Source organism: Agrobacterium tumefaciens, assembly GCF_013337285.1.
In the GTDB taxonomy this organism is placed as follows: Bacteria; Pseudomonadota; Alphaproteobacteria; order Rhizobiales; family Rhizobiaceae; genus Agrobacterium; species Agrobacterium burrii.
The window spans coordinates 229,737-285,783 of record NZ_SUPW01000003.1; the positions used below are offsets into that span (position 1 = coordinate 229,737).

Sequence of the window (56,047 nt, forward strand, 5' to 3'; positions counted from 1 at the left end):
CGGCTCTATGGCGCATGCCAGCATGTTAGCATCTAAAGGCATTATTTCGACGGAAGATAAAGACAAGATCATCGAAGGGCTGAACACGATCCTGTCAGAGATCGAAGCCGGCACCTTCGAATTTTCGCGCAAGCTCGAAGATATTCACATGAATATCGAAGCACGGCTTGCCACCCTCATCGGCACAGCCGCCGGCCGCCTGCACACCGCCCGTTCGCGCAACGACCAGGTAGCGCTCGATTTCCGCCTCTGGGTCAAGGAAGAATTGCAGAAGACCGAGGGCATGCTGACCGCCCTCATCGCCGCCTTCCTCGACCGCGCCGAAGAAAACGCCGATACCGTGATGCCCGGCTTTACCCATTTGCAGACGGCACAGCCCGTCACTTTTGGTCACCATTGCATGGCCTATGTGGAAATGTTCGGCCGTGACCGCGCCCGCGTACGCCACGCCATCGAGCATATGGACGAAAGCCCGATCGGCGCAGCCGCCCTTGCCGGCACCGGCTATCCCATCGACCGCCACATGACGGCAAAGGCGCTCGGTTTCCGCGAACCGACCCGCAATTCCATCGACACCGTGTCCGACCGTGATTTCGCGCTGGAATTCCTGTCGATCGCCTCGATCTGCGCCACACATCTGTCGCGTCTCGCCGAAGAGATCGTCATCTGGTCGACGCCGCAATTCGGCTTCATCCGCCTGTCGGACGCCTTCTCCACCGGCTCGTCGATCATGCCGCAGAAGAAGAACCCGGATGCCGCCGAACTGGTGCGCGCCAAGACCGGCCGCATCAACGGCTCGCTGGTCGCCCTTCTGACTGTCATGAAGGGCCTGCCGCTCGCCTATTCCAAGGACATGCAGGAAGACAAGGAACAGGTTTTCGACTCCGCCGAAAGCCTGGAACTAGCGATTGCCGCCATGACCGGCATGATCCGCGACCTTGAAGTGCGCAAAGACCGCATGCGTGCGGCGGCAGGCTCGGGCTATGCCACAGCCACCGATCTCGCCGACTGGCTGGTGCGCGAGGCGGGCCTGCCCTTCCGCGACGCGCATCATGTGACCGGCAATGCCGTGGCGCTGGCGGAAAAGAAGGGCTGTGATCTGGCCGATCTTTCGCTGGAGGAGTTGCAGGCCATCCACCCCGACATCACCAACGGTATTTTCGACGTTCTCTCGGTCGAGGCATCGGTCGCCAGCCGCACAAGCTTTGGCGGCACCGCTCCCTCGGAAGTGAGGAAGCAGATCGCCTGGTGGCGTGGACGCAACTGATAAATTCACGTTACGCTGCGATCACAAGAAACAGGGTGCACAAGCGCCCTGTTTTTCGTTATCAGAGAGGCACACATTTCCTTTGGACAGGCTCATGCTTTCAAAAACCGCGCGCAAACTCATCGTTCCCATTGGCATGACGCTCGCCGTCAGCCTTGCTCTCAGCGCCTGCGGGCGAAAGGGCGACATCGACCCGCCGAGCACGCCGGTCGAAATGCGCAACAAGCGCAATGCCGACGGAACAGAGACGAAGCCGGTAACGGCGGAACGGCCGTTCATCCTTGACAAGCTTCTCTGACGGGTAAAAAGCCGTGAACCATTTTGGCTATATCGACGGCGTGCTGCACGCCGAAAACGTGCCCGTGCCTGAGATCGCCAAGGCGGTCGGCACGCCCTTTTACGTCTATTCCACCGCGACGCTGGAGCGCCACTACAAGGTGTTCTCCGGCGCTTTCGCCGATGTGGACGCCATGGTCTGTTACGCCATGAAGGCCAATTCCAACCAGGCGGTGCTGAAGACGCTGGCAAAGCTCGGCGCTGGTATCGACGTCGTCTCCGGCGGCGAATTGCGCCGCGCGCTTGCCGCCGGTGTGCCGGCAAGCCGCATCATGTTTTCCGGCGTCGGCAAGACGGTTGCGGAAATGGATTATGCGCTGGATGTGGGCATTTATTGCTTCAACATCGAATCCGAGCCGGAACTGGAAGTCCTCAACCTGCGCGCCGTGAAAGCGGGCAAGCGGGCGCATGTCTCCTTCCGTATCAATCCGGATGTGGATGCGCGCACCCACGCCAAGATTTCCACCGGCAAGAAGGAAAACAAGTTCGGCATTTCCTATGAGCGGGCGCGGGCGGTCTATGCCCATGCAGCCACTTTGCCCGGCATCCAAGTCACCGGCATCGACATGCATATCGGCAGCCAGATCACCGAATTGCAGCCTTTCGAGGATGCCTTCCGGCTGCTGCGCGAACTCGTCGAGGCGCTGCGCGGGGATGGTCATGCGATCAGCCACGTCGATATTGGCGGTGGTCTCGGCATTCCCTATCGCGAGGACAACAATCCGCCGCCGCTGCCGGATGCCTATGCGCATATCGTCAAGAACGAGCTGAAAAGCCTCAACTGCAAGATCATTACCGAACCGGGCCGCCTGATCGTCGGCAATGCCGGCATTCTGGTGACGGAAGTCATCTATGTGAAGGATGGCGGTGACAAGACTTTCGTAATCGTCGACGGCGCGATGAACGATCTTATCCGTCCGACGCTTTACGAGGCCTATCACGGCATCCGTCCGGTGGTGCAGCCGTCCGAGAACGCGCCGCGCATCAAGGCCGATATTGTCGGCCCGGTCTGCGAAACCGGCGATTATCTGGCGCTGGATCGCGAGATGGCAGCACCTCAGCCGGGCGATCTGATCGCCGTCAGCTCTGCCGGTGCCTATGGTGCGGTGCAGGCAGGCACCTACAACTCGCGCCTGCTGGTTCCAGAAGTGCTTGTGAAGGACGACAAGTTCCACGTCATCCGTCCGCGCGGCACCTATGAGGAGCTGATCGCGCTCGATTCAGTGCCGGCCTGGCTCGACTGAACCGGCTTTATATCCCGTTTGGCCGATCACAATTGAGCGAAGCTGCCTAAAAAATGGGGGTTAGCACTTAGCTGCCCTCGTCTTCGCCACAAACAATGTTATCCTTACCTTTCGTAATCCAAACAGCTCGCCGTTCCGGGAATGGCGTTTGACGTGGCCAGAACCGGGAGAACGGATTGATGACCACAGCCGGTAAGGACAGCACAGGCAGAAAGCGCCCGACCGGCGCATTCGCGCAGCGGCCGGACCTTGCCCGCCGGGTTGCGGCCAAGCGCTTCTTCGCAAAAATCGTGCTGTTTTCGGAAAAAGTAGCGCCGAAGACGTTGTGGCCGCTGTCCATCGCTGCCGTGTTTCTGGCACTCGCCTGGTTCGGCCTTTACCGGCACATGCCGGATTTCCTGCGCCTCGGCATCGTTTTCGTTCTGGTTTTCGCTTTCATCACCACCGTCCTGCCGATCCTGCGGCTGAAATGGCCGACGGACAATGACGCCTCCCGCCTGCTGGAGGAACGCAATGGCATGGCGCACCAGCCGGTCGGCGTGCAGGAGGACGAACCGGCCTTCGATACGCCTTTTTCCCGCACGCTGTGGAAAGAACACCAGATCCGCATGGCGGAACGCATCGCCGCGCTCAATGCCGGCCTGCCGAAACCCGATATCGCCCGCCACGACCGTCTGGCGCTACGTGCCATTCCGGCGCTGCTTCTGGTCACTGCTTTCGGTTTTTCCTATTCCAATGGTGCAGGCACGGTTGCCGATGCCTTCCGCAGCCGACCTGCGGTTGGGCCACTCGATCCCGATATTCGTCTTGACGCCTGGGTGACGCCGCCCGCCTATACCGGCCGCGCGCCGATTTTTCTGACGGGACGCGACGCAACCAACCGCGACGCGGTTTCCGTGCCGCAATCCTCCAAGCTGACGATCCGCATGACCGGTGGTGATGGCGGGGAGGAAGTGACATTCGAGCCCGAAATGGCGGGCGCCCTCCAAAAGCTCATCCCCGAAGCGGCGCGCGCGGACAGCGCAAGTGGCGATGTTGCGGTTCAAACGCCGACCCGCTCGGCTGATCAGCCCGTCACGCCACGCACCTTTGCCATGGATGTGACCGAAAGTGGCATGATTACCGCCAATGGCGAACAATGGCTGTTCAACGTCATTCCCGACCAGCCGCCGACGATCGCCTTCGACAATATGCCACGCCGCGCCGTCAACGGTGCGCTGGAAGTGGGCTTCACCGCCAAGGATGATTACGGCCTGAAGGAAGCCCACGCCATCATCGAGCCGCTCGACATTGCGGAGGGTGCGACGGCACTTTACCCAGCGCCGGAATTCAAGCTCGATCTGCCGCGGCAAAACAATCGCGAGATAAAGGGCCTGACCAGCCGCAACCTGACCGAACATCCGATGGCGGGCAAGCGGGTGCGCATCACGCTCGTCGCAACGGACGGTGCCGGCCAGACCGGCCGCAGCCCCGCGCATGAGATGGTGCTGCCGGGCCGCAATTTCTCCGAACCGCTGGCGGCGTCCATTGCCGAACAGCGGCAGATCTTCTCGCTGGATACACGCCAGATGCCGAAGGCGATCGCCTATAACGAGGCGGTGGGAATGCGCCCCGAAGAAACCATTCCCAACACCACGCATTATCTGCTGCTGCAATCGGCGCAGACCCGCATGCGGCTTGCCTACAATGAGGAAATGCTGAAGAACACGTCGGATTACCTCTGGGAGATTGCGCTCGGCATCGAGGATGGCGATCTTTCGCAGGCAGAAAAACGACTGCGCGATGCCCAGACAGCGCTTTCCGAGGCGCTTCAGCGTAATGCCTCCGACGAGGAGGTCGCCAAGCTGATGCAGGAATTGCGCGAGGCGATGCAGCAATTCATGAGCGAAATGGCCCAGCGCATGCAGAATGCGCCGCAGGCCAACATGAACCAACAGGCGCAGAATGTATTGCGCCAGCGCGATCTGGAAAACATGATGAACCAGATCGAGAACCTTGCCCGTTCCGGCAATCGCGATGCGGCGCAGGAGATGCTTTCGCAGCTGCAGCGCATGATGAACAATCTGCAGGCGGGCAGGCCGCAACGTCAGGGCCAGCAGGGACAGCAGCAGAGCAGCAAGATGCGCCAGCAGATCGACAAGCTCGGCGAAATTCTGCAACAGCAGCAGAAGCTGATGGATGAGACCTTCAAGCTCGATCAGTCGCTTCGCGACCGCATGCAGCGCGGTGACCCCCAGCAGGACGGCGACGGCGAAGAGCCGCAGACGGGCGAAAACGGCCAGCAGCCGCAGCAGGGCCAGCAAGGCCAGCAAGGCGAGAATGGTCAGCAGGGCGGACAGAACGGCGAGCAGATGACCGCCGAACAATTGCGCGAGGCGCTGAAGAACCTGAGAGCGCAGCAGGATGCGCTCGGCAAGCAGCTCGGCGAATTGCAGCAGGGCCTGCGTGATCTCGGCATGGAACCGGGCGAAAACTTCGGCAAGGCGCAGCAGGAAATGCAGGGCGCCGGCGAGGCGCTCGGCAAAAGCCAGGGCGAGCAGGCGGTCGAAGGTCAGGGTAATGCGCTAAACGCGCTGCGTCAGGGCGCGCAGGATATGATGGGCCAGATCATGCAGGCCATGCGCCAGCAGGGTCAGCAACCCGGACAGGGGCAGGAAGGCATGGCCGGCCAGGGCGGACAGAACGGCCGCGACCCGCTCGGCCGCCCGCGCAGCACCACCGGCCCGGATTTCGGCGATCAGGTGAAGGTGCCTGATGAAATCGACGTGCAACGCGCCCGCGAAATTCTCGAAGCCATCCGCGAAAAGCTCGGCAACAACCCGCCCGGTGAAATCGAACGGCGTTATCTGGAGCGGTTGCTGGATATTCGGTGAGCGTTGCGCACAATCGTAGTGCACTTCGATACGTCCTCAGAGCTAAAATTTTTCCGTCATGCCGGACTTGATCCGGCATCCAGCCGCAGCGCGTCTGCGCGGCGAGAAGAAGTTCTTTCAGCCCAAGGACTTGGGCTGGCTAGATTCCGGCTCAGGGCCGGAATGACGAAGGTGGGGAATTGCGCAGAGCCAGAGGATGAGTAAGACCAACAAAAAAGGCGGCCCGCAGGCCGCCCTTTCAGTCTCAGTAATCTTCTCGTTCACGCCGCCAGCGCCCGCGCCACAGCCTTGCGAATATCCGGCAGCGCAAAGGGCTTGGAAACCACGTCCACAATCTTCGTCGCCAGATCATCAGCGCGTTCGCGCTGTTCGGCATAACCGGTCATCAGCAGGATGCGCATGGCCGGGAAGCGTTCGGCGGCGCGGTGCGCCAGCTCGATGCCATCCATGACCGGCATGCGGATATCCGAAAGAAGAAGATCGAAACTGGTCTCCTGAAGTTTTTCCAACCCCTGCTCGCCATCGGCCGCCTCATGGGTCTCGTGACCGTCGAGACGCAGCGCGCGGGCGACGAAAGCCCGCAATGCATCCTCGTCTTCGGTAATCAGAATTTTCGCCATTAATCATTGCTCCTGGGCATCATTTCCAGCCGTGAGCAACATCGCAGGCTCCTCTTTTCAAGAGGTAAACACCCGAGCCTTGGCTGGGTGAATGGTTAATGAGGCGTCTCCGTCCTGTGCCGTTCCGGCACGGCGACAGGGATCAGGCGTCGCCGGTCACGACGCCGACGAAGGGCAGTTCGCGGAAGGCATAGGCCACGTCCATGCCGTAACCAACGACAAAATAATCCGGGCATTCAAAGCCGACATAATCGGCCTCCAGATCTTCCTTGCGCTTGACCTTCTTGTCCAGCAGCACGGCGATGGTAACGTTACGCGCACCGCGCTCAAACAACAGTTCCTTGGCGAAACGCAGCGTGCGGCCGGATTCGAGAATATCGTCGACCAGAAGAACGTCGCGGTCCTTCACGTCGCTGTCGATATCCTTGACGATCCGCACCCCTTGCGAGACCGTGCCGGCGCCATAGCTAGACAGCGTAATGAATTCGACTTCGGGGGCAAGGCCGCTATCATGCAGTGCGCGGATAAGATCGGCCGCGAAAATAAACGATCCCTTGAGCACGGCGATGACCAGCAAATCCTTGGTCGGGCCACCGGCAATGTGCTTGGCCATATCGCGATTGCGCTCGGCGATCTGCTCGGCGGTATAAAGCGGCTCGATGTTTTTTCCACGGACGACGGGCATTCTTTCTCCTGTGCTGCGCCTCGCTGATTTTACCTTTCAGTAAAAATACGAAGACCACGCGTTAGCACAGTCAACGTTCGGACGCACCCGCCTCGACAAAGGAAAGCTTGATCTCCGGCGTTTTTCCACCGGGATGGCGCAACTTTGCCGAAAAACCGTGGCTGAAACCGGGCTGCATCTCTCTCACCGGCGGCTCGATGACCATGCTGGCCACCAGTTGCCCCTTGGCAACAAAGAGATCGGCACGCAGTGCCGGCACCTCTTCGAGGGCAGTGCCGTTATTTTCCACGATGCCACTAATGAGCAGGACATCCATGCCGCCCGCCTCCTGCGGCGTGATGGTGACATGGGAAATGGCGAGCGGGTTTACCGGTGCCGCAACCGCCGTTTTTTCCGGCACGACCACCGACAGGCCACCCGAGCAAACGAAAACTAAAATGGCAAGCCCGGCAACCAGCGCCGAATAGGCATCCGCCGACAGGCGCGACAATTTGCGATCCACCCAGCCGATGAAGGCAAGGCCGAGAATGCCGACGCTGACCGTCGGTTTTGCCATCTGCCGCCGCGCCGCGCCGCGATTGTCGTTTCCGGGCTGGCGCGCACGGTTTTCCTTGATGGTGACAAATTCCGCGTCTACCACGTCGTGGTCTGGATTTGCCGCCCGCGTCGTTCGACGCGACGGCGTCTCCGGCATCAGGAGGTCGAAATCGAATGCCGCTTGCCGGCGAGATGAACGGAACATAGCCATAGAATTCCTTGGGTGAGGTTTTCCGGCCCGCAAAACTGGGCATTGCAACGAATCCTGCCAAGTTTTAAATTTAATTGGTTAATGCTTCGCAAAAACGGCTCGCACAGGCCACCGGAACCGGGTTACACCGCGACGTCCGACCCTCGTGCGCCAGCGGCTTGCGAACCACCACGAACCGAAGAGACTGGAAGTCCGTTGATCCATTTCGAAAATGTCGGGTTGCGTTACGGCATGGGACCCGAGATCCTGAGGGACATGACCTTCGACATTCCCAAGGGCTCGTTCCAGTTTCTGACCGGCCCCTCGGGTGCGGGCAAGACCTCGCTGCTGCGCATGCTGTTGATGTCGCTGCAGCCGACACGCGGCCATATCCGCATGTTCAACCGCGATGTGTCGCGCATTCCGCGCAGTGAGCTGCCGATGTTGCGCCGCCGCGTCGGCATCGTCTTTCAGGATTTCCGCCTGCTGGATCATCTGACGACCTATGAGAATGTCGCCCTGCCGCTGCGCGTGCGCGGCAAGGAAGAAAGCGCATACCGCAACGACGTGATCGAGCTTCTGAAATGGGTTGGGCTTGGCGAGCGCATCAACGTGCTGCCGGCCATCCTGTCCGGTGGCGAAAAGCAGCGCGCCGCCATTGCCCGCGCCCTGATGGACCAGCCGGAAATTCTGCTGGCCGACGAGCCGACCGGTAACGTCGATCCGCCCATGGCCAAACGCCTTCTCAACCTCTTCCTTGAACTCAACCGGCTGGGTACGGCTGTCGTCATCGCAACCCATGATTTCGCGCTGATGGACCAGATCGACGCGCGCCGGATGATCCTGACCGAAGGGCGGCTCGACATCTATGAATGAGATCACCCGCAAACAATTGACGCCAGAAGCGGCCCAGCCGAAGCGCCCGCCCATGCGCATCCGCCCCATGGCACCCATCCTGCCGCCGTCGAACATTCAGGGCAATGCGCTGATGGTGGTGATTGCCATCATGGCGTTTCTCGCCTGCCTGACACTCGGCGCCGTCTCCATGGTGCGCGCCACAGCCGCCACCTGGCAGAGCCAGATTTCCCGCGAGATCACCATCCAGATCAAGCCCGAGGACGGACTGGATATGAATGCGGCGCTCACCAAGGCGCGCAATCTCGCGCTTACCTTCGTCGGCACGCGGGATGGCACGATCCTCGACGATGCAGCCACTGCGCGCCTGCTCGAACCATGGCTCGGCAGCGGTCTCGATCTTTCCGAGCTGCCCATACCGCGCCTCGTCGTCATCACCATCGACGAAAACAACCCACCCGATTTTCAGGCGATGCGGGACATGCTGAAGGCCGAGCTGCCGCAGGCGTTTCTGGACGACCACCGCACATGGGTGGACAGGCTGGTCTCCATGGCCAGAACCACGGTCATGATCGGCCTCGGCGTTCTGATCCTCGTTTTCACCGCCATGGTGTTGACGGTGGTGTTTGCGACGCGCGGGGCGCTTTCCGGCAACCGGCATATCGTCGAGGTGCTGCATTTCGTGGGGGCGGAAAGCAGCTTTGTGGCGAGGGAATTCCAGAAACACTTCCTGAAGATCAGCCTTAAGGGAGCGGCGGCAGGCGGCGCCCTTGCCGCAGCGGTTTTCCTGGCTGCCGGTTTCTGGCAATCGAGTACGGTCGCCACGCCGCAGAGCGATCAGGCGAGCGCGCTTTTTGGCTCCTTTTCAGTTGGTCTCGGCGGCTATATCGGCATCGCCACAACGATGATCGTCATCGCGCTTCTCACCACCATCACGGCGCGCGTGACCGTCATCCGAACCATCGACGATATCGACCGCGTCCGCTCCGATCCGTCGAAAAGTGACGGCCTCACATCGTGACCTTACGCCCCAAATCCCGTTGCAAACTGAAACGGTCACAAGCCGGATGTAACCTGCGGACGGTAGACAAAAATGCCTGTTCCTTGCCTTAATCGGCGAGTATTCAGGAGGAATGTTTGTGAGTCGAACAGACCAGGATCAGACGGCGACGCGATCGGCCAGAAAGGGCCTGTTGTCGCGGCGGGGTCCGTTGCGCCGTTTTATTCGCGGTATCATCCTGATTTGCGTCATTCTTTTCGGCATTTTTTTAGGTGGCTTCCTGTGGTTCGCCGATTCCGTCGCCTCAATGCGCCCGCCGGAGGGCACGAAGGGCGATGCCATCATCGTTCTGACCGGCGGCTATCAACGCATCGAACAGGCGGTCGGTCTGCTACGTGATGGCGTGGGCAAACGTTTACTGATTTCCGGCGTCAACCCCGCCACCACCCGCACGCAGATCCGCAAGATGACGCAAGGCTCATCCGACATGTTTTCCTGCTGCGTGGATATGGGTTACAAGGCCATGGACACGATCGGCAATGCCAACGAAGCGGCAAGCTGGATACGCGATCACAACTATTCCTCGATCGTCGTCGTCACCAATAATTATCATATGCACCGCAGCCTGCATGAATTGCGCAGCGCCAGCCCGCAGACGCGATTCATCGCCTATCCCGTCATCAGCGCCGATCTCGCCCGCACGAACTGGTTCGTGGAGCCGGATGTGGTCAGAACCATGCTCTACGAATATTTAAAGTTCGTGGCGGCAGCAGGACGCGACCTGACCGGCTTCGGCAAGGGCGATGGCCTGCGCAAGGCCGCCGCCGATCATTCCATGCCGAAGGTGGCGACCGCTTCTCCATGAACGGCAAGAAACGCGCTTGCTGCGGGACCTTGTTTTCGTGTAGGCGTCTGGCATCGGCATCCGGCATCGAGGCCATCAGAGCTTCGGAACGGCTGCGCCCCGGGAAGGTTGTTGATGCTCAAGCTGCGCTCTTTTCTTTTCAATACGCTGTTTTATCTCAACCTGATTGTCCGCATGATCGTGCTAACGCCGATCTATTTCATCCTGCCGCGCAAAATCGCCTTCGAAATTCCCAAGAACTGGGCGCGGTCCAACCATTGGCTGATGAAAAACATCGTCGGCACCACCTTCGAGATCGAAGGGCTGGAGAACATCCCGGAAACCGGCTGCATTTTCGCGCCCAAGCATCAATCCTTCTGGGATACCTATGCACTGCTGCCCAATCTGCCGGACCCCGTCTACATTCTGAAACGGGAATTGATGTGGATTCCGCTGTTCGGCTGGTATGTGATGAAACAGCGGATGATCCCGGTCAACCGCGCCGCACGTGGCAAGGTCATGCTGAAGGTGATGGAGCGGGCGAAAGAGGAAATGGCGGCAGGCCGCGAACTCATCATCTACCCCGAAGGCACACGCCGTCCGCCCGGCGCCGAACCCGAGTACCGTTACGGTATCGCCCGGCTCTACCGTGACCTGCAGGTGCCAGTCATTCCCGTCGCCATGCATCCCGGCCTCTTCTGGCCACGCCGTTCGACCATGCGTTATCCCGGCCATTTCAAGGTGCGTATCCTGCCGGCCATCGAGCCGGGGCTGGACCCCGACGTGTTTTTCAAGCGATTGATCGAGGTGACGGAAAAAGCGAGCGACGAATTGCTGCTGGAAACCGCGCGCAACAATCCGCACCTGCCGCTGCCGCCAACCGCCATCAAGCGCATCGCCGAACTTCAGGGCACGGAAACGACCTCCGCCGACTAAACCGCAAGCGTGCCGACATTGGCGGCGATGCTTTCCAGCAGAGAGTCGCGGATGCCCATATCCTGCAGATGCTGCACGGTATTGAAAACGTAATCGGTGTTGGGACCCGAGCGGCCGGATGCGGCAGCAATGATCGTCGCCGCCTCTGCGACACCCAGCCCGCCGATATATTGTTCATGCGCGGGATCGGCCACATAGGTCACGGCACTGCTGCGCCGGCCATCGGAAAGCGCGATGGCGACGACACGTTCCTTGTAGACATTCGTTACCAGCTCGCGCTCACGCAGGTAAGCCATCACCGGCTCGTGGTCCTTCGCCTCGACCCGGAAGGCGACACCAAGGCAGGAGCCGCCACGCTCCAGACCCAGCACGAGACCGGGCTTTTCCGTAGTGCCTCTGTAAAAATTGGAACTGATGCAGAGCGAGCGACGATAACCGTGCAACCGCGCCTGCTGCCTTTCCGCGAAGGCAAAGCCGGGGTTCCACATCAACGAACCGTAGCCAAAGACCCAAAAATCGTCCATATCCCAAGCCAAATCTAAATTCCCTGAAGTCTGTTCATCGGAGATCAATATGGCAGCGTCAAGCCAATCCGGCACCGCCAAAAAATTCCTCTGGCTTGCCATCGCCATCCTTGTGGTCATCGGACTTTATACGGCCGGATGGTTTTATGCCGCCGACAGGCTGAAACAGACGGTACTGAACGTCATTTCGCCCTCGCAGGCGAGGAATGTCAGCGGCGAATGCGGCGATATCGCCTTCCGCGGTTATCCCTTCCGCATCGGCCTTTTCTGCTCCAAAGTGACCGTGGACGACAGCGGCAACGGCGTTTCAGCGTCTTTCGGCGAACTTCGCTCGGCGGCACAGGTCTATAATCCCGGCCATATTGTCTGGGAACTCGATTCGCCGGCGGAAATCCGATCCGCCCATGGCCTGACCGTTTCAGCCTCCTGGCAGAACATGCAGTCGAGCATCGTCACCAAGCTGAAGGGCATCGACCGCACCTCGCTGGTGATCGACGGTCTCAAGGCGCAGGCGGTTTCCTCCGTTACCGGCCAGACGATTGATTTCGATGCCGTCAAGACGGAAATGCACCTGCGCCAGAACGGCGCCGATCTTGACGGCGCAATCACGCTGACCGACTCGGCAACCGTCATCAAGGATTGGCCGCAGGTTCTTCCCCGCCTCGATGCCATCATCGATGTGACGCTCGCGGGTAAGGCGGGCATGGTGGACGGCAGCGACACGTCAGGCCTTTATGGCACAAGCGGCGAGCTTCGCCGGCTGTTGGCCGATATTGGCGACGGCCGCACCATGCGCATCAGCGGCCCTTTCTCCTTCGACAATGAAGGCTATCTATCCGGTCAGTTCAAGCTGGAGATCGAAAAGCTCGGCGCATGGTCGGACAATGCCAAGCAGGCGTTTCCACAGCTGCAATCCACCATCGATACGGCCCGCAAACTGCTCGGCGCGCTCGCCGGCGGCGGAGACAGGGCATCGGTCGATCTCGTGGTGGACCGCGGCCGTGCCACCGTCAGCGGCTTCATCCCGCTGGGCAAGATACCGCCGATTTAACAGAGAGGTTTTGTGAAAAATACCTCAGCGGCATCCTGAATCTCCGCAAAGTTCAGGATGCCCGCTTCTTGATATCCATTGTGACGATGCCACCTCTGTGGTTCCTCTTCATCCTGCTGGCTCGAGGTCATCACCAGAGATGCCCCTTGCTGACGCATTTGAGTTTCCCAAAAACCCGTAAGCGCTGCGCCGACTCCATGCCGGCGAAATTCAGGAATGACGCGGATCATGTCCATATAGGGAATCTTTCCCCAGAACATTGAGAAGCGCAGAAAGCCGACTAAAACCAAATCTTTTTTTGCGACGAGATATTCGCGGTGTCCAACGCACCGCCGCAACCAAGCCTCATCAATCCATTTGTCTTCACGCAGGAGCCAATCGATATCGCCATCCATCGCTGCCGATATCGATATCATGCCAGCCACCTATTTCTTCTGGTCCAGCGCATGACGCCCGAAGTCGGGCGTATCAACGTCCTGACCAGCCTCAATGATGGAGCGGCGGATGGAGCGTGTGCGGGAGAACAACTCAAACAACTTGTCGCCCTCGCCCCAGCGGATCGCTCTTTGCAGCGACGCAAGGTCCTCGGAAAACCGCGCCAGCATTTCGAGAATGGCATCCTTGTTGTGCAGGCAGACGTCACGCCACATGGTCGGATCGGAGGCGGCGAGACGGGTGAAGTCACGGAAGCCGGAAGCGGAATATTTGATGACTTCCGATTCGGTCACCGTCTCCAGATCGTCCGCCGTGCCGACGATATTGTAAGCGATGATATGCGGCAGATGCGAGACGATCGCCAGAACCTTGTCGTGATGTTCGGCATCCATTTCATCGACGCGCGAGCCTAGCGCCCGCCAGAAATCCTTCAGCTTTTCCAGCGCCTCGGCGTCCGTGCCCGGCAGCGGCGTAAAGATGCACCAGCGCTCACGGAACAGACCGGCGAAACCGGCATCCGGACCGGATTTTTCCGTGCCCGCCAGCGGATGGCCGGGAATGAAATGCACATTGTCAGGCATATGCGGCGCCATCTGGGCGATAACCGAGGCCTTGGTGGAGCCGACATCGGTGACGATGGCGCCCGGTTTCAGATGCGGCGCAATCTGCTGCGCCACACTTTCCGACGCGCCGACCGGCACCGAAACAATGACGAGATCGGCATCCTTCACCGCTTCCGCCGCCGAGACGGAATAGTCCGTGCCAAGCGCCAGTTCCTCCGCCCGTTTCAGCGTGTCTTCGCTGCGGGTGGAAATCGTCACATTGCGGGCAAGCCCCAGTTCGCGGATGTCGCGGGCAATCGACGAGCCGATCAGGCCGATGCCGATCAGCGCGATGCGTTCAAACATGATCTCGCCCATCACGCCTGCCCCATGAACTCGGTAAGTGCGGCGATAACGCCGAGATTGGCTTCTTCCGAGCCGACGGTCATTCTCAGCGCATTCGGGAAACCGTAACCACGCACTGCACGCAGGATGTAACCGCGTCGGCTCAGGAACTCATCCGCATCCGTTGCCCGCCTGCCATCCTGATCGGGGAAATGGATCAGGACGAAATTGGCAACAGACGGCGTGATTTCGAGGCCGAGACCGGTGAAGGCGGTCGTCAGCTTGTCCATCCACAGCGCATTATGCGCCACGGCCTGTTGGACAAAGCCCTGATCGCGGATTGCAGCGGCACCGGCAGCGATGGCTGGCGCGCTCATGTTGAACGGGCCGCGAACGCGGTTCAACGCATCGATGACGGCGGCCGGACCATACATCCAGCCGACGCGCAGCGCGGCCAGACCATAGACCTTGGAGAAGGTGCGGGTCATCACCACGTTGCGGTTGCCGGATACCAGCTCAAGCCCCGCTTCGTAATCATTCCTGCGCACATATTCGGCGTAAGCCGCATCCAGCACCAGCACGGCATGTTTCGGCAGACCGGCCTGCAGGCGGCGGATTTCCGCGACGGGAACATAGGTGCCGGTAGGGTTGCCCGGATTGGCGATGAAAACCATCTTCGTCCTCGGCGTGACGGCGGCAAGCACGGCGTCCACATCCACCGCGCAGTCCTTTTCCTTCACGGTCACCGGCGTCGCGCCCGCACCCATGATCTGGATCTTGTAGACGAGGAAACCGTGCTCGGTGATGATCGCCTCATCGCCCGCGCCGAGATAGACATGGCAAAGCAGGCCCAGAAGCTCATCCGAGCCATTGCCGCACATGATGTTCGCGATGTTGAGGCCGTGCACGTCGGCAATCGCCTGACGCAACGCTATCGCCTGACCGTCGGGATAGATCTCCAGATGGCTGGCGGCCGCACCGAAAGCTTCGATCGCCTTCGGGCTCGGACCGAGCGGTGTTTCGTTGGAGGAGAGCTTATAAACCTTCGCAACGCCGTCCACATGTTCCTTGCCAGGAACATAAGCGGCGATATCCAGAATACCCGGACGCGGAACAGGTTGGTTAAGCTCTGCACTCATTTGATCGACCTTTGGAAAAACGCCGGAGAACCCGGCAAAAGCAATGCCGGAGGCATTAGACCGGAATGGCCGCTTTGTCGAGGGTCAGCGCGGCTTTCCCGGTTTTGCAGCAGTGCGGGTGGTGGGTACCCCCTGCGGCGCGAGAACCGGCACAAAAACCCGGCGCGAGGCGCGCTGGGTGACTGGCAATCCCTGATAGAGACGCTTCTGGGCTTCAACCACGATGACGCCGGAAAACAGCGGCCAGAGCCTGCGGCCGGTGAGTTCGAGGTAACGGCGGAATTTCAGCACGGGCCGGCTGGTAGTGGGCGGAAAGAACAGTGCTTCGGCCGAAGCCCCCGGCGTGAAATTGGTTTCGCGCAGAAGCGCCGTCAGCTGTCCGCGTGAGTAGGGCCGCCCGGAACCGAAAGGCGTGTGTTCCATGCGCGCCCAGACCCCCCGCCGGTTCGGCACCACGATGACCAGACGGCCACCCGGCGCCAGCACCCGCCACAGTTCCTTCAAACTCTCGCGTGGATTTTCGGCAAATTCCAGCGCATGCACCATCAGGACCCGATCTATCGACGAATCGGGCAGCGGCAATTCCTCGTCAAACACCAGCGCGGTGGAGGAAAGTTCGCCAGCCGGCCAGTTCACCGCCCCCTGCCCCGCCGGCATGAAGGCGAAAGTGCGCTCCGTATCGTGGCGGAACCGCTCTAGAAACGGCACGGCATAACCGAGGCCGACCAGCCGTTCCTCCGGCAAGGGCGGCCATAGCGTCGAAAGCGCCATGGTAATCGCCTGCTCGGCGGAGCGGCCAAGCGGAGAATGATAGAATTCGCGCAGATCGACGATATCGGTATTCATGGGCGAGAATGTAGCATCAGGCGGTTGGACTTCAAGGCGTCTGCCCCTACATTGGAAGTCAGTTGGGAAAGTCAGGCGGACAAATGCGCCGGTTTTGGCCGGTAAATGGAGAGGACACGATGAAACCTTTGGAAATAGACGTCTTTCTTTGCCGCAGCGACAATTTCGGAGTGCTCCTGCACGATCCCGAAAGCGGGGCAACCGCTGCCATCGATGCGCCGGAGGAAGGGCCGATCCTGCATGCTCTCGATGGCCACGGCTGGAAACTGACGCATATCTTCACCACTCACCACCATCAGGACCATGTGGAAGCCAATCTGGCGCTGAAGGACAAGTTCCGCTGCGAGGTGTACGGCCCCTATGACGAGGCGATTGCAATACCGGGCCTTGATCGCTCGCAGGCCGATGGTGATGAGTTCGAATTCGCCGGACGCCGCGTTCAGGTCATTGCCACACCCGGCCACACGGCGGGCCACATCTGTTATTATTTGCCGGATGATGGCTTGCTATTTGCCGCCGATACGCTGTTCGCCATGGGCTGCGGCCGCCTGTTCGAGCGCCCCGCGGCGGATATGTGGCACTCCTTCCAGAAACTGATGGCCCTGCCGGATGAGACGCGCGTCTATTTCGGCCACGAATATACGCTTTCGAATGCCCGTTTTGCACTGACCGTTGATCCCGACAATGCAGTGCTGAGCGAACGCGCAGCGCGTGTCGAGACGGCGCGGAAGGCCAATGAGTTCACCATTCCCACCACCATCGGGCTCGAAAAGCAGACCAATCCCTATATGCGGGTGACGGACGCCGGCATTCGCAGACATCTTGGCCTTGAAGGGGCCACCGATGCCGACGTCTTTGCGGAAATTCGCACGCGCAAGGACAATTTCTGATGGGCGCCGATCTGTCTGCGGAAGCGATCATTCGCGAATTGGGGCTGGAACCGCATCCCGAAGGCGGTTTTTACCACCAGACTTTTCGCGACAGGGCAGGCGGCGAGCGTGGCCACTCGACGGCGATTTATTATCTGCTGGAAAAGGGTGTGCGTTCGCACTGGCATCGGGTCACCGACGCGGTGGAGGTCTGGCATTATTACGCCGGCGCGCCGATCACGCTGCATCTTTCGGACGACGGCCGGGAAGTGCAGACCTTCACGCTCGGCCCTGACATTCTTGAAGGCGAGCGCCCGCAGGTGATCGTGCCGGCCAATTGCTGGCAATCGGCGGAAAGCCTCGGCGACTTCACCCTCGTCGGCTGTACCGTTTCGCCGGGCTTCGCTTTTTCGAGCTTCGTTATGGCTGAACCCGGCTGGTCGCCGGGTGGTGTGCCGTAGACGCCAGAACAATGCCGGTGGAGTGAACCTATGCCACTTGTTTCTTCTCCCTGAGGGGGAGAAGAAACGCGCGGCAACGCCGTGCTATCAATCCCGGTCAGCCCCCGTATTTCGTCGCGGTAATATAGACCTGCCCCACCCGCGTTGGAATGATGGCGTAGACCGGCGCATAAACATCCATATTGTTCGACTTGGCGAACCAGATCTCCATCGAGATGGATTTCAGATATTCGATATCCTTGCGTCCCTGCCGATAACCCGATTTCGGCACGTAACGCGCCTTGCAGACGATGGCATCGCCACTGAAGCCGTTGGTCTTGAACGGCTTGGTGCCACTGGGGCTCAAAACGAGGTCGAGACGCGATTCGCCATCATAGATCGGCAGACGCGTGGGGCAGATGCGGCCACCTGAGGGAATGATGAGACCGGAAATCGGATCGAGAACCGAGCGCAGGTCGCGATCCTTCACGTCCACCCAGTTGTCCGGCCGGGCCTTCTGCTCCGGTTTCACCGTCGTCGAGGTGACATTGCCGTTGCGGTAGACGACGTCATAGGTCCGTACCCGCTTGCCGTCCTTGTAGACCAGCGAATATTCGTTCGCCTGCAGCCGGTGGCCGCGCTTGGCGCCGGAAACCGTCGTCTTGCCGGAAATATCCTTGAGAATGCTGGCAAGGCCGGCGGCGCTGAAGGAGCCGGAGATCGAATAATTCGGCCCGTCCATGCGAGTCGAAAAACTTGCCCGCGCAATCGGCAGAATGCCGAGATTGATGCTGTATTCGCTTGTATGGCGTGCTTCGGCGGCGAGCGAGGGGGAGACGCCCGCAAACGCCATTGTCACGGCCATGAAAATGCTTTTTCCTCTGGCAATCATTTCGATATCACCTTAAAAGAGGCGCGGAAGCGGCCTTATCGGGCGATGATATACGCTGACTTGTGGCAATAAAAAAGCGGACGACGGTTGAAAACGCCGGAATTTCCTTTCATTTGATCGCGAGCGGCTTGACTGTTAAGTCTCGTCTGACTATAGAACCGCAACTTTCCAATCAAGGCCAGTTGGATTGCCTCTCCGGTTTTGCCGGTGGCGAGCCAGTGGCGAAACAGACGAACGAAATAGGTGTACCCATGTCCCGTGTATGCGAATTGACCGGCAAGGGCGTCCAGACGGGCAACAACGTCAGCCACGCCAACAACAGGACCAAGCGCCGGTTCCTTCCGAACCTCTGCCAAGTCACGTTGATCTCCGATGCTCTCGGCCAGCGCTTCCGCCTGCGTGTTTCCGCAGCTGCTCTGCGTTCCGTTGAACACCGTGGCGGCCTCGATGCTTTCCTTCTGAAGTCCGGCGAAAATGATCTGAGCATGCGCGCTCGTCTCCTGCGCCGCCAGATCGCCAAGAAGACGGCTGAAGCTGCTTAATAGCGGTTTCGACATCATCGATATTCAGAAGGCTTGAATGGCTTTTGCCGCTCAGGCCTTTTGTCTGTCTAAATTCGCTCCAACTGGTGGCATCACCCAGGATAAAAAAATGCTGACCCTGCGCTATACGCTGATCTACGTTCTACTGATGACACTGGTGGTCGTCGCTTCCAATATTCTGGTGCAATATCCGCTTTCCGGATCGCTGTTCGGCGTCAATCTGGGCGATCTGTTGACCTGGGGCGCCTTTACCTATCCGGTCGCCTTCCTCGTCACCGACCTGACAAACCGCCAGTTCGGCCCCTCGGTCGCGCGGCGCGTCGTGCTCGCGGGCTTTGTCGTTGGGGTAACGCTGTCCTTCTGGACTTCCATTCCGCGCATCGCAGTGGCTTCCGGCACCGCCTATCTCATCGGCCAGTTGCTCGATATTTCGGTCTTCAACCGCCTGCGCCGCCAGCGCTGGTGGCATGCGCCGCTTGCCGGCTCGATGCTGGGTTCGGTACTGGATACGGCACTGTTCTTCTCCATCGCCTTTGCCGCGAGTTTCGCCTTTGTCGGCCCCAATGATGCCTTCGCCATCGAAAACGCACCCATACTCGGCGCGCTTACCCTTGAAGCGCCGCGTTGGATTTCCTGGGCATTGGGCGATCTTTCGGTGAAAATCCTTGTCGGCCTGGTCATGCTTCTGCCTTACGGCGCGCTGATGAACACGCTGAAGCCGATGCCGGGCACAGTCAAATCGGGCTGACATTATCCGCCAGCCGCATTTGAAGCTGTGCAGGCGTGGATCAAATCACGCTTGCAAACCGGCGGACCGCGTTGCAGTCTGCCGTCCGTGGTGCAGCACGGAGGCGGATCGGCATGCAGATCAAGGATGTTATCGACATTGTGGATGCGACGAGCGCGACGCTTTCGGGCTCCAGCTTTGATGACGTCAATCTGTCGGGAACGGTCTTCAACAATGTCAATCTGGCCGGCACACGCTTCAACGACATCAACTTTTCCGGTGCGTCGTTTACGGATAGCAACATGTCCGGCTGGTCGATCGATGACGTCAATTTTACCGGACTGAAGCTGAGCAACACAAATCTGTCCGGCGCGCAGATAACGGCATGCCGAATGACAGGCATGAAGATCGACGGCGTTCCGGTCGAGGATCTCCTCGCTGCCTACAAGGCGGCACAGGAGAAGGCCTGATATTCACTCCACCAGCTTGAATTCCAGCATCAGATTGCGCTGGAGAAACGAGTGGTTGTCATCGGACACGATGATGAGGCGCGTCGAGCCATCCGGCCCCTTCACCACATCCATGCCTTCCATATTGTCGATCTGGTAGGCCATGCCCGCTTCCATGAGGATTTCACCATCCACCACGGCACCCGGCCGGATATCGCCCCCGCGGATGCGGCGGATGCGCATGCCGACACCTTCGGCGAAATTAAAGCGCCGCTCAAGAAGCAGCAGATCGCCGTTCGGCAGGAAAGCGCCATCAGTCACATCGAATGACGGATGATGGGTGACCGCGAATGTGCCCTTCAGCGGGCCTTCCAGGATGGCCGCGAGAAGATTGCCGTCCGCATCGATACTTTTTTCAGCGACCACGACCAGAGCGCCGGCGAGCGGCGAATCGGCTGGCGATACCGCCAAGGCCTCCATGCCACCGTTGTGGCGCAGTTCATTATTGGGAATGAGATGTGGCAGGCGACTGAGCGGCTTGGACGTCGCAAAGCCCGGATCCGGATAGATATCGATCCTGTGCCGCTGCTCGTAGCTGACGAACACCTTGCCGTCGCGCAGCGCCAGCCCTTCCGCATCCATTTCCATCTTGCGCGGCGGCTCGCGGCCACTCATGTCCAGCATGGGAGTGATGCGGGCATCGGCAAGCCCGGACAGCGCGCCAGCCGCACCACGCGTGATCCTGCCCGTCAGCCAGTGGCCGGTATCCAGCACCGCGATAAATTCCTCACCATCGGGACGGAAGCGGATGGAGGATATCGCCCCGAACAGCTTTTCCGGGGCGCTCATCACCATGCCGCCGATAAATTCCAGCTTGCCGAAACGTTTTGCGCTGGTGCCGACCTCAAAACCCGACAGCAGACGAACGCTCACCGGTACATCGATGGTCGAGGCGCCGATGGGAATGGGAAACAGAGAAGCCGCCGCAAGAACCGTAGCGACCGCCAGAGACCTGCAGGAAAAGGACACCCGGCCCCGCTTATCCGGCACGGCGGACCCTGTGGGACGAACCGGAAGCACTGCTCGTATCCTCGAAGAGAGCAGCAAGCTGCTCGGTCATCGCGCCGGCAAGCTCATCCGCATCAACGATGGTCACGGCGCGGCGGTAATAACGGGTCACGTCATGGCCGATGCCGATTGCCAGCAGTTCCACCGGCGAGCGCGTCTCGATCTGCTCGATGACCGCACGCAGATGCCGTTCCAGATAGTTGCCCGGATTAACTGACAGGGTCGAATCATCCACCGGCGCACCGTCGGAGATCATCATCATGATCTTGCGTTGCTCGGGGCGGCCGATCAGGCGGTTATGCGCCCACATCAGCGCTTCGCCGTCGATGTTTTCCTTGAGCAGGCCTTCGCGCATCATCAGGCCGAGATTGCGCCGTGAGCGCCGCCATGGGGCATCCGCAGACTTGTAGATGATATGGCGCAAATCGTTGAGGCGGCCCGGCGAAGCGGGTTTGCCATTGGCGAGCCATTGCTCGCGCGATTGTCCGCCCTTCCACGCCTTGGTGGTGAAGCCGAGAATTTCGACCTTCACGCCCGACCGTTCCAGCGTGCGCGCCAGAATATCGGCGCAGGTGGCTGCAACCGTGATCGGACGGCCGCGCATCGAACCGGAATTATCGATGACCAGCGAAACCACCGTGTCGCGGAACTTGGTATCACGTTCCTTCTTGAAGGAGAGCGGCTGCATGGGATCGATGATGAGCCTGACGAGACGGGCCGGATCGAGATAACCCTCTTCCAGATCGAAATCCCAGGAGCGGTTCTGCTGCGCCATCAGGCGGCGCTGCAGCCGGTTCGCCAGACGCCCGACGGCACCCTGCAGATGGGCGAGCTGCTTGTCGAGGAAGGCGCGCAGGCGGTCCAGCTCGGCATCGTCGCACAGTTCTTCGGCGCGGATTTCCTCGTCGAATTCCTCGGTAAAGATGCGGTAGTCGACCTTCTCGTTAAAATCGTCGAAGGGGCTATTGGGGCGACGCGTCTCACCGGGCGTTTCGGAATCCTCGTCGAGGTCGTCGGACATTTCCTCGTCCGACATCTCGGCGCCGTCCATCTCGCCTTCTTCCATTTCCTCCTGCGAGGCCTCGTTTTCATCGGCAGGCGTCGCATCGGAGCCGGCCTCTTCCTCGACCTGCTCTTCCTCGGTCTCGTTGGTGCGCGGCTGATCCTCGTTGGATTCCGCCTCCTGGCTCTCCGGGTCGTTATCCTCGTCGCCGAAATCCTCCGCCATCTGCATGGAGGTCAGCATCTTGCGCACCAGCCGCGAAAACGCCTTCTGGTCGGTAATGACGCGGGAGAGATCGTTGAGGTCGCCTGCCGCCTTGTCTTCAATGAAGTCGCGCCAGAGATCGAGAACCTTGCCAGCACTTGCCGGCGGCTTTTCGCCGGTCAGTTTCTCACGCACCAGAAGCGCGACCGCCTCCGCGAGTGGTGCGTCATCCTTATTGTTGATGCCGGAGAAATTGGCCTTGGCGTATTTTTCCGTATTCATCGCCTGAATGTTGGACGCCATGCCCGGCATGCGCAGCGCGCCGATGGATTCCACCCGCGCCTGTTCGACGGCATCGAAAACCAGCTGCGCTTCGGCGCCCTGCGGCGACATCAGCGCATGCGTATCCGCATCATGGCAAGCAAGCCGCAGCGCCATGGAATCACCGAGACCACGCGTGATGGCGATCTCATGCGCCGTGGGTTTCTTGGAAATTTCCGGCAGGCGCATACGCTCACCGGCAAGACCCGGCCGCTCATTGGCGAAGACGACTTCGACCTCGGCATCACCGGCAACGGATCGCACGCACCCGGCAATCGCCTGACGCAACGGCTCCGTATCAACAGCCGTACCCGGTTTTGCTCTGGAATTGTCGCCGCGCGCTGCCATTGTCTTTCCTGTCATTTGTAGACACGTGGGAGCCGCCCATCAAAGGATGCGCGGCCCGCCGGCGTCTTCAAGTCATCGGTGATTTCTCCGGACGAACCGGGGAATATCAGGCGCTGAGAACGATGTTCGCAGCGCTTTCCTTCAGCTCGACGCCGAAAGCCCGCTGATATTGCTCGGCCACCAGCGTGCGCTCCAGCTCGTCGCACTTGTTGAGGAAGGTTACGCGGAAGGCAAAGGCGAGATCGCCGAAGATTTCCGCATTTTCCGCCCAGGTAATGACGGTACGCGGGCTCATGACCGTGGACAAGTCGCCATTAACGAAGGCCGAACGGGTGAGATCGGCCACGCGCACCATCTTGGAGACGTTTTCGCGGCCCTTCGGATTGTCGAAGCTCTTCACCTTGGCGGCAACGATGTTCACTTCCTGCTCATGCGGCAGGTAGTTCAGCGTGGTAACGATGGACCAGCGGTCCATCTGCGCCTGGTTGATCTGCTGCGTGCCGTGGTAAAGGCCGGTCGTATCACCGAGGCCGACCGTGTTGGCGGTCGCGAAAATACGGAAGGCCGGGTGAGGACGGATGACGCGGCTCTGGTCGAGCAGGGTCAGGCGGCCGGAGGATTCCAGTACGCGCTGGATAACGAACATCACGTCCGGGCGGCCGGCATCATATTCATCGAAGACTAGCGCTACATTGTGCTGGTAGGCCCAGGGCAGAATGCCGTCCTTGAATTCGGTAACCTGCTTGCCGTCCTTCAGGACGATGGCGTCCTTGCCGACGAGATCGATACGGCTGACATGGCTGTCGAGGTTGACGCGCACACAGGGCCAGTTGAGGCGGGCAGCCACCTGCTCGATATGGGTGGACTTGCCCGTGCCGTGGAAACCGGAAACCATGACACGTCGGTTGTGAGCAAAACCGGCTAGGATCGCGAGGGTCGTATCGCGGTCGAAAAGATAGTCAGGATCGAGATCCGGCACATAGGCGTCGCCCTGGGAATAGGCGGGAACCCGCAGATCCGTATCAATGCCGAAAACCTCCCGCACGGACACTGTCGTGTCGGGCAGGTTGGAAATATCAAGGTCGATTTTGCTCATCACGTCTCCAAGGCGGGCGGCAGCCACCCGGCCACATCATCAATCAGGCGGTAAACACGTAAGTTGGCTTAGCAGAAACCTGACTGCTTTAACAATTGATATGCTTGAACAACAGCCCGAAAACGTTCTTCCGAACCGCGATCGCCACCATTAGCATCAGGATGGTGCTTTTTGACAAGCTCCTTATAGCGCCTTTTAATGTCTTCCTGCTTCGCATTGGCCGCAAGACCGAGCGTATCGAAAGCTTTCGCCTCCAGCGTCTTCAGCTTGCGGTCCTTTTGCAGGCGCTCTCCGCCAGCCTTTGCGCCGCCGGCAAAACCGCCGGTGAAGCCGAAAGGATCACGGATACGGGCATTGCCGGCCGCGCCGGATCGCAGCGTGGAGTGAAGGGGGCTGTCGCGCGCCGTCTTGTTGACGCCGACCGTCCAGGTCGGGCGATGGCCGGTGATCGCCTCCTTCTGGTAACGGGCGATCTCGCCGTCTGACAGGCCGGAGAAATAATTATAGCCCTTGTTGTATTCCTTCACATGCTCAAAACAGAACAGGAAGAATTGCCCCTCGGCATTGCGGCCGACGGGTGCGCGGTGAACGCCCGGTTTATCGCATCCATCCCACTGGCAGGTGGGAGCCTGAACCTCAGGTTCCCGCTCCCTTTTCCGGCGCGTGCGGATGCGGTCGAAATATTTCGAATCCAGTTTCATGATGTCCTGATTATGGAGTGCTAAAAGCCGCACAACAAGAATTGACAAAGCGGAATGTTGCTGGCTTTTAGGTAACCCCCTTTGAAGACCAGCCAACAGGAATGGAGCCCTTCGCATGTCCCTGCGAGAACGTATAGAAACGAAGCTGCGTGAGAGCTTTTCACCAGAGCGTCTGAAAGTCGTTGATGAAAGCCAGATGCATGCGGGCCACCAGCCGGATATGACCGGCACGGGCGAGACACATATGCGTGTTCAGATAGTGTCGGAAAGCTTCTCCGGCAAGTCTCGCGTCGAACGCCACCGGGCGATCAATGCCGTTTTGAAGCCGGAACTCGACGCGGGGCTGCATGCGCTGGCAATAGAGGTAGCGGCACCGGGGGAAGCGGTGCGGTTTTAGGCTTAACTGCGCAGCATTACATTCGTGTTTCTGAGATGAGAACCTGATTGATCTAAATATCTTTTCGTACTGACACTCAATCACAGGGATACGGTCCCGGTCCCGTACGAGAGAATGATGCCTCACTTCTACGTTGTAACCGATTGTGAATTCGACGGTCCGATCCCAGGAAAAAACTCAATGTTGTCATTCGGTTCTGTTGCAGTCTCAGAAACCGGCGAAATTCTCGGCGATTTCGAGACCGTTCTGGAACGGCTGGAAAATGCGGAGAGCGACCCCGTAACCATGGAGTTTTGGCGCAAACATCCAAAGGCCTGGGAAGCAGCGACGGAAAACGCTCAACCTGCCGCGGTCGCTATTCAAAGTTTCGTGGCGTGGATAAAATCCTTTGATGCTGAGCCGATATTCGCAGCCCATCCAGTGTCTCTCGACTGTCTGTGGTTAGATTATTACCTGAAGCGGTTTACAGGTCAGCCGCTTTTTGAAGGCCCGTGGGTTTCCAACCGCCTTTTCAGGTATGCTCCCCTTTGCATCATGTCCATGGTCGCGGGAAAAACCGGTCGCGATTACTGGAGCTGTGACGTTCAGCACTATCCCGCAGAATGGCTGGGTGCCATTGAGCACACCCATCGTGCAATCGACGATGCGCGCGGTTATGCAAACCTTCTGAGTTTCATGCTCAACAAAGGATGAGCTTTCCACGCTGTGGTTTTGCAAATGAAGAGGGTTAGCTTAGGGCTTGAGCTGCCCCTCACCCCGGATGCTTCTCCGACAGGAACGACTGCACCTCCGACGACGCCACATCATCAGCAACGAAAGATTGGCCGATGCCGTGGGTGAGGATGAAGGTGAGCTTGCCGCCCTTGACCTTCTTGTCCTGCGCGATTGCCGTCATCAGCGTCTCGACCGGCGGCAGCTCACCGGGGATGTCCTTCATCGTCGTGGGTAGACCGACCGCCTTCAGATGCGCTTCGACGCGGGCCGCATCATCAGGGCTTGCAAGGTTCATGCGAGCGGAGAACTGGTGCGCCAGCACCATGCCGATGGCGACGCCTTCACCGTGCACCAGCCGCTTGCTGTCGTAATTCGTCGCCGCTTCCAGCGCGTGGCCGAAGGTGTGGCCGAGGTTCAGAAGGGCGCGCACGCCGTTTTCTTTCTCGTCCGCCACCACCACATCGGCTTTCGCCTGGCAGCTGGTCGCAATCGCCTGGATGCGGGCGGGGCCGCCGGTGCGGATTTCATCCCAGTTCTTCTCGAGCCAGAAGAAGAAATCCGGCTTGTCGATTAGGCCATATTTCACCACTTCGGCGTAACCGGCGCGGAATTCCCGCGGGCTCAGCGTATCGAGTACCGCCGTATCCGCCAGCACCAGATCTGGCTGGTGGAAAACGCCGATGAGGTTCTTGCCGTGGCGGCTATTGATGCCGGTCTTGCCACCAACGGAGGAATCGACCTGCGCCAGAAGCGAGGTCGGTATCTGCACGAAGCGCACGCCGCGGCGCACGATGCCTGCGGCAAAACCCGCCAGATCACCGATCACGCCGCCGCCAAGCGCGATCACCGCATCGTTGCGCTCCACCCGCGCGGAGAGAACCGCATCGCAGACCGTGATCAAGTGCTCGAAGCTCTTGGTTTTTTCGCCGGCCGGCAATGTCAGCGAAACCGCTTCGATGCCATCCGTCTGCAAGCCGTCCATCAGGCTTTCGAGATAAAGCGGTGCAACATGCTCATCGGTGATGATCGCCGCGCGTCTGCCCTTCAGCCGCGCCGAAATCTCGCCACCCGCCCTGCCGATCAGGCCCGGTCCGATCAGAATATCATAGGCGCGCTCGCCGAGCGGCACATGGACAAGACGTTCATCGGCGTGGATTTCGGAAGGCGTCATGATGGTCGGTCTTTCTGTTCGATGCCGGCGATGGCGGCCAGCACTTCGGTCACGATGATTTCCTTGCGGACGTCACGGGATTCGATGGTGAGATCCGCTTCTGCATATACCGGGTAACGTTTATCCATCAGGGCCGCCAGCGTGGCCTTGGGATTTTCGGTCTTGAGAAGCGGACGATGATCGCGCTTGTTGACCCTTTCCCACAAAACCTCGAGATCGGCCTTCAACCACAGCGAGATACTGCCGCGCGAAATGTGACGCCTGGTATTGTCGTTGATGAAGGCGCCGCCGCCGGTGGAGATGACCTTGGGACCACCGCGCAAAAGCCGCTTGATCACCCGTGTTTCCAGCGCCCGGAACTCTTCCTCACCATAGGTGGCGAAAAGTTCTGATATCGTCATGCGTGAGACACGCTCGATTTCGACATCCGTGTCGATGAATTGCACTTTAAGCTGCTGGGCAACCATGCGGCCTATCGCAGACTTTCCAGCCCCCATCAGCCCGACAAAGACGATGTTGCGCCTCCCGAGCTTTGCCCGTGCTTGCTCCCCGAGTGTGGCCGGGACGGATAAATTCGTTTCATTCATAAATTTGAAAGCCCGTTTGGCATGGATATCTGCAAATGTTTACGAAGCGTCAAGCCAAATTGCTGCCTGAATGGCGTTGAATCACAATCATCGCCGCATGCGGCACGGAGCGAAAGCCGGCTTTTTGATCTTGCCGCCGCTTTCGCCGCACCGCATATAAGTTCGACAGCCACCTTCACGGAGCCGCCATGCCCACCCTCTTCCGCTTCACGATGATATTGGCGACCATCGCGGGGCTGATCTATGGCGGCATGGTGCTGCTTGTCATGGTCGTGAAGCCGCGCGACCGCGAGGTGACGGTGCGCATTCCGTCCGAACGTCTGAACCCAGCCGCGGCAGAGCCGGCAAGGCGCACTCCATGAGCGGACAAGCGGGTGGCCGTGACGGCGCGCGGCTTGAAAGTTTTCTGGAAATGATGAGCGCCGAGCGGGGTGCTGCCGCCAACACGCTCTCCTCTTACGAACACGACCTTACCGATCTGCGCGAGTTCCTTGGCGGCCGTGGCCAGTCCTTGACCGAGGCCGCCACCCCAGATCTTTCCGCCTATCTGACCCATCTTTCCGCGCAAGGCTTCGCCGCCACCTCGCAGGCGCGACGCTTGTCATCGATGCGGCAGTTCTATCGTTTCCTCTATTCGGAGGGACTGCGCAGCGACGATCCGACCGGCATCATCGACGCCCCCAAAAAGGGTCTCAGCCTGCCGAAAACGATGAGCGTTGCCGAGGTGACGAAACTGCTGCGCATCGCCGCGGAGGAAGCAGCCATCGCCGGTCCCGGCCAGCTTGCCCGCATTCGCATGCATCTGCTGCTGGAGCTGCTTTATGCCACCGGCATGCGCGTCAGCGAACTCGTCTCCCTGCCGGTCAAGGTGCTGCGCCAAGAGGGCCGCTTCCTGATGATCCGAGGCAAGGGCAACAAGGACCGCATGGTGCTTCTGTCCCGCGCCGCCATCGAGGCCATGGAAAAATACGACGCCGCCAGAAAGGCGCTCGTGCCCGAGAAGGCTAAGGCAGGGAAAAAAGCCGACGCACCGGAAAGCCCATGGCTGTTTCCTTCAAGCAGCAAGGAAGGTCATCTGCCACGACAAGTCTTCGCCCGCGACCTCAAAGATATTGCCATCCGTGCCGGCCTTACCCCTTCGGCGGTGTCACCGCACGTCCTGCGTCATGCGTTTGCCAGCCACCTTTTGCAGAACGGTGCGGACCTGCGCGCCGTACAGGAGCTGCTCGGCCATTCCGACATTTCCACGACACAAATCTATACACATGTGCTGGAAGAACGCCTGCAAGAACTGGTACAAACACATCACCCCCTTGCCAAACAGGGCAAAAACCTTGATTAGAGCGACCGGAACCGCCGGATAATCCGGTTCAAACCTTGCGCAAAACGATCGGAAACGGATCTCATGCACAATTATCTCGACTTCGAAAAACCTATCTCGGACCTTGAAGGCAAGATCATCGAGCTGAAGAAGCTTGCCGATGAAGACGAGAGCATAGACACCTCGGAGGAGATCAACCGCCTGGAATCGCGCGTCAACGATGCGATGCAGGACATCTATTCCAAGCTGAACGCCTGGCAGAAAACGCAGGTTGCGCGCCACCCGCAGCGCCCGCATTTCGTCGATTACGCCAAAGCGCTGTTCACCGATTTCACGCCGCTTGCCGGCGACCGCAAATTTTCCGAAGACGCCGCCATTCAGGCGGGCCTTGCCCGCTTCAACGGCCAGCCCGTCGCCATCATCGGCCAGGAAAAGGGTAACGATACCAAAAGTCGCCTGAAGCACAATTTCGGCAGCGCGCGTCCGGAAGGTTACCGCAAGGCGATCCGCGTGCTCGAACTGGCCGACCGTTTCTCGCTGCCGGTTGTCACACTCATCGATACCGCAGGCGCCTATCCCGGCGTTGGCGCAGAAGAGCGCGGCCAGGCCGAAGCCATCGCCCGCTCGACGGAAATGTGCCTTAACGTCAAGGTACCAATCGTCTCCGTCGTCATCGGCGAAGGCGGTTCGGGCGGCGCGATCGCGATCGCTACCGGCAACCGCGTCTATATGCTCGAACATTCGATCTATTCGGTGATTTCGCCGGAAGGTGCTGCTTCCATTCTCTGGCGTGATTCGACCCGCGCCAAGGAAGCCGCAACCAACATGAAGATCACGTCCGAGGATCTGAAATCGCTCGGCGTTATCGACGGCATCATCCCCGAACCGATCGGCGGGGCGCATCGCGCTCCGGAGACCGTGATCAATGCGACAGGTGACGTGATCGCCAAGGCTCTGGCCGATCTTTCACAGCGCTCCGGCACGCAGCTGCGTGCTGAACGCCGTCAGAAGTTCCTGGATATCGGACGGAACCTTTAAATCCAGCCTCATTTTTCCTGAAAATCGCCCCAACTCGGCCATAGTCCGGTCACATCAACAGATGTATCGGCGGTCGTGGGGGCGGGCACCGATTTGAGTTAAGAAGATGTAAACGGTTAATACCGTATTTAAATTGCACGCGGGACGGTGTAGAACTCGGCCGCCCGTGCCATCGTCTTTCGGATCAGATCATGCGTTTGACACATTTTGCCCTTCTCGCCTGCACCGCGCTCGTTCTCACCGGCTGCAACGATACGCTCGAAACCGTCGAACGCGACGTTTCCCACGTCAAGAACAAGGTCGATTACCCGCTGTCTCCGTCCATTCTGGCCGAGATCGACAAAAGGGGCATGGATCGCACTTCGCCGATCATGATCCGCATCTTCAAGGAAGAAGGCGCGCTGGAAATCTGGAAGGCCAGACGCGACAACCGCTTCGAGAAGATCGCCGGCTACGAGATTTGCGCATGGTCCGGCAAACTCGGCCCGAAGGTGAAGGAAGGCGACCGGCAAGCGCCGGAAGGTTTCTACAACCTCACACCTGCGCATCTCAATCCGAACTCGAAATATTACCTCGCCATCAATACCGGCTTCCCGAACCGTTACGATGCCGCGAATGGCCGCAATGGCACCAACCTGATGATCCATGGCGCCTGCTCATCGTCAGGCTGTTATTCGATGACGGATGCACAGATCCTCGAAATCTACGGTTTTGCGCGTGACGCCTTCAAGGGCGGCCAGAAAACCGTGCAGCTTCAGGCTTTCCCCTTCCGTATGACGGCGGAAAATATGGCCCGCCACCGTCAGAGCGAACATCTCGAATTCTGGAAGATGCTGAAGGTCGGCTACGACAATTTCGAAGTCACCAAGCGACCGCCGGAGGTGAATGTCTGCGAGAAGAAATATGTCTTCAACCAGCAGACGGAAGGCGGCACCTTTAACGGCTCCGCGCAGTGCCCGGCCATGAGCACACCGCCCGCACTGGTCAGCGCGCTCTCAAGCTATGAGAAGACCTATGATCTCGCCTATCAAAAGGCGATGTCGAAATATGACGGCATGGCCTGGTATGACCCGAGCGAGGCGGAGCGCAAGGCGCTGGTCGTCGAAAAGCGCAAGGGCCGCGAACCTGCCTACGCTCCCACCGGCTCGGCGCTGAAGGCCGGCAAGCTGATGAAGGAAACGGAATTTGCCGCGCTGATGGAGAAGAAGGCGCAGCAGGTGACGTCGTCGTCAACGGCGACGACAGCCACTGCCTCGTCGCTGCGCGGCCCGCGCCCTTTAACGCCTCAGCCAGCCGCCCCGCAGTCGAACCCGGCGCCTGCCGCCCCGACCATGGTTGCAACGGCCACCCCCGCGCCTTCGGCCAACGGCCAGAGCGGTGCTGCCGCACAGGGCATCCCGGTTCCGGCGCTCAACCCGCTCGCCTATTCCGCACCGGCACCGGAAGCGCCGGAAAAGAAGCCGTTCTGGAAGTTCTGGGCGAAGGAATGAACGACACGGCCGAAGTGGTTTACGATTTGAGGGGGCTTAAATGCCCCCTTCCGGTTTTAAGAAGCCGCAAGAAACTTGCTGCCCTCAGGGCCGGCGATATTCTGACCGTGGAGACGACGGATCCGCTCGCCGTCATCGATATTGCCCATATGTGCAATGAGGATGGGCATAGTCTGGTTGAGACGGTGGCAGTGGGTAAGGGGCATCGGTTCAGGATTGTGAAGGGCGGGTAAACCGACGGTTTAGCTGTGCGCCCGTGGCTACCCCCCTCTGTCCTGCCGGACATCTCCCCACAAGGAGGGAGATCGGATGATGCAGCCGCTCGGTTCCTCGCAAACTTAATTACTGCGATCTCAACCGCACGATAACGATATTCGAAGCAGGCCGCTTGTCGATCTCCCTCCTTGTGGGGGAGATGCCCGGCAGGGCAGAGGGGGGTAAACCCCACGCGCAGACTTACCCGCACGGCCACTCACCTCAAAACCGCAACCCCGAAATCGCCAGCGGATTATCCGTCATCGCCTGCCTGTCCGGCCTGTCGATACCCGGTGCGCCGGTAAAAGCGGCAAACAGGTCCTGCACGAAAGCCTCTGGCAAATCCTTGGTGATCAGCACCATGCGCGTGCGCTGGTCAGACGGGTCCGGCCAGGCCGCGAGGCGCTCCGGCCGGTGGAAAATGTTCTGCACCCCATGCAGCACTAACGGTCGCTCCGGATTGTCCGAAAGCTTGACGACGGCCTTCATGCGCAACAGCTTTTCGCCATGCGCCGAACGCAGCAGATCCACGAACATATCGATCGCCATCGGATCGATCGGCTTGTCATGAATGATCGAGAAGGAACGGATCGACGCATCGTGCCGGTTCACATCGTGATGGTGATGGCCATGGTCGCCATGGTGGTGGTCTCCGTGGTCATGGCCATGACCATGATCGTCGTGATCATGGGCCGCCTCTTCGCCCAGCCAGCGGCCTACATCGGCATTTTTGCTGCCGGCATCATAAAGACCATTGTCGAGAAGCGCCGCTGCAGTCCAGTCGGCCTTGTCGCCATCCTCGATCGTTGCGCGCGGATTGAGCGCCTGCAGGCGCGCATTCAGTGCAGCAATTGTGGAAGCGTCGGCGAGCGCTCGTTTGGTCATCACCAACCGGTCGGCCACGGCCGCCTGCTTCACGGCTTCTTGGTGATTGTCGAGCGTGGAGAGGCCGTTCACGGCATCCACCACCGTAATCATCCCGTTCAGCACGAAACTTTGGGCGATCACTGGATTGCCCATGATCGACTGCATGACTGGGGCAGGATCGGCAAGGCCCGTCGTCTCAATCACCACCCGCTTTACCGGCTTCAGCTTGCCGGTCTGGATACCATCCATCAGTTCCGCCAGCGTATCCACCAGTTCCCCGCGCACCGTGCAGCAGAGGCAGCCTTCCGCCAGTTCGATGATGCCCTCGCCGGCGCTTTCAACCAACATATGATCGATGCTGACATCACCAAATTCATTGATGATGATCGCCGCGTCGCTCATCTCGGGATCTTTGAGAAGCCGGTTGAGCAGCGTCGATTTTCCGGCGCCGAGAAATCCGGTGATGATGGAGACCGGTATACGCTCGCGAGACATGCCTTGCCTGTATGTTGAGGGCCGCTCCGGCAGATCGTTAGACGATACTCGACCCGGAACCGCGCGATAAAACAGAAATCGCCCAAGGCCTGAAGCCACGGGCGAGACTGTAATACCATAACAGATCAGAGCTGCGAATAGCCAATTCGTAAAGCTCTCCAGGAGAAACCGCCCGATTTAGGCCGCAACAGGCAATCGTATTAAGCTCGGCGTCGCGCCGCGTTTCTTCTCCCCGGACGGGGAGAAGGTGGCCCGAAGGGTCGGATGAGGGGGAAACGTTGCCGGATTTCGGAGAGCTTGCCCCCTCAACCCGCTGCCACGACCTTCTCCCCGGTGGGGAGAAGGCGAAAGACGCACCCTCTCGCTTCATGTGCGACGGGGCCGCCCCTGGAGGCATACTCCCTTAAAATCAGAATGTCGGGCGTGGGATCGGGATCGGCACGTTGGCCAGTTCGCCCTTGGCCGTAGCCCCCTTGGTCGTGTTGACAGCCACGGTCTCGCTGCCCGGGATCAGGCCGGCGAAGGAATATTCCGGCGGGCGGGTCATCTCCGTCACATAAGGCGAATGGATAACCATGCGGCCCGCGTCATCGCGGCCCTCGCTGCGCACTTTGGCAGCCTTCGGGTTGCAGATTTCGGCGCTGACATCGTTCACATCGCCGGTATCGCCATAGGGTGCCAGAGAAGCGAGCGAAACCCCTTGACCGGAAGGCGCCGTCAGCCCCATCTGCAGCAGGTCTGCAGACTGGTCGGTTCGTCCGGCAAGGCTGTCCGCGCCCAGCACCACGGTGATGACAGAGCGGCCATTACGCACGGCCGACGACACCTGGTTAAAACCGGAGGCACAGATGAAGCCGGTCTTCATGCCGTCAGCGCCATCGAAGCGGCCGACCAGCATGTTGAAATTGGCATAATTCTTCTTGCCGGTGGTGACGCCTTCCAGCGAGAAATAGCCCGCATATTCCGGGAATTCGCGCTTGATGATCAGCGCCAGCAGCGCCAGATCCCGCGCGGTGGTATATTGCCCCTTGCCGGGCAAGCCGTTGGCGTTCACGTAGTGGGTGGAGCTCATGCCCAGCCGCTGCGCCTGCGCATTCATCTGCGCCACGAAATTATCAGATGTGCCACCGATCGTCTCGGCAATCGCCACGGCAATATCATTGGCGGATTTGATCAGCAGCAGCTTCAGCGCGCTGTCCATCGTCAGCTTCTGGCCGGGCTTGAAATACATTTTCGAGGCCGGCTGGTCTGCCGCCTTCTTGCTCATCACCACTTCCGTCTGCGGGCTGAGCTTGCCGGCCTTCATCTGCGAAAAGGCGATATAGGCGGTCATCAGCTTGGTCAGCGAGGCCGGATACCACTTGCGGAAGGCTTCCTGATGGGAAATCACCTTGCCGGTTTTGACATCCACCACCATTTTAGGATTGGCATTGGCCACGGGTGCCGCGGCAACGAGGCCTGCGGTCATGATGGCAACGGCTGCGGAGAGCCGCCGGGCGGCGTTTGGCGATTTAACTGTCTGTGGCAAGGCTTGTCCTCGAATTCCCGTCTTCGGTCGGGGAATGGCAATATTCACCATATATGTCCTAGCAATGGCAAAGTACATTGATTACGTCAATTATGCGGCGCACTATCCACCACGGAGGATGGCTTTTACCACGCGCCGCACCGATGAACCCAGGAATGAACGAATGCCGATTTTGAACAGAGCCGCCGAACTTCAACAGGAAGTCAGCGAATGGCGGCGTCACCTGCACGAAAACCCCGAGATTTTGTATGATGTCGACAACACCGCAGCCTTCGTTGCGGACAAGCTGAAATCTTTTGGCGTTGACGAAATCGTGACCGGTCTTGGCCGCACAGGTGTGGTCGGCATCATCCGCGGCAATCTTTCGAGTGGACGCACCATCGGCTTTCGCGCGGATATGGACGCCTTGCCCATTCTTGAGGAAACCGGCAAACCCTGGGCCTCCAAAACAGCGGGCGCCATGCATGCCTGCGGCCATGACGGTCACACGGCCATGCTGCTCGGCGCGGCCAAATATCTGACCGAGACCCGCAATTTCGCCGGCTCGATCGCCGTCATCTTCCAGCCTGCCGAAGAAGGCGGCGCGGGCGCGCTTGCCATGGTCGAAGACGGCCTGATGGAGCGTTTCGGCATCGACGAGGTCTATGGCATGCACAACATGCCGGGAATTCCGCTCGGCGCCTTCGCCATCCGCAAGGGCGGCATCATGGCGGCACCGGACAAGTTCTCGATCACCGTCAAGGGCCGTGGCGGCCATGCGGCACAGCCGCACCGCACCATCGACCCGATTACCATCGGCGCGCAGATCGTCGGTAATCTGCAGATGATCGCCTCGCGCAATGCCGATCCGATCCGTTCGGTCGTCGTATCCGTCACCCGCTTTCACGCCGGCTCCAGCCACAACATCATCCCCAACGAGGCATTGATCGCCGGCACGGTGCGCAGCCTCGACGAGACGGTGCGCGATCTCGCGCAGGACCGCATCAAGCAGATGGCGGAAGGCATAGCCCTTGCCAATGGCGCTGAAGCCGAGGTGGTGTATGAGCGTTATTGCCCTGTGACCTTCAACCATGCCGCCGAGACGGATCATGCCATCCGCGTCGCGCGCGATGTAGCGGGTGAGCCGAATGTCGATCCCGATGTCGATCCTTCCATGGCAGGTGAGGATTTCTCCTTCATGCTGAAGGAAAGACCGGGCGCCTTCATCTTCCTCGGCAATGGCGATTCGGCCGGGCTTCATAATCCCGGCTACGATTTCAACGACGAGGCCATCGCCTACGGCATTTCCTACTGGGTGAAGCTGGCTGAGCAGCGCCTTACGAGCTGATTGTCGGCTAACGCCAAGAAAGCCGAGGAACAGATTAACCGCGATGAAGAACGCGGTTGATCCGCAGGCATGGTCAGGTTAAAGAGCAATTCAGTGTCCACGTAGCTCAGCAGGATAGAGCACAGGATTCCTAGTTGATAATTGGGGGCTGCAGTCCGAAAGGCTGTAGTCGATCTGCTCAAATTCGGGGAACGCTTAGCTGGGCTTCCAGCATGCCAATCCCGAGCCAAGCTTCAGGCGAAAGCCTGTTGAAGGTGTAGAGACTGGTAGGGCAGCACCTAAAGGCCGAAAGGTCCATGGTGAAGGGACAGTCCAGACCACGAACGCCCTGCCCATTGGTGGCGGGACGGCGGTTAAAGCCGAAGTGGTATGAATCCTGGGGTCGGAGGTTCGAATCCTCTCGTGGACACCATTTTTTCCTGTTTTATCCGCCGTTAAGATACAGACCCTGCTCTGCAACCAGAACGGCCAAAACCTTTCGGACCGATATGGCCTGTCCGAAAGGTCGATTTCCGGCACGGTCTGCCGCGCGCCTACACCGCCACCGGCGTAATCCAGCGCGGGTCGGTGCTTTCCGCGCTATCCACCACCGCTTCCACAAAGGCCACGCCCTTCAACCCGTCATAGGCAAGCGGAATATTGCGGCCAATCGCACCCGGCTCGCGGCTCGCCTTGCGGGCACGGATGGCTTCCGCAAAACCGGCATAAAGGTTGGCGAAGGCTTCCAGATATCCCTCCGGGTGACCGGGCGGGGTGCGTGTTCGGACCCTTGCGTCTTCGGAAAGATCATCCGCGCCCCGCTTGATGGTCTGCACACGCCCGTTAAGCGGTGTATAGACGAGTTCGTTCGGCTGCTCCTGAAACCATTGCAGGGAGCCGGTCGCGCCGAAAACCCGCAGACGCACGCCGTTGGAATTACCGAGCGCCACCTGTGACGACCACAGGAGGCCCCGCGCGCCGCCGTCATAACGCATCATCACATGGGCATTGTCATCCAGCGCCCGCCCCGCCACGAAAGTGGCAAGATCGGCGGTAAGCGACTGTAGTTTCAGCCCGGTCACGAAGCCAGCCAGATGATAGGCATGGGTGCCGATATCGCCGATGGAGCCGCCGCGGCCGTTCTTCTTCGGGTCGGTGCGCCATGCCGCCTGGGCATTGCCCTGCTGTTCGATGGCCGTCGCCATCCATTCCAGCGGATATTCCACCTGTACGGTCCGAACCTCGCCGATCTCACCGGCCGCCACGCGCATACGGGCTTCATGCACCATCGGATAGCCGGAATAGGTATAGGTGACCCCCACAAAGCGGCCGCTTTCCCGCGACAGTTTTTCCAGCGCGATGGCGTCCGCCAGCGTCGCAGTCAGCGGTTTTTCGCAGATCACGTCAAAACCCGCCTCGATCAGCGCTTTCGCGATCGGGTAGTGGGTGAAATTCGGCGTGCAGATCGCAACAGCGTCGACACGATCCTCGCGGGAAATCTCCCCGGCGATCAGGTCGTGATAGCTGCCATAGCTGCGGGCCGGGTCGAGCCCTTCATTGATCGCAAAGGCGCGGCCCTTTTCGGGGTCGACATCGAAGGCCCCGGCCACCAGCACCCATTTGCCATCAAGACGCGCGGCGAGACGGTGGATATTGCCGATATAAGCGCCCTGACCGCCGCCGATCATGCCCAGACGAAGTGGTCTTTCGATACTCATTATTCCTCCAGCCCCAACATGGCGCGGTTGGCATTGCGGTTCGCGCCGGATTTGACGAAATCGTCAAAGGCGCGGTCCGAAACGCGGATGATGTGGTCGGCGATGAAACGTGCGCCTTCAGACGCGCCGTCTTCCGGGTTTTTGACGAAACATTCCCACTCCAGCACCGCCCAGCCATCGAAGCCATACGTGGTGAGCTTGGTGAAGATCGCCCCGAAATCGACCTGCCCGTCGCCGGGGCTTCGGAAGCGGCCGGCCCTTTTGGACCACGGCTGATAACCGCCATAGGCGCCTGATTTTCCGTCTGGACGAAACTCGGCATCCTTGACGTGGAAGGTTTTGATCCGTTCGTGATAATGGTCGATGAAGGCGAGATAATCCATTCCCTGCAGAACCAGATGCGAGGGATCATACATCAGGTTCGCCCGGGGATGCTCCTTGACCTTGTCGAGAAACATCTCCCAACTGTGGCCGTCATGCAGGTCTTCGCTGGGATGGATTTCATAGCAGACATCCACGCCATGGGCGTCGAAGTCATCGAGGATCGGCGTCCAGCGGCGGGCAAGCTCGTCAAAGCCTTCCTCCACCAGCCCTTCCGGCCATTGTGGATAAGGATAAAGATAGGGCCATAAAAGCGCCCCGGGGAAGGTCACGTGGCGGTCGATGCCGAGGCGCTTTGAGGCGCGGGCGGCAAAGCGCAGTTGTTCCTCGGCCCATGCCCGACGCCTTGCGGGATTGCCGCGCACATGCTCCGGCGCAAAACTGTCCATGATCGCGTCATGGGCGGGATGCACCGCCACAAGCTGCCCGGTGATGTGGGAGGCGAGTTCGGTGATCTCCAGCCCGTGCTCGCCGAGCATGCCCTTCAGATCATCACAATAGGCATCGCTTTCCGCTGCCTGTTTCATGTCGATCAGGCGCGTATCCCAGGTGGGAATCTGCACGCCCTTGAAGCCCTTGGCCGAGGCCCACGCCGCCAGCGAGGCAAGCGAATTATAGGGCGCCTCATCCGCGGCGAACTGCGCCAGAAAGACGCCAGGCCCCTTGATGGTCCGCATCATCTTATTCCTCCAGCTTTTTCGCCGGCACCGGCGCGTCGTCGTAACCACCATAGACCGACTGATCGAAGGGGATCACGGCGCCCGTCATCATGCCGCTGTCGCCGGATGCCATCCACAGGATGGCGCGGGCCACTTCGAGTGGATCGAGGATGCGCCCGAACGGCTTTGCCGCCGCCGCACGGTCGATGAAATCGGGATCACCGGTCTCGGAGAGGACGAGCTTGCGCTCGTGATCGGAATTCATCCAGCCGATATCGAGCTGGTTCACATGGATACGATGGCGCATCAACGAAAAGCCGGCATGGCGGGTGACCGTGGCAAGCGCGCCCTTGGACGCCGCATAAGGCGCAAGGAAAGGCTGGCCTGTCAGACCCGACATTGATCCGACATTAACGACACGACCCTCGATCCCCTCGCGGATCATCACCTTTGCTGCATCCTGAATGAGAAAGAATGGCGCACGCGTGTTGACCGCGAACATCCGGTCGAAAAGCTCGGGCGTCGTGTTGAGCATGTTGCCGCGATCTGTCAGCCCCGCCGCATTGACGAGAATATCGACCCGTCCGAAGCGTTTGTCCGTCGCCGGAATGATACTGCGGACATCATCGATATCTCCGAGATCGGCCGCTACCATCTCGACGGGCACGCCCGATTTCTGCGTGATGGCATCAGCGACTGCCTGTCCCTTTTCCACGCCGCGCCCGACGATGACGATCCCTGCCGCACCCGCCTGTGCAAACACCTGCGCAACGGCTGCGCCCAGACCCTGGGTTCCGCCAGTAATAACGGCGATCTTTCCTTCAATGCTGTTCATTTCACGACCTCATAACCAGCGGCGTCCATGACGCGCAACAATTCCCTGTGTCCCTTGCGGGCCATGTCCAGCGGCGGGTTCTTGACCGGGTCCTGCTCCGCCTCGACCACGAACCAGCCCTCGTAACCTTTCGACGCCAGCGCCTTGACGATTGCCCCGAAATCCAGGCTGCCATCGCCCGGCACCGTAAAGGCGCCCTTGATGACGGCATCGAGGAAACTCTCCCGGCTCCTGTCCAGTCCGTCGACAACCTCACGCCGGATATCCTTGGTGTGGACATGGGTGATGCGGCCATGGTGGTTTTCGATGACGCGCATGACGTCCCCGCCCGCAAAGGCCATGTGCCCGGCGTCAAACAGCAGGGGAACGGAAGAATGTTTCATGAAGAAATCAAGTTCCGGCTCGGTCTCCACCACGGCCGCCATATGGTGATGGTAGGAAATCGGCATGCCCTTTGCCGCGCACCAGTCGGCAAAGTCGGACATCTTGCGGCCATAGGCCGCCATGCCGGCCTCGTCGAGCCTTGGCTTCGTGGCAAGCGGGGCGGAACGCACGCCCTGAATGGAACGCGCCGTTTCGCCATAAACGACGCAGGGCGCGCCGGCGGCGATGAAGAATTCCATCTGCTGCGCGATGCGGTCTTTCTCCGCCTCGATGTCGCCATCCAGCAGCAGGCCGGAAAACCAGCCACCGCACACCGATATGCCGTAGCGGTCGAGGATCGGCCCAAGCTGCGCCATATCCATCGGAAACCGGCGTCCGGTCTCCATGCCGGTAAAGCCCGCCTCGCTTGCCTGCCGCAGGCATTCCTCAAGGCTCACATCGTCGGAAAGCTCGGCCAGATCGTCATTCCACCAGGCAATCGGCGCAATACCAAGTCTTGCTTTCATCTCAGACCCCCACTCGCTGCGCCTTGCGGATGTTTTCCTGCGCAGCGCGGGCGGCACGCACGGCCTCGAAGCTGGAAACAGTCGGAACCCCGACATCCCAGTCGGCATCGCCCGGCACCCATTTCCACGCATCGGAAACGATGGAGATGACGGTCACGCCATCATTGCCCTGCGCCCAGATCATCGCGTCTTCAAGATCGGCAAGGCTCTCGGCCTTGCGCGCATGGGCGCCCATGGCTTCCGCATGTTTGACGAAATCCACATGCAGCGGATTTTCCCTGTCCCTGATGCGGCAATCTGCCAGCAGATTGTTGAAACCGGGAACGCCCTTGGCCTGCTGCAGACGGTTGATGACGGCATAGCCGCCATTATCGCAGACCACCACGATCATCCGGTGCCCGGTGAGTGCGGCCGAATAAATATCCGAGTTCATCATCATGTAGGTTCCATCCCCCAGCATGACGATTGGAACGCCGCCGGCACCGCCCGGCCCTTCCTGCGCCATCGAGCAGCCCCAGCCGGCGGCGATTTCATAACCCATGCAGGAAAAACCGAATTCGCAGTCGAACGTATTCGGGTTCTTGACCCGCCATCCCTTGGTCACCTCACCCGGCGTTCCACCCGCCGCCGCGATCAGCGTATCTTCGGGCCGCGCAACCCGGTTCAGCACGCCGACCACCTGCGCATAAGACGGAACCGGCGCATTGGTGACACGCTGGTGTTCGTCGAGCAGATTATCCCATTCTGCGAACAGCGTTTTGGCCCGCTGCATATGGGTGGCATCGGCCTTGTAGGCACCAAGCACGTGGTCCAGTTCGTCAATCGCCTCGAGCGCATCGCCGACGACGGAAAGCGCCCGGTGTTTCACCGCGTCGAAGCGGGCGGCATTGACGGAAATGAACTGCGCATCGCGGGAGAACGCCGTCCAGGAACCCGTCGTGAAATCCTGAAGCCGGGTACCGATCGCCAGCACGACATCCGCCTCTTTCGCCAGCGCATTCGCCGAGGTCGATCCGACGATGCCGATCGGCCCGGCATGGACCGGATGGTGATGGGTAAGCGCGCCCTTGCCGGCGATGGTTTCAACCACTGGAATGCCGCGCTTTGCGGCAAACTCGGCAAGGCGTTCTTCCGCCAGCGAATAACGCACGCCACCGCCGGAAATGATAAGCGGCCGTTTTGCCTGCGCCAGCAGCCGCGCGGCGGCGGCCACGGCGTCACGGTCCGGACGCGGGCGCGGAATTTTCCAGACCTTCGGTTCAAAGAAGACCGCCGGATAATCGAAAGCGATTTCCTGCGTATCCTGTGCGAGACCGATAAAGGCCGGGCCGCAATCGGCCGGATCGAGCATGGTGGCGACCGCCTGCGGCAGCGATTGCAGCAATTGTTCCGGCAGCACGATCCTGTCCCAGTAACGCACCACGGATTTGAACGCGTCATTAACGGTCAATGTCGGATCGCCGAAATGCTCGACCTGCTGCAGAACCGGGTCCGGCAGGCGGCTTGCGAAAGTATCGCCCGCAATGAGGAGAACGGGCAGCCGGTTGGCCATGGCGACACCGGCGGCGGTTACCATGTTCAACGCCCCCGGCCCGATCGAGGTCGCGGCGACCATGATCTGCCTGCGCCGCTTTGCCTTGGCAAAGCCGATTGCGGCAAGCGCCATGGATTGCTCGTTCTGCCCGCGCCAGGTCGGCAACTTGTCCTGCACCGTCTCCAGCGCTTCGGAAAAGCATGTGACGTTGCCGTGCCCGAAAATGGCGAACACGCCGGCAAACAGCGGAACGCGCTCTCCGTCGATCTCGGTAAACTGGTTGCACAGGTAACGTACTAGCGCCTGAGCCATGGTCAGGCGTAAGGTCTTTGCGGTCATCTCGCCTCCTCCTGCGGATGGTTGTTGATATGTTTTGGAATACATATTGACAAATTCAGCGCTTTGCAATGATTATTGCCAAATACCTCGGGAGGAAAATTTCAATGCTGAGAATTGCAGTGCTTGGCGTGGGCCGCATCGGCCGCATGCATGCGGAAAACATCGTCGCTCATCCACGTGCGACCTTGGCTGGTATCTTTGATGTATACGAGCCCTCGGCGAAAGAAATTGCCGAAAAGCTTGATGTGACACGATTTGAGTCGGCGGAGGCGGTTTTCACTTCACCCAAAGTCGATGCCGTGCTGATCGCCACCTCAACCCCCACCCATGCGGACCTGCTGGAAAAGGCGGTTGCGGCGGGAAAACCTGTGCTCTGCGAGAAGCCCATCGATCTCTCCCTCGACCGCGTCAACGCCTGTGCAACAAAAATTGCCGGCAGCGGCGTACCGATCATGCTCGGCTTCGTCCGGCGTTTTGACAGCGGACACCGCGCCGTGCGTGAGGCGATCAAAAACGGAACGATAGGCGATCTGCATCAGGTCGTCATCACCTCGCGCGACCCCGGCATGGCGCCCGCCGCCTATATCGAAATGTCGGGCGGCATTTTCCGCGACATGACGATCCACGATTTCGACATGGCCCGCTTCATTCTGGGTGAAGAGATCAGCCAAGTCTCGGCCACCGGTTCGCGGCTGGTCGACCCGGCGATGATGGAAAAATGCGACGACTACGACACCGTAACCGTGGTGCTGAAAACCGCTTCGGGCAAACAATGCACAATCAGCAATTCGCGGCGCGCGGTTTATGGCTACGATCAGCGGGTGGAAGCTTTCGGAAGTGCCGGCATGGCGATTTCCGAAAACCGGACGCTCAATCACCTGCGCCTCCACACCGAAAGCGGCACCGACCGGGCAGCACCGCTGATGAACTTCTTCATCGACCGGTATTCCGATGCCTTCGCAGCGGAAATCAGCGCCTTCGTCGAGGCCGTGGAACAGGGCAAGGCACCGGAGGTCGGCTTCGAAGACGGCCGGCTGGCATTGCTTCTCGCCGAAGCGGCAATCCGCTCCGTCGCTGAAGGGCGCACCGTCAACACAAGCGAGATGGGGTAAACCATGTACGCGAATTTTGGACTTTTCATAGATGGCCGCTGGCTTGCCGGTGCCGCAACAGGTGAGGTCGTCTCTCCGGTCACCGGCGCGGTGCTGGGCGAGGTGACGCTTGCTAACGCCGATCAAACCCGCAGCGCGATCAACGCGGCCGCAGCCGCCCTTCCGAAACTGCGCGCCATGGGCGGCTTCGCACGCGCCGAAGCGCTGCACAGGGCCGCCGACGAAATGCTGCGCCGTGCCGATGAAGGCGCAACGATGATCTCGCTGGAGACCGGTAAACCGATTGCCCAGGCTGGCCGCGAATGGACGCTTTCCTGCGACCAGTTCCGCTGGTTCGCCGAAGAAGCGCGCCGCATCTATGGCCGCATCGTCGACAGCCGGGTGCCCGGCGGACGGTTTGAGGTGACCCGCGAGGCCGTGGGCATCGTCGGCGCTTTCACCGCCTGGAATTTTCCGGCCGCCCTTCCGGCCCGCAAACTCGCCCCGGCGCTCGCCGCCGGATGCCCCGTCGTGCTGCGCCCCTCATCCCAGACGCCGGGTGTCGCGATGGTCATGGTCGACTGCCTGAGGGCCGCCGGCTTGCCCGATGGCGCCGTCAATCTGGTTGTCGGCTCGACCGCCGATACCTATGGCCCGATCATGGCGGACAAGCGTGTGCGCAAGGTGTCGCTGACGGGCTCCACCCGGGTCGGCCAGCAAATGATCCGTGACGCTGCTGAGACCGTGAAGAAGGTCTCGATGGAACTGGGCGGCAATGCGCCCCTCATCATTTATGACGATGCGCATCTCGACAACGCGCTCGATCTTGCCGTGCCCACCAAATTCGCCAATTGCGGCCAGGTCTGCGTCACGCCGGATCGCATCTTCGTTCACGAGAGCCTGCATGACGCCTTTGTCGACGGTTTCGTGACCCGTGCGGCCAAGATCAGGCTCGGTGACGGGCTTGACCCCGATACCGGGATGGGGCCGCTCATCAATGCCGGTCGCCTTGAGGACATCGAGGCGGTGGTTGCCGAGGCCGTGCGCGCCGGCGCAAAAATCGCCCATGGCGGCAAGCGCCCGTCGCATCTGAACCACGGTTTCTTTTTCGAACCCACCGTGCTGACCGGCGTGACGGACACGATGAGGGTTTTTGCCGAAGAGAATTTCGGGCCGATTGCCGCAATCACCCGTTTCAGCACCGAGGAAGAGGTTCTGGAGCGGGCCAATGCCTCGGATATGGGCCTTTCCGCCTATGCATTCACCCGTTCCCCGGACAGGGCACGGCGAACCGTGGCGGCGCTGAAATCCGGCATGGTCGGCATCAACAGTTTCGCGCTCGCCGCATCCGAAGCGCCTTTTGGCGGCACGAACCATTCCGGCATGGGGCGTGAGGGTGGTATCGAGGGGATAAGCGATTATCTCGAAACCAAACTCGCCCAGATCGTCTTCTAAAAACAGACATTCTTGCAGGAGAATCCCATGCGGAAAAACAAATTGAAGGAAATCTGGGCCGAGGGACGTCCGGTGCTGCATGGCTGGCTGTCCATCGCCAGCCCGTTCAGCGCCGAAATCATGGCGGCGCAGGATTATGACGCCATCTCCATCGACATCCAGCACGGCGCGGTCGACTACAAGGACGTGCTCGGCATGTTCCAGGCGATGCGCGCTTCTGACAAGGTGCTGATGGCGCGGGTGCCCTGGCTCGACCCGGCATGGATATCCAAGGTTCTGGATGCCGGGGCTTATGGCATCATCTGCCCTATGATCAACACCCGGGCACAGGCGGAGCAATTCGTCCGATACATGCGCTATCCGCCACTTGGGGAACGCAGCTTCGGCCCCACCCGCGCCGTTTACGCCGCCGGCGGTAATTATGCCGCCGAAGCCAATGACGAAATCCTCGCCTTTGCGATGATCGAAACGGCAGAGGCGATGGACAATCTTGAAGAGATTGCCTCCACCCCCGGCCTCGACGGGATTTATGTCGGCCCCGCCGATCTCAGTTTCTCGCTCTCTAAAGGGCAATTGACACCTGCCTTCGACCGCGAGGAACCTGAAGTCATCGACGCCATCAAGCGCATCCTCGATGCCTGCCACCGCAACGGTATCAAGGCGGCCCTCCATTGCGGCACAGCGGATTACGCGGCACGCGCGGTGGAATGGGGTTTCGACATGACGACCGTATCAGGCGATTCCCGCCTGCTGGCCGCGGCGGCGACGGAATCGACTGCGACGTGGCGCAGGCTGGTGGAAACGACCGCCAAAAAAACCGATGGCAAAGGGGGGTATTGAATGCCGAACCTTCTCGTGGCCGGAAAACTTCATCCTTCCGGCGAGGCGATGCTGCGCGATCTGCCGGCCCTCGGCTTCTCCATCCGCTATATCGAAGATGTCTCCGAAGCCTCCTACGCACCCTTCATCGAAGAAGCGGATGCAATCGTCATCCGCACACAACCGCTCTCGGCAGCCACCATTGCAAAGGCCGGACGGCTGAAAGTGGTGTCCCGTCATGGGGTGGGTTACGATAGCGTCGATCTTGCCGAACTCAACCGGCGCAACATCGCGCTCACCATCGTCGGCGATGTCAATTCCGTCTCCGTCGCCGAACATGCGATGATGCTGCTGCTGGCGGCGGCAAAGCGGGCCATACTCGCCGACCGTGCGGTTCGCGAACCGGGGCAGTGGAGCTGGCGCAACAGGCTGGAGCAGCAGGAAATATCCGGCAAGAACCTCCTCATCCTCGGTTATGGCCGGATCGGGCGGCATCTCGCCAGAATGGCTTCGGGTTTCGGCATGCATATCCGCGCCTACGACCCCTACCTGCTGCAATCGGGATGGCCCGAGGGGGCGACAAGACCCGTATCGCTGGAAGAGGGCCTGCCCTGGGCCGACTATATTTCCGTACATATTCCCAAGGGAGCAAGCCCGGCAATCGGGGCTGCCGAAATCGCTCTCATGAAACCCGGTGTCGTCCTGTCAAACACGGCCCGTGGCGGTGTCGTTTGTGAAAAGGCGCTCAGCGAAGCGCTCGCCTCGGGTCATGTCGGCGCGGCCGGGCTTGATGTCTTCGACGACGAGCCGCCGGAAAGCTCCTCCCCGCTGCTGTCGCAGTTCAATACCGTCCTGTCGCCGCATATTGCCGGGCTTACGACGGAATGCGGGGAGAGGATGGCCATCGCGTCCATCCAGAACGCCGTCAATTATCTGAAAGGGACGATCGATCCCGGCCTCATCGTCAATCCGGAATTTGCCCATGTCTGAAAAACCCGTTCTTCGCGTCGGCCTCATCGGCACCGGCTTCATGGGCAAAGCCCATGTCTTCGGTTTTGCCTCCGCCCAGAAGGTCTTCGACCTGCCCTACCGGATCGAACTGCACACCGTTGCCGACATCACCGAAGATGCGGCTGCACGGGCGGCAGTGGATTTTGGTTTTGCCCATTCCACGGCGGACTGGCGCAGCATCATCGCCGATCCGGATATCGACCTCGTCGACATCACCGCGCCGAACGCCCTGCACAAGGAAATGGCGCTTGCCGCCATTGCCGCCGGCAAACATGTCTATTGCGAAAAGCCGCTCGCACCGCTGGCGTCGGATGCCGGCGAGATGGCTGCAGCCGCGACGGCGCGCGGCGTCAAAACACAGGTGGGTTTCAACTATCTCTGCAATCCCATGCTGCGGCTGGCGCGGGACATGGTGGCAGCGGGCGAACTCGGCAAGATACGCGGTTATCGCGGTCTGCATGCCGAAGATTACATGGCCGACGCCGCAGGCGCCTTCACCTTCCGCCACGATCCGGCCGGCGGCGGTGCGCTTGCCGATATCGGCTCGCACGCGCTTGCCACAGCCGAATTCCTGCTCGGTCCGATAACCCAAGTGATGGGGGATTGCGTCACGCTGATAGCCGAGCGGCCGGATGGCAAGGGTGGCACACGCAGGGTGGAAGTGGATGATGTGGGACGCGCTTTCCTGCGTTTCGCCAATGGTGCGCAGGGTTCGGTCGAGGGCAACTGGATCGCCACCGGCCGCAAGATGCAGCATGATTTCGAGATTTACGGCGACAAGGGTGCGCTTTATTTCACGCAGGAGCGCTTCAACGAGCTTCATTTCTATTCCGCCGCCGATCCGGCCGGCCGCCGCGGCTTCCGCAGGATCGAGGCATCTCCTGACCACGCGCCCTATGGCCGTTTCTGCGTCGCGCCCGGTCATCAGCTCGGCTTCAACGACCTGAAAGCCATAGAGATTGAAGGTTATCTCAGGGCAATCGCGGGACAGGCACCAGAGCCTTTCGGCTTTGCTGCCGGCCTGCGCATCCAGCGACTGGTCGAGACGATCCAGCACTCGTCATCCGCACGGCAATGGATGGCTGTCGATGCGTGAAATCCCGGATTGAGCGACGGGCTGCGGGCCTTCATGCCTCTTGGAAAACCGCAATAAATATTGCAAGATCATGCCATGAAGCAACAACCGCAGCCCGTCGACCCTCCGAAAGATTACGAAGAACTGATCCGCCTCATCCATGATCGCCATGATCAGATGAGCAAGACCTATCAGCGGATTTCCGTCTATCTGACGCAGAACCCCAATGAAGTCGCCGTGCATTCGGTCAATACCATTGCCGAGCGGCACAACATCCACGCCTCCAGCTTCGTGCGGTTTGCGCAGTCGCTGGGCTACAAGGGTTTCAAGGAGCTGCAGGCGCTGTTCCAGAAACGGCTGGCGACGGCTGCGCCGGGCTTTGAGGCACGCGTGCGCGCGCTCGATGACGAATTGCAGAGCCGCGAGGACCGTTCGGAATACGGTTTCCTTCACGATCTTGTCGTCAGGGACATCGCCTCCTTACAGGACCTGCTCGAACGGATCAGTGCCGAGCAGCTCGGCACCGCCGCCGATCTGATCGAGGCCGCCGGCACCGTCTATCTCGTCGGCCAGCTGCGCTCCGCGCCGGTGGCGGAGCTGCTGCGTTACATCCTCACCATGCTTGGCAAGCAATGTATCCTTCTTGATCCGGGCGGCGGGCTCGCCACCCATATGGCGCGGACGATGAGAACCGGCGACGTACTGATCGCGGTGTCGTTCCGATTTTACGCGACGGAAGTAGTGAATATCGTCGAGGAGGCGGAAAAGATCGGTGTGCCGACCGTAGCGATTTCCGACAGTACCCTGTCACCGCTGGCAAAATCGGCAAAAGTCCTGTTCGCCGTTCCAGAGCATGATTACAGCTTTTCCCGGTCTCTGGCAGCGCCGATGTGCCTTGCGCAGGCTCTGGCGGTTGCGGTGGCCGCGCGCGTTCAGAAGAACGAGACCGCGCCGCGCATTCCGACGGTGACCGGCCTCTAGGCACCAACATCCCTCAAAGCCCCGTCACACCGTCCCAGATCAGCTTCACCGCTACCAGCGCCACGGAAATATAAGTCAGGGGGTAAAAGATCGAGGCACGCATGTGGCGCACCGTCCAGGCACCGAGCCATGTGGAGACGATAGCCAGCGGCACCATCAAGGCGGCACGGCCGAGATTTTGCGCGCCGAAACCTCCGAGCGCCGCATAGGGCACGAGTTTCAGGACATTGGTGATGGCAAAGAACATCACATTGGTGCCGGTGAAAACCTTCGGATCCATACGCAGCGGAAGCAGATAGACCTGCAGCGGTGGCGAGCCGGCATGAGCGACGAAGCTGGTGTAACCCGCAAGCAGGCTCCAAAACCGTCCCGCCATCGGCCGCTCCTTGGCTGCCATCAAAAGAACGCCTCTGGCCAGAACGACGCGCAACACGAACACGGCAGAGACCAGGCCGACGATCAGGCGCACCACGGCGTCCGAAGTGATCTCGGCTGTCATCCAACCAAGGCCGATGCCGAGAACAGCTGCCGGCAGAAGCTGGCGCATGATCCGCCAGTCGACCCATTTGCGCCAGGCCGCCACACCAACCATATCCATGACAACGAGGATCGGCAGCAGGATGGCGGCCGCCGTGACCGGCGACATCACCAGCGCCATCAGCGGCACGCCAAGCAGGCTCATGCCGCCGAGCCCGCCCTTGGAAAGCCCGACCAGCACGACGGCAAGCACGGTGACGCCCAGTTCCAGAGGAGAGTTGAAAAGGTTCAAGTGCATCTCCTCGGCATTGCCGTCGGCACCCCTGCCCGGGCACCGCGCGCATGGATTTCAGCCCTTCCGGAGCCGGGCTTTTTGACGGTAGACATCAGCAACGACCGCGCTGACGATGATCAGTCCCTTGACGATCTCCTGATAGTAAGCATCCACGCGCAGAAATGTGAAGCCCGACATCATCAACCCCAGAATCACCGTGCCGATAACGGTGCCGAAAATCCTACCCCGCCCACCGGAAAGGGACGTGCCGCCGATGACAGCCGCGGCAATGGCGTCGAGTTCATACATCATGCCCATGCCTGCCTGCGCGGTTTCCGCACGGGCGGCGGTGACAATGCCAGCGAGGCCCGCGAGCAGGCCGGCAATGGCATAGACCTTGACCAGATGCAGCTGGACATTGATGCCGGACACCCGGGCCGCCTGCATGTTCGCGCCGATTGCATAGGTAAACTTGCCGTAACGCGTATAGCGCAGGGCAATGTGGAAGGTAACGGCGACAAGCAGGAAGATGACGACAGGCCATGCGCCCGAGCCGATCGATGCGAAGCTCTCTGTCGGGAAGGAGATCGGCTGCCCCTTCGTATACCACTTGGCGATGCCGCGTGCGGTCACCATCATGCCCAGCGTGGCGATAAAGGGCGGTATTCCCGTCACCGCGATGAGCATGCCGTTAACGATGCCGGCGATCAGGCCGAGACCGAGGCCGACGGCCAGCGGCACCACCACGGGCATATCGGTCAGTGCCGGATAGATCGCCCGGGCAAAATCGCTGCTTTGCGCAAAACTCATGGCGATCATGGCCGTCATCGCCACCACCGAGCCCGAACTGAGATCGATGCCGCCGGTGATGATGACCTGGGTGACCCCAACGGCGATGATGCCGACAACGGAGACCTGCAGGATCATGATCGTCAGGCGCTGCGGGCTGCCGAGAAAGCTCTGCCCCTGCACGAACCATCCAAGCAGTTCGAAGACGAGGGCGACGCCGATCAGCACGGTCAGAATATTCAGTTCCTGCGGTAGCTTCCGCCTTTTCCGTTCGACCGGTTCGGTCTGTACGCTATCCATAATTTTTCCTCCCCGGCATTGCCGCCGTCGCAGCCTCAGCGGGCCGCCAGTTCCATGATTTTGACTTGGTCCGCTTCGGCGCGATCGAGAATCCCGGTCATATGCCCCTCGTGCATGACGAGGATCCGGTCCGACATGCCGAGAACCTCCGGCAGTTCCGACGAGATCATGATGACGGCGACACCTTCCTTCGCCAGACTGGAAATCAGGCGATGGATTTCCGCCTTGGCGCCGACATCGATGCCGCGTGTCGGCTCGTCGAGAATGAGGATGGCGGGCTTGGTCAGAAGCCAGCGGGCGATCAACACCTTCTGCTGGTTGCCACCGGACAGGTTTTCGATCCGCTCATCGAGATCGGGCGTCTTGATACGCAACGCCTTTTTCATGTCTTCGCACAGCACCGTCAGCCCGCGCTCATCGACATAACCCATCGCCGCATGGCCATTCTGGAGGGCCGCGATCTGCATGTTCTCGAGAATCGAAAGTGGCAGAAAACAGCCGGTTGCCTTGCGGTCCTCCGTCAGCAGCGCCATGCCCCTGCGCATCGCATCCGCCGGCGAACTAATCGTGACCGGAACGCCGTCGATGCGGATCGTCCCTTCATTCGCCGGCACCACTCCGAAAATCGCCTCGGCGACGTTGGAGCGGCCGGAGCCCACCAGCCCCGCCACGCCGAGGATTTCGCCGCGATGCAGATCGAAGGAAATATCGTGGAAAACCCCGGCCAAACCGAGATCCCGAACCTCAAGAACGACATCGCCGATCAAGGCTTCCTGCTTGGGAAACATATTGGTGATCTCGCGGCCGACCATCATTTTTATGATGTCGTCGCGCGTGACATCGGTGCTCGCATGAGTGCCGACATATCGCCCGTCCCGAAACACGGAAAACTCGTCGGCGATCTCGAACAGCTCGCTCATCTTGTGGGTGATGTAGACAATGCCGATATTGCGTGACCGCAGATCGCGGATGATATCGAAAAGATGTGCGACTTCGGACTCCGTCAGTGCCGATGTCGGCTCATCCATGATGAGCACGCTGGACTGGTAGCTGACGGCCTTGGCGATTTCGACCATCTGCCGCTGCGCCACCGTCAGCGTGCTGACCTCCGCCGCCGGATCGATATTGATCTTCAGCTGGTTAAACAGCGCCCGCGTCTCCGCCAGCATTTTCGCATGGTCTATGAGGCCGAGACGATTTTTCGGCTCGCGGCGGATCCAGATGTTCTCCGCCACAGTCATCCAGTCCATCAGCGCCAGTTCCTGATGGATCATGGCGATGCCGCGCTCCAGCGCATCGCGGGGGCTTTTCAGGCGGACGTCTTCCCCCCGTAGCCTCACGGTGCCGGCATCCGGGCTATAAATCCCGGCAATAATCTTCATGAGTGTCGACTTGCCGGCGCCGTTTTCGCCCATCAGCGCGTGCACGGAACCCGGCCGCAGGCGGAACTGCACCTCATCCAGCGCGACGACGCCCGGAAATTCTTTGCGTACCCCCTCGATTTCAAGAAGGTAGGGGCCGGCGGCCTGCTTGAAGCGTTCAATCGCCTCTAAGGTGGTTGTGGAAATCATATCTCACCCGTCCTTTATCCGGCCAGCGGCCGGGCCGTGATCTGCTGTGCCGGCGACCGAGGCAGTGCCCGGCCGCCGGCCACAAATCAGTTGCTGGACTTGTATTGAGCGACATTGGCGGGGGTGACGAGTTCAAAGGGCACATCGACCTTGTGCTCGAATTTTTCACCACGTGCGATTTTCAGCACGGTATCGAGAGATCCCTCGCCCTGCCCCTTGGCGGACTGGTAGACTGTAACGTCGAGGTCGCCCGCTTCCATCGCGGCAAGCGCATCCTGCGTTGCGTCAACACCGGCAACAATGACATCCTTCATGCCGACGCCCGAAGATTTCAGCGCCTGGATCGCGCCGAGCGCCATCTCGTCATTGTTTCCAAGCACGATGGTCGGCTTCATACCGGATGTGATCCAGTTCGTCATCAGGTCCATGGCCGGGGTGCGCATCCAGTTCGCGGTCTGCGCGTCCAGCACCTTGATGTCCTTGCAGGCATCGCTTTTAAGGACACGTTCGGCTGCCGCGGTGCGGCCGCGCTGACCGGTGGTGCCAAGCTGGCCCATGAGAATGACCGAATCACCCTTGCCGGCCGCAAGCCTGCAAACCTCTGTCGCCTGCAATTCGCCAGCCTGCTCCTCATTAGAGCCGACCCATGCCTGCTTGTCCGGGAATTTTTCCATATTGGCCGGAAGCATGTTCACGAAGACCAGCGGAATACCCGCTTGATCGGCGATCTTTGACATCGCCCTGCCGGAATCCGCATCCACCAGCATGGTGATGATGCCATCCACGCCAGCCGCCACGAAGTTTTCGATCTGCGACTGCTGGCGGGCAATATCGCCCTGCGCATCCTCCATCTGGACTTCCACGCCAAGATCCTTGGCATGGCGCTGAATGTTGTGGCGCAACACGGTGAGATAATTGTCGTCAAAGAGCGACATCGCCACGCCAATTTTCTCGGCGTGGGCAGCGCTTGCCATCAGGGCGCAGAATGCGGTTGTGATTACGATTTTTTTGATCACGAGATTTTCTCCTCCTCTTTTCCCCGCACGTGACGAATGTGTGCGATCACCCAAACCGGCGCCTCCCGGCCGTCTCCAGGCATGGCTTCGCCGGTGACGGATGCAGCAGCAAAATCCGCCTCAAGCGAAGTCATGTCCTGTCGATCAGTCGAAACGGCAGCACTGTTTGCGCGCAGCTTTAGTGCTGCGCCCGTCTCTCCCATGCGACCGGGTGTTTTCCGGGCGCAGTTTCAACATAGCGGGATGGAACAGGATTCGCAACAAAAATTGCAGAATTTCTATACAGCAATAAAATTTCCAGAATCTCGCTACCGGGCCATTTGTCGACATTCGTCCCGAAGGTGAAAAAGGATCGACAAAACCCGCGCCCTGCGACTTTGCGCGCAGCGCGCTACAGCTATGCTTGTTTTTGGGAAGAACAGACGCAGAGAGCGGCTGGCACGCCGCAAAGATTCACTCGACAAAAACCCGCACGCTCGAAGCGCGGCCGTCGGCATCGATTACCGTGAGGGTGGAAAACCCTTGCCCCTCGGGTCGCCATTCGCTGTTGCGGCGATGAGAAGCGTCGGGCAGAGGCATGCCATTCGCGAGCCAGCGGAAGGGAGCGCGACCGCCTTGCAGCTTCAGCACCAGCGGCGAAATGCCCGACTGGCCGGAAAGCTCGACCCTTGCTCCTTCCGGCGGATAAACGATGCGCGGGGCGCTTTCGCGTCTCGATGCCGAAAGCAGGCCGCTTGCCGTCGTGGTGAAACGCCGCTGGTTGGCGGGAAGATCGGCAACGGCAACACGCGCGACGCCGGAGGGTGGAGCAGGCATCGGCGTGATCGCCACACCGGATTTTGCGAAGGCTTCGAACAGGATCGGGGCCGCGGTCGCGTAACCGGCAATACCCGGCACCGCGCCATTATCGGCCCGGCCGACCCAGACGCCGATCACGTGTCGCCCGTCATAGCCTACCGACCAGGCATCGCGGTAGCCGTAACTCGTGCCTGTCTTGTAGGCGATGCCGCGCTGCTTCACACCGAGCGGCGGCAGCACGCCGGAGAGTATGTCAGAGACATTCCAGATCGCAGCATCGGAAAACAGCCGGTCACCGGCAAGGCGTTCGGGGACTGAGCGGACGCCGTCGCCCAACCGCACGGGATCACCGCTACCGGCAAGCCCGGCATAAAGCTGCACCAGATCAACAAGCGAAATACCCGCGCCGCCAAGCGCAATGGCAAGTCCGGGCGCCTCGTTTGACGGAAGCACCAGCCGGACGCCCGCTCGCCGGAACCGCACCATCAGCGCTGATGGGTTGACCGCATCGAGCAACTTGACGGCAGGCACATTGAGCGACAATTGCAGCGCCTGCCGAATGCTGACGTCACCCTGATAATGCATGTCGAAATTGCGCGGTCGATAACCGGAAAAATCCGCCGGGCGATCTTCGATGATGGTTTCCTGTCCAACCAGACCATCTTCGAAGGCAAGACCGTAGATGAAGGGCTTGAGGGTGGAACCTGGCGAGCGCACCGCCCGGCTCATCTCGACGAAACCACGCCTTGCCGTATCGAGATAATCCGCCGAGCCGACCTCCGCCAGAATATCGCCGGTCTCTGCATCCGCCATGACGATGGCGACGGAGACCTTGTCTCCAAGCTTTTCCACCGCGTGGCGCGCCACTGCTTCCAGTTCCCGCTGTATCGGCAGTTTCAGCGTCGCGCGCGCCTCTGTGGTATTCGGAAATTTCGCCCGCGCCGCGACGGCCATATGCGGTGCAAAGGCCGGCAGGTCGCGCCGGCTGGCAGGCACTGCGGAAAGAGTCGCCCGCTCCGCCTCCCCTTCGCCCACCACGCGCTCGACGGCAAGCCGTTGCAGCACCCGCTCGCGCGCCTGCCTTGCCGCTTCCGGAAAACGGTCCGGACGACGTTTCTCCGGCAGCTGCGGCAGCGCCACCAGCAGGGCCGCCTCCGCCGTGGCGAGCCGGCCTGGTTCCTTGCCGAACCAGGCGAGGCTTGCGGCCCTGACGCCCTCGAGATTGCCGCCATAGGGCGCGATATTCAGATAGAGATCGAGGATATCAGCCTTGTCGAGCCGTCTTTCGATCTGGAGGGCCCGCATGGCCTGCAGCAATTTTGCCGAGAATGAGCGGTCGGCGCGCGGCTCGATCAGCCGCGCCACCTGCATGGAAAGAGTCGAAGCGCCGGAGACGATCCGGCCGTTGCTGGCCAGTTGCCAGGCGGAGCGCATAAGCGCCCATGGGTCGACCCCGTGATGATCGTAGAACCGCTGGTCCTCATAAGCGACCAGCATACGCAGGAACTGTGGATCGACCTCGGCGGCAGTCGTTTTCAGCCGCCAGCGGCCGTCCGATGTCGCAAAGGCCCGCAACAGCTTGCCGTCGCGATCCAGCACCTCGAAGGATCGTTGCTGCGCAGCCTCCAGCGGCGGCGGATAGGCCTTGTCCAGCGCATCAAGACCGAAGGCCGCGCCGCCGAGAAGCAGCGCGGCTGACACGATGCCGACGATGATCGCCTTGCGTCGCCTCATGGGTTTGCCGAACGCACCTCCATGCGGCCGGTTGCCGTGCGGGCGGCAAATTGCGGCCGGTACATATCTTCAACTGAGGCTGCCGGATGGTCATAGGTGCCCGGAGTAACGGCGCGGACGACATAGGCAAGCGTGATCTCCGAACTGTCGCCGGCCGAGCGGTCGAAGGCCGCCACGAAGCGGTCATAGCGGAATTCGGTAT

General features: G+C 60.3%; 57 protein-coding genes (2 of these 57 only partly in view). 28 read left to right on the forward strand and 29 right to left on the reverse strand.

What is annotated here, in order from left to right; genetic code table 11:
- From argH to FCH38_RS11200, 4 genes are all read left to right on the forward strand, one after another.
- Positions 1-1,267, forward strand: the 3' portion of a protein-coding gene (argH, locus tag FCH38_RS11185; RefSeq protein ID WP_174373807.1) for an argininosuccinate lyase. The gene continues 134 nt to the left of window position 1, outside the view; the window shows 1,267 of its 1,401 coding nt (coding positions 135-1,401); its start codon lies beyond the left edge, outside the window; the stop codon is at positions 1,265-1,267.
- 94 nt (positions 1,268-1,361) lie between these two features.
- Entirely contained in the window at positions 1,362-1,565 is a 204-nt protein-coding gene (gene lptM, locus FCH38_RS11190; protein WP_173988884.1) for an LPS translocon maturation chaperone LptM, read from the forward strand.
- 13 nt (positions 1,566-1,578) lie between these two features.
- Positions 1,579-2,847, forward strand: a complete 1,269-nt coding sequence (gene lysA / locus FCH38_RS11195) for a diaminopimelate decarboxylase (protein WP_174373808.1) — start codon at positions 1,579-1,581, stop codon at positions 2,845-2,847.
- 179 nt (positions 2,848-3,026) lie between these two features.
- Positions 3,027-5,720, forward strand: a complete 2,694-nt coding sequence (locus FCH38_RS11200) for a TIGR02302 family protein (protein ID WP_174373809.1) — start codon at positions 3,027-3,029, stop codon at positions 5,718-5,720.
- Between the two features lie 260 nt (positions 5,721-5,980).
- Here FCH38_RS11200 and FCH38_RS11205 read toward each other — a convergent pair whose 3' ends face one another.
- The 3 genes from FCH38_RS11205 to FCH38_RS11215 all read right to left on the reverse strand — a co-directional run bounded on the left by FCH38_RS11205 (position 5,981) and on the right by FCH38_RS11215 (position 7,767).
- Positions 5,981-6,340: a response regulator gene (locus FCH38_RS11205; RefSeq protein ID WP_046799828.1), complete on the reverse strand. Its 360-nt coding sequence runs from the start codon at positions 6,338-6,340 to the stop codon at positions 5,981-5,983.
- Positions 6,341-6,482: 142 nt separating this feature from the next.
- A complete protein-coding gene (gene hpt / locus FCH38_RS11210) occupies positions 6,483-7,025 on the reverse strand; it encodes a hypoxanthine phosphoribosyltransferase (protein ID WP_174373810.1) in 543 nt (180 codons plus the stop codon).
- 70 nt (positions 7,026-7,095) lie between these two features.
- Positions 7,096-7,767, reverse strand: coding sequence for a hypothetical protein (locus tag FCH38_RS11215; RefSeq protein WP_174373811.1), 672 nt, complete (start codon positions 7,765-7,767; stop codon positions 7,096-7,098).
- A gap of 201 nt (positions 7,768-7,968) precedes the next feature.
- On the opposite strand from FCH38_RS11215, the gene ftsE reads away from it, so the two are divergent.
- The 4 genes from ftsE (at position 7,969) to FCH38_RS11235 (ending at position 11,387) form a co-directional block, all read left to right on the forward strand.
- On the forward strand, positions 7,969-8,628 hold the full coding sequence (gene ftsE / locus FCH38_RS11220) for a cell division ATP-binding protein FtsE (RefSeq protein WP_006310381.1): 660 nt from the start codon (positions 7,969-7,971) through the stop codon (positions 8,626-8,628).
- Positions 8,621-9,628: a cell division protein FtsX gene (locus FCH38_RS11225; protein ID WP_174373812.1), complete on the forward strand. Its 1,008-nt coding sequence runs from the start codon at positions 8,621-8,623 to the stop codon at positions 9,626-9,628. Before ftsE ends, FCH38_RS11225 begins: the two co-directional genes overlap by 8 nt.
- A 112-nt stretch (positions 9,629-9,740) precedes the next feature.
- Positions 9,741-10,472, forward strand: a complete 732-nt coding sequence (locus tag FCH38_RS11230) for a YdcF family protein (protein WP_174373813.1) — start codon at positions 9,741-9,743, stop codon at positions 10,470-10,472.
- A 114-nt stretch (positions 10,473-10,586) separates the two neighbouring features.
- On the forward strand, positions 10,587-11,387 hold the full coding sequence (locus tag FCH38_RS11235) for a lysophospholipid acyltransferase family protein (protein WP_174373814.1): 801 nt from the start codon (positions 10,587-10,589) through the stop codon (positions 11,385-11,387).
- Here FCH38_RS11235 and FCH38_RS11240 read toward each other — a convergent pair.
- On the reverse strand, positions 11,384-11,911 hold the full coding sequence (locus tag FCH38_RS11240) for a gamma-glutamylcyclotransferase (protein ID WP_174373815.1): 528 nt from the start codon (positions 11,909-11,911) through the stop codon (positions 11,384-11,386). The two genes, FCH38_RS11235 and FCH38_RS11240, sit on opposite strands and share 4 nt — an antisense overlap.
- A gap of 49 nt (positions 11,912-11,960) precedes the next feature.
- Here FCH38_RS11240 and FCH38_RS11245 point away from each other — a divergent pair, with 49 nt between their 5' ends.
- Complete coding sequence (locus FCH38_RS11245; RefSeq protein ID WP_149899444.1) at positions 11,961-12,962, forward strand: DUF2125 domain-containing protein; 1,002 nt, start codon at positions 11,961-11,963, stop codon at positions 12,960-12,962.
- On the opposite strand, the gene FCH38_RS11250 is transcribed toward FCH38_RS11245, so the two are convergent.
- The 4 genes from FCH38_RS11250 to FCH38_RS11265 form a co-directional block, all read right to left on the reverse strand.
- A complete protein-coding gene (locus FCH38_RS11250; RefSeq protein ID WP_153514828.1) occupies positions 12,959-13,378 on the reverse strand; it encodes a GNAT family N-acetyltransferase in 420 nt (139 codons plus the stop codon). The two genes, FCH38_RS11245 and FCH38_RS11250, sit on opposite strands and share 4 nt — an antisense overlap.
- Positions 13,379-13,387: 9 nt before the next feature.
- Positions 13,388-14,317 carry a prephenate/arogenate dehydrogenase family protein gene (locus FCH38_RS11255; protein WP_174373816.1) on the reverse strand — a complete coding sequence of 310 codons (930 nt, stop codon included), beginning with the start codon at positions 14,315-14,317 and terminating at the stop codon, positions 13,388-13,390.
- Positions 14,317-15,423 (reverse strand): histidinol-phosphate transaminase, encoded by a 1,107-nt coding sequence (gene hisC / locus FCH38_RS11260; RefSeq protein WP_174373817.1) that lies wholly within the window; start codon positions 15,421-15,423, stop codon positions 14,317-14,319. The genes FCH38_RS11255 and hisC overlap by 1 nt, the downstream gene beginning before the upstream one ends.
- Positions 15,424-15,507: 84 nt before the next feature.
- Positions 15,508-16,269, reverse strand: coding sequence for a class I SAM-dependent methyltransferase (locus FCH38_RS11265; protein ID WP_153514469.1), 762 nt, complete (start codon positions 16,267-16,269; stop codon positions 15,508-15,510).
- Between the two features lie 119 nt (positions 16,270-16,388).
- Between FCH38_RS11265 and gloB the strand changes: the two genes are divergently transcribed.
- The gene (gene gloB / locus FCH38_RS11270; protein ID WP_153514468.1) at positions 16,389-17,159 is read left to right on the forward strand and encodes a hydroxyacylglutathione hydrolase; all 771 of its coding nucleotides are present in this window, start codon (positions 16,389-16,391) and stop codon (positions 17,157-17,159) included.
- A complete protein-coding gene (locus FCH38_RS11275) occupies positions 17,159-17,599 on the forward strand; it encodes a cupin domain-containing protein (protein WP_174373818.1) in 441 nt (146 codons plus the stop codon). The genes gloB and FCH38_RS11275 overlap by 1 nt, the downstream gene beginning before the upstream one ends.
- Before the next feature lie 97 nt (positions 17,600-17,696).
- Here FCH38_RS11275 and FCH38_RS11280 read toward each other — a convergent pair whose 3' ends face one another.
- Entirely contained in the window at positions 17,697-18,470 is a 774-nt protein-coding gene (locus tag FCH38_RS11280; protein WP_153514467.1) for a DUF3108 domain-containing protein, read from the reverse strand.
- 251 nt (positions 18,471-18,721) lie between these two features.
- Between FCH38_RS11280 and rpmB the strand changes: the two genes are divergently transcribed.
- The 3 genes from rpmB to FCH38_RS11295 all read left to right on the forward strand — a co-directional run bounded on the left by rpmB (position 18,722) and on the right by FCH38_RS11295 (position 20,209).
- Positions 18,722-19,012, forward strand: coding sequence for a 50S ribosomal protein L28 (rpmB, locus tag FCH38_RS11285; RefSeq protein ID WP_149899450.1), 291 nt, complete (start codon positions 18,722-18,724; stop codon positions 19,010-19,012).
- 109 nt (positions 19,013-19,121) lie between these two features.
- Positions 19,122-19,760: a queuosine precursor transporter gene (locus FCH38_RS11290; protein ID WP_174373819.1), complete on the forward strand. Its 639-nt coding sequence runs from the start codon at positions 19,122-19,124 to the stop codon at positions 19,758-19,760.
- Between the two features lie 113 nt (positions 19,761-19,873).
- Positions 19,874-20,209 (forward strand): pentapeptide repeat-containing protein, encoded by a 336-nt coding sequence (locus FCH38_RS11295; RefSeq protein ID WP_174373820.1) that lies wholly within the window; start codon positions 19,874-19,876, stop codon positions 20,207-20,209.
- Between the two features lie 3 nt (positions 20,210-20,212).
- Here FCH38_RS11295 and FCH38_RS11300 read toward each other — a convergent pair whose 3' ends face one another.
- The 4 genes from FCH38_RS11300 to FCH38_RS11315 form a co-directional block, all read right to left on the reverse strand.
- Positions 20,213-21,238, reverse strand: coding sequence for an esterase-like activity of phytase family protein (locus FCH38_RS11300; RefSeq protein ID WP_174373821.1), 1,026 nt, complete (start codon positions 21,236-21,238; stop codon positions 20,213-20,215).
- Positions 21,228-23,132, reverse strand: coding sequence for a cobaltochelatase subunit CobT (cobT, locus tag FCH38_RS11305; RefSeq protein WP_174373822.1), 1,905 nt, complete (start codon positions 23,130-23,132; stop codon positions 21,228-21,230). Before cobT ends, FCH38_RS11300 begins: the two co-directional genes overlap by 11 nt.
- Before the next feature lie 106 nt (positions 23,133-23,238).
- Complete coding sequence (gene cobS, locus FCH38_RS11310; RefSeq protein ID WP_149899455.1) at positions 23,239-24,228, reverse strand: cobaltochelatase subunit CobS; 990 nt, start codon at positions 24,226-24,228, stop codon at positions 23,239-23,241.
- Positions 24,229-24,296: 68 nt separating this feature from the next.
- Positions 24,297-24,929 carry a J domain-containing protein gene (locus tag FCH38_RS11315; protein ID WP_149899456.1) on the reverse strand — a complete coding sequence of 211 codons (633 nt, stop codon included), beginning with the start codon at positions 24,927-24,929 and terminating at the stop codon, positions 24,297-24,299.
- A gap of 115 nt (positions 24,930-25,044) precedes the next feature.
- Here FCH38_RS11315 and FCH38_RS11320 point away from each other — a divergent pair, with 115 nt between their 5' ends.
- Both FCH38_RS11320 and FCH38_RS11325 read left to right on the forward strand, forming a co-directional pair.
- On the forward strand, positions 25,045-25,326 hold the full coding sequence (locus tag FCH38_RS11320; protein WP_149899457.1) for a BolA family protein: 282 nt from the start codon (positions 25,045-25,047) through the stop codon (positions 25,324-25,326).
- A 117-nt stretch (positions 25,327-25,443) separates the two neighbouring features.
- Complete coding sequence (locus FCH38_RS11325) at positions 25,444-26,019, forward strand: exonuclease domain-containing protein (RefSeq protein ID WP_153514824.1); 576 nt, start codon at positions 25,444-25,446, stop codon at positions 26,017-26,019.
- 58 nt (positions 26,020-26,077) lie between these two features.
- On the opposite strand, the gene aroB is transcribed toward FCH38_RS11325, so the two are convergent.
- Positions 26,078-27,211 carry a 3-dehydroquinate synthase gene (aroB, locus tag FCH38_RS11330; RefSeq protein ID WP_174373823.1) on the reverse strand — a complete coding sequence of 378 codons (1,134 nt, stop codon included), beginning with the start codon at positions 27,209-27,211 and terminating at the stop codon, positions 26,078-26,080.
- Entirely contained in the window at positions 27,208-27,798 is a 591-nt protein-coding gene (locus tag FCH38_RS11335) for a shikimate kinase (RefSeq protein ID WP_149899459.1), read from the reverse strand. Before FCH38_RS11335 ends, aroB begins: the two co-directional genes overlap by 4 nt.
- A gap of 188 nt (positions 27,799-27,986) precedes the next feature.
- On the opposite strand from FCH38_RS11335, the gene FCH38_RS11340 reads away from it, so the two are divergent.
- From FCH38_RS11340 to FCH38_RS11360, 5 genes are all read left to right on the forward strand, one after another.
- The gene (locus FCH38_RS11340) at positions 27,987-28,160 is read left to right on the forward strand and encodes a histidine kinase (protein WP_149899460.1); all 174 of its coding nucleotides are present in this window, start codon (positions 27,987-27,989) and stop codon (positions 28,158-28,160) included.
- Positions 28,157-29,140 (forward strand): site-specific tyrosine recombinase XerD, encoded by a 984-nt coding sequence (gene xerD, locus FCH38_RS11345; protein ID WP_174373824.1) that lies wholly within the window; start codon positions 28,157-28,159, stop codon positions 29,138-29,140. The genes FCH38_RS11340 and xerD overlap by 4 nt, the downstream gene beginning before the upstream one ends.
- Before the next feature lie 63 nt (positions 29,141-29,203).
- Positions 29,204-30,157 carry an acetyl-CoA carboxylase carboxyltransferase subunit alpha gene (locus tag FCH38_RS11350; protein ID WP_142841505.1) on the forward strand — a complete coding sequence of 318 codons (954 nt, stop codon included), beginning with the start codon at positions 29,204-29,206 and terminating at the stop codon, positions 30,155-30,157.
- 191 nt (positions 30,158-30,348) lie between these two features.
- Positions 30,349-31,647, forward strand: coding sequence for a L,D-transpeptidase family protein (locus tag FCH38_RS11355; protein ID WP_174373825.1), 1,299 nt, complete (start codon positions 30,349-30,351; stop codon positions 31,645-31,647).
- Entirely contained in the window at positions 31,644-31,880 is a 237-nt protein-coding gene (locus tag FCH38_RS11360) for a sulfurtransferase TusA family protein (RefSeq protein WP_174373826.1), read from the forward strand. The genes FCH38_RS11355 and FCH38_RS11360 overlap by 4 nt, the downstream gene beginning before the upstream one ends.
- 244 nt (positions 31,881-32,124) lie before the next feature.
- On the opposite strand, the gene FCH38_RS11365 is transcribed toward FCH38_RS11360, so the two are convergent.
- Together FCH38_RS11365 and FCH38_RS11370 are read right to left on the reverse strand one after the other, a co-directional pair.
- Complete coding sequence (locus FCH38_RS11365) at positions 32,125-33,264, reverse strand: CobW family GTP-binding protein (protein ID WP_174373827.1); 1,140 nt, start codon at positions 33,262-33,264, stop codon at positions 32,125-32,127.
- 409 nt (positions 33,265-33,673) lie between these two features.
- Positions 33,674-34,732: a D-alanyl-D-alanine carboxypeptidase family protein gene (locus tag FCH38_RS11370; RefSeq protein ID WP_174374015.1), complete on the reverse strand. Its 1,059-nt coding sequence runs from the start codon at positions 34,730-34,732 to the stop codon at positions 33,674-33,676.
- Between the two features lie 223 nt (positions 34,733-34,955).
- Between FCH38_RS11370 and FCH38_RS11375 the strand changes: the two genes are divergently transcribed.
- Positions 34,956-36,119 (forward strand): M20 aminoacylase family protein, encoded by a 1,164-nt coding sequence (locus FCH38_RS11375; protein WP_174373828.1) that lies wholly within the window; start codon positions 34,956-34,958, stop codon positions 36,117-36,119.
- Between the two features lie 533 nt (positions 36,120-36,652).
- On the opposite strand, the gene FCH38_RS11380 is transcribed toward FCH38_RS11375, so the two are convergent.
- The 5 genes from FCH38_RS11380 to iolD are packed head-to-tail and all read right to left on the reverse strand — an operon-like array spanning position 36,653 to position 42,454.
- On the reverse strand, positions 36,653-37,816 hold the full coding sequence (locus tag FCH38_RS11380) for a Gfo/Idh/MocA family protein (RefSeq protein ID WP_236776596.1): 1,164 nt from the start codon (positions 37,814-37,816) through the stop codon (positions 36,653-36,655).
- Positions 37,816-38,874, reverse strand: coding sequence for a sugar phosphate isomerase/epimerase family protein (locus tag FCH38_RS11385; protein ID WP_174374017.1), 1,059 nt, complete (start codon positions 38,872-38,874; stop codon positions 37,816-37,818). Before FCH38_RS11385 ends, FCH38_RS11380 begins: the two co-directional genes overlap by 1 nt.
- A 4-nt stretch (positions 38,875-38,878) precedes the next feature.
- Entirely contained in the window at positions 38,879-39,691 is an 813-nt protein-coding gene (locus tag FCH38_RS11390; protein WP_174373829.1) for an SDR family oxidoreductase, read from the reverse strand.
- A complete protein-coding gene (gene iolE, locus FCH38_RS11395; protein ID WP_174373830.1) occupies positions 39,688-40,581 on the reverse strand; it encodes a myo-inosose-2 dehydratase in 894 nt (297 codons plus the stop codon). The genes FCH38_RS11390 and iolE overlap by 4 nt, the downstream gene beginning before the upstream one ends.
- Position 40,582: 1 nt before the next feature.
- Positions 40,583-42,454 (reverse strand): 3D-(3,5/4)-trihydroxycyclohexane-1,2-dione acylhydrolase (decyclizing), encoded by a 1,872-nt coding sequence (gene iolD / locus FCH38_RS11400; RefSeq protein ID WP_174373831.1) that lies wholly within the window; start codon positions 42,452-42,454, stop codon positions 40,583-40,585.
- 104 nt (positions 42,455-42,558) lie between these two features.
- Here iolD and iolG point away from each other — a divergent pair, with 104 nt between their 5' ends.
- The 6 genes from iolG (at position 42,559) to FCH38_RS11430 (ending at position 48,886) form a co-directional block, all read left to right on the forward strand.
- On the forward strand, positions 42,559-43,566 hold the full coding sequence (iolG, locus tag FCH38_RS11405) for an inositol 2-dehydrogenase (RefSeq protein WP_174373832.1): 1,008 nt from the start codon (positions 42,559-42,561) through the stop codon (positions 43,564-43,566).
- 3 nt (positions 43,567-43,569) lie between these two features.
- Positions 43,570-45,000, forward strand: coding sequence for an NAD-dependent succinate-semialdehyde dehydrogenase (locus FCH38_RS11410; protein ID WP_174373833.1), 1,431 nt, complete (start codon positions 43,570-43,572; stop codon positions 44,998-45,000).
- 27 nt (positions 45,001-45,027) lie between these two features.
- Entirely contained in the window at positions 45,028-45,840 is an 813-nt protein-coding gene (locus FCH38_RS11415; protein ID WP_174373834.1) for an HpcH/HpaI aldolase family protein, read from the forward strand.
- The gene (locus FCH38_RS11420) at positions 45,841-46,809 is read left to right on the forward strand and encodes a hydroxyacid dehydrogenase (RefSeq protein ID WP_174373835.1); all 969 of its coding nucleotides are present in this window, start codon (positions 45,841-45,843) and stop codon (positions 46,807-46,809) included.
- Positions 46,802-47,926: a Gfo/Idh/MocA family protein gene (locus FCH38_RS11425; protein ID WP_174373836.1), complete on the forward strand. Its 1,125-nt coding sequence runs from the start codon at positions 46,802-46,804 to the stop codon at positions 47,924-47,926. Before FCH38_RS11420 ends, FCH38_RS11425 begins: the two co-directional genes overlap by 8 nt.
- 75 nt (positions 47,927-48,001) lie before the next feature.
- The gene (locus tag FCH38_RS11430) at positions 48,002-48,886 is read left to right on the forward strand and encodes a MurR/RpiR family transcriptional regulator (protein ID WP_174373837.1); all 885 of its coding nucleotides are present in this window, start codon (positions 48,002-48,004) and stop codon (positions 48,884-48,886) included.
- A 13-nt stretch (positions 48,887-48,899) separates the two neighbouring features.
- On the opposite strand, the gene FCH38_RS11435 is transcribed toward FCH38_RS11430, so the two are convergent.
- From FCH38_RS11435 to FCH38_RS11465, 7 genes are all read right to left on the reverse strand, one after another.
- Positions 48,900-49,655: a sulfite exporter TauE/SafE family protein gene (locus tag FCH38_RS11435; RefSeq protein ID WP_236776597.1), complete on the reverse strand. Its 756-nt coding sequence runs from the start codon at positions 49,653-49,655 to the stop codon at positions 48,900-48,902.
- A 57-nt stretch (positions 49,656-49,712) separates the two neighbouring features.
- Positions 49,713-50,726, reverse strand: a complete 1,014-nt coding sequence (locus tag FCH38_RS11440; RefSeq protein ID WP_046799878.1) for an ABC transporter permease — start codon at positions 50,724-50,726, stop codon at positions 49,713-49,715.
- Between the two features lie 35 nt (positions 50,727-50,761).
- A complete protein-coding gene (locus FCH38_RS11445) occupies positions 50,762-52,297 on the reverse strand; it encodes a sugar ABC transporter ATP-binding protein (protein WP_174373839.1) in 1,536 nt (511 codons plus the stop codon).
- An 86-nt stretch (positions 52,298-52,383) separates the two neighbouring features.
- Positions 52,384-53,310: a substrate-binding domain-containing protein gene (locus FCH38_RS11450; RefSeq protein ID WP_174374018.1), complete on the reverse strand. Its 927-nt coding sequence runs from the start codon at positions 53,308-53,310 to the stop codon at positions 52,384-52,386.
- A complete protein-coding gene (locus FCH38_RS11455; RefSeq protein WP_161991342.1) occupies positions 53,310-53,447 on the reverse strand; it encodes a hypothetical protein in 138 nt (45 codons plus the stop codon). Before FCH38_RS11455 ends, FCH38_RS11450 begins: the two co-directional genes overlap by 1 nt.
- 319 nt (positions 53,448-53,766) lie before the next feature.
- Complete coding sequence (gene pbpC / locus FCH38_RS11460) at positions 53,767-55,845, reverse strand: penicillin-binding protein 1C (RefSeq protein WP_174373840.1); 2,079 nt, start codon at positions 55,843-55,845, stop codon at positions 53,767-53,769.
- Positions 55,842-56,047, reverse strand: partial view of an alpha-2-macroglobulin family protein gene (locus FCH38_RS11465; RefSeq protein ID WP_174373841.1) — the end only. It continues 5,248 nt past the right edge of the window; only the last 206 of its 5,454 coding nucleotides appear in the window; the start codon falls outside the window, past its right edge — the gene reads right to left on this strand; its stop codon occupies positions 55,842-55,844. The genes pbpC and FCH38_RS11465 overlap by 4 nt, the downstream gene beginning before the upstream one ends.

What these genes read in the sequence shown, in the direction of transcription:
- FCH38_RS11410 (WP_174373833.1), top strand. Translation starts at nt 43,570, where the DNA reads ATGTACGCGAATTTTGGACTTTTCATAGATGGCCGCTGGCTTGCCGGT.
- FCH38_RS11365 (WP_174373827.1), bottom strand. Translation starts at nt 33,264, where the DNA reads ATGTCTCGCGAGCGTATACCGGTCTCCATCATCACCGGATTTCTCGGC.
- FCH38_RS11385 (WP_174374017.1), bottom strand. Translation starts at nt 38,874, where the DNA reads ATGCGGACCATCAAGGGGCCTGGCGTCTTTCTGGCGCAGTTCGCCGCG.
- FCH38_RS11255 (WP_174373816.1), bottom strand. Translation starts at nt 14,317, where the DNA reads ATGGGCGAGATCATGTTTGAACGCATCGCGCTGATCGGCATCGGCCTG.
- FCH38_RS11290 (WP_174373819.1), top strand. Translation starts at nt 19,122, where the DNA reads ATGCTGACCCTGCGCTATACGCTGATCTACGTTCTACTGATGACACTG.
- iolD (WP_174373831.1), bottom strand. Translation starts at nt 42,454, where the DNA reads ATGACCGCAAAGACCTTACGCCTGACCATGGCTCAGGCGCTAGTACGT.
- FCH38_RS11390 (WP_174373829.1), bottom strand. Translation starts at nt 39,691, where the DNA reads ATGAACAGCATTGAAGGAAAGATCGCCGTTATTACTGGCGGAACCCAG.
- FCH38_RS11250 (WP_153514828.1), bottom strand. Translation starts at nt 13,378, where the DNA reads ATGATATCGATATCGGCAGCGATGGATGGCGATATCGATTGGCTCCTG.
- FCH38_RS11340 (WP_149899460.1), top strand. Translation starts at nt 27,987, where the DNA reads ATGCCCACCCTCTTCCGCTTCACGATGATATTGGCGACCATCGCGGGG.
- cobS (WP_149899455.1), bottom strand. Translation starts at nt 24,228, where the DNA reads ATGAGCAAAATCGACCTTGATATTTCCAACCTGCCCGACACGACAGTG.
- FCH38_RS11265 (WP_153514469.1), bottom strand. Translation starts at nt 16,269, where the DNA reads ATGAATACCGATATCGTCGATCTGCGCGAATTCTATCATTCTCCGCTT.
- FCH38_RS11215 (WP_174373811.1), bottom strand. Translation starts at nt 7,767, where the DNA reads ATGTTCCGTTCATCTCGCCGGCAAGCGGCATTCGATTTCGACCTCCTG.
- FCH38_RS11280 (WP_153514467.1), bottom strand. Translation starts at nt 18,470, where the DNA reads ATGATTGCCAGAGGAAAAAGCATTTTCATGGCCGTGACAATGGCGTTT.
- FCH38_RS11380 (WP_236776596.1), bottom strand. Translation starts at nt 37,816, where the DNA reads ATGAGTATCGAAAGACCACTTCGTCTGGGCATGATCGGCGGCGGTCAG.
- FCH38_RS11360 (WP_174373826.1), top strand. Translation starts at nt 31,644, where the DNA reads ATGAACGACACGGCCGAAGTGGTTTACGATTTGAGGGGGCTTAAATGC.
- xerD (WP_174373824.1), top strand. Translation starts at nt 28,157, where the DNA reads ATGAGCGGACAAGCGGGTGGCCGTGACGGCGCGCGGCTTGAAAGTTTT.
- aroB (WP_174373823.1), bottom strand. Translation starts at nt 27,211, where the DNA reads ATGACGCCTTCCGAAATCCACGCCGATGAACGTCTTGTCCATGTGCCG.
- FCH38_RS11355 (WP_174373825.1), top strand. Translation starts at nt 30,349, where the DNA reads ATGCGTTTGACACATTTTGCCCTTCTCGCCTGCACCGCGCTCGTTCTC.
- FCH38_RS11440 (WP_046799878.1), bottom strand. Translation starts at nt 50,726, where the DNA reads ATGGATAGCGTACAGACCGAACCGGTCGAACGGAAAAGGCGGAAGCTA.
- FCH38_RS11335 (WP_149899459.1), bottom strand. Translation starts at nt 27,798, where the DNA reads ATGAATGAAACGAATTTATCCGTCCCGGCCACACTCGGGGAGCAAGCA.
- FCH38_RS11445 (WP_174373839.1), bottom strand. Translation starts at nt 52,297, where the DNA reads ATGATTTCCACAACCACCTTAGAGGCGATTGAACGCTTCAAGCAGGCC.
- FCH38_RS11245 (WP_149899444.1), top strand. Translation starts at nt 11,961, where the DNA reads ATGGCAGCGTCAAGCCAATCCGGCACCGCCAAAAAATTCCTCTGGCTT.
- FCH38_RS11370 (WP_174374015.1), bottom strand. Translation starts at nt 34,732, where the DNA reads ATGACCGCAGGCCTCGTTGCCGCGGCACCCGTGGCCAATGCCAATCCT.
- FCH38_RS11235 (WP_174373814.1), top strand. Translation starts at nt 10,587, where the DNA reads ATGCTCAAGCTGCGCTCTTTTCTTTTCAATACGCTGTTTTATCTCAAC.
- lptM (WP_173988884.1), top strand. Translation starts at nt 1,362, where the DNA reads ATGCTTTCAAAAACCGCGCGCAAACTCATCGTTCCCATTGGCATGACG.
- FCH38_RS11230 (WP_174373813.1), top strand. Translation starts at nt 9,741, where the DNA reads ATGTTTGTGAGTCGAACAGACCAGGATCAGACGGCGACGCGATCGGCC.
- pbpC (WP_174373840.1), bottom strand. Translation starts at nt 55,845, where the DNA reads ATGAGGCGACGCAAGGCGATCATCGTCGGCATCGTGTCAGCCGCGCTG.
- FCH38_RS11375 (WP_174373828.1), top strand. Translation starts at nt 34,956, where the DNA reads ATGCCGATTTTGAACAGAGCCGCCGAACTTCAACAGGAAGTCAGCGAA.
- FCH38_RS11455 (WP_161991342.1), bottom strand. Translation starts at nt 53,447, where the DNA reads ATGACTTCGCTTGAGGCGGATTTTGCTGCTGCATCCGTCACCGGCGAA.
- hpt (WP_174373810.1), bottom strand. Translation starts at nt 7,025, where the DNA reads ATGCCCGTCGTCCGTGGAAAAAACATCGAGCCGCTTTATACCGCCGAG.
- rpmB (WP_149899450.1), top strand. Translation starts at nt 18,722, where the DNA reads ATGTCCCGTGTATGCGAATTGACCGGCAAGGGCGTCCAGACGGGCAAC.
- cobT (WP_174373822.1), bottom strand. Translation starts at nt 23,132, where the DNA reads ATGGCAGCGCGCGGCGACAATTCCAGAGCAAAACCGGGTACGGCTGTT.
- iolE (WP_174373830.1), bottom strand. Translation starts at nt 40,581, where the DNA reads ATGAAAGCAAGACTTGGTATTGCGCCGATTGCCTGGTGGAATGACGAT.
- FCH38_RS11415 (WP_174373834.1), top strand. Translation starts at nt 45,028, where the DNA reads ATGCGGAAAAACAAATTGAAGGAAATCTGGGCCGAGGGACGTCCGGTG.
- FCH38_RS11350 (WP_142841505.1), top strand. Translation starts at nt 29,204, where the DNA reads ATGCACAATTATCTCGACTTCGAAAAACCTATCTCGGACCTTGAAGGC.
- FCH38_RS11325 (WP_153514824.1), top strand. Translation starts at nt 25,444, where the DNA reads ATGCCTCACTTCTACGTTGTAACCGATTGTGAATTCGACGGTCCGATC.
- FCH38_RS11320 (WP_149899457.1), top strand. Translation starts at nt 25,045, where the DNA reads ATGTCCCTGCGAGAACGTATAGAAACGAAGCTGCGTGAGAGCTTTTCA.
- FCH38_RS11420 (WP_174373835.1), top strand. Translation starts at nt 45,841, where the DNA reads ATGCCGAACCTTCTCGTGGCCGGAAAACTTCATCCTTCCGGCGAGGCG.
- gloB (WP_153514468.1), top strand. Translation starts at nt 16,389, where the DNA reads ATGAAACCTTTGGAAATAGACGTCTTTCTTTGCCGCAGCGACAATTTC.
- hisC (WP_174373817.1), bottom strand. Translation starts at nt 15,423, where the DNA reads ATGAGTGCAGAGCTTAACCAACCTGTTCCGCGTCCGGGTATTCTGGAT.
- FCH38_RS11240 (WP_174373815.1), bottom strand. Translation starts at nt 11,911, where the DNA reads ATGGACGATTTTTGGGTCTTTGGCTACGGTTCGTTGATGTGGAACCCC.
- FCH38_RS11430 (WP_174373837.1), top strand. Translation starts at nt 48,002, where the DNA reads ATGAAGCAACAACCGCAGCCCGTCGACCCTCCGAAAGATTACGAAGAA.
- FCH38_RS11295 (WP_174373820.1), top strand. Translation starts at nt 19,874, where the DNA reads ATGCAGATCAAGGATGTTATCGACATTGTGGATGCGACGAGCGCGACG.
- FCH38_RS11315 (WP_149899456.1), bottom strand. Translation starts at nt 24,929, where the DNA reads ATGAAACTGGATTCGAAATATTTCGACCGCATCCGCACGCGCCGGAAA.
- FCH38_RS11205 (WP_046799828.1), bottom strand. Translation starts at nt 6,340, where the DNA reads ATGGCGAAAATTCTGATTACCGAAGACGAGGATGCATTGCGGGCTTTC.
- FCH38_RS11200 (WP_174373809.1), top strand. Translation starts at nt 3,027, where the DNA reads ATGACCACAGCCGGTAAGGACAGCACAGGCAGAAAGCGCCCGACCGGC.
- FCH38_RS11225 (WP_174373812.1), top strand. Translation starts at nt 8,621, where the DNA reads ATGAATGAGATCACCCGCAAACAATTGACGCCAGAAGCGGCCCAGCCG.
- FCH38_RS11275 (WP_174373818.1), top strand. Translation starts at nt 17,159, where the DNA reads ATGGGCGCCGATCTGTCTGCGGAAGCGATCATTCGCGAATTGGGGCTG.
- FCH38_RS11425 (WP_174373836.1), top strand. Translation starts at nt 46,802, where the DNA reads ATGTCTGAAAAACCCGTTCTTCGCGTCGGCCTCATCGGCACCGGCTTC.
- iolG (WP_174373832.1), top strand. Translation starts at nt 42,559, where the DNA reads ATGCTGAGAATTGCAGTGCTTGGCGTGGGCCGCATCGGCCGCATGCAT.